Source organism: Kytococcus aerolatus (genome assembly GCF_900187395.1).
Taxonomy (GTDB): Bacteria; Actinomycetota; Actinomycetes; order Actinomycetales; family Dermatophilaceae; genus Kytococcus; species Kytococcus aerolatus.
This window is the reverse complement of the sequence record NZ_FYEZ01000001.1, coordinates 847,972-904,721: the sequence shown is the minus strand read 5'-3', so window position 1 is coordinate 904,721 and position 56,750 is coordinate 847,972. Positions and strand designations below refer to the sequence as shown.

Below are 56,750 nucleotides of genomic sequence, written 5' to 3'. Positions count from 1 at the left end.
CTGGGCGATGAGGGACCACACGCCGTCGATCTGGTTGTCGTCCAGGCCGACGATCGCGTCGCCCTTCTGCAGACCGGCCTTCGCGGCGGCGGATCCCTCCTCGACGCTCACCACGCCGGCGGCCGCCAGCTGGGCACCGTCGTGCTCCACCCGCCCGTCCTCGATGCGCACGCCGATCTGCGGGTGGCGCGCGCTGCCGCTCTCGACGAGGTCCTCGGTGACGTTCTTCATCTGCGTGGCGGTGATGGCGAAGCCGATGCCGATGCTGCCGGCGGTGTCCGCGCTGCGCCCCAGGGAGGCGATGGAGGAGTTGATGCCCACGAGCCGGCCGCGGGAGTCCACGAGCGCGCCCCCGGAGTTGCCCGGGTTGATCGGGGCCGAGGTCTGCACGGCGTTGGTGACGACCGGCTCCTCGGGGGACTTCCCGCTCGCGCGCACCGGGCGGTCCAAGGCGCTCACGATCCCGGTGGTGACGGTGCCGGCGTAGCCCAGCGGGTTGCCGATGGCCATGACCGGGTCCCCGACCTTCAGGTCCTTGTCGTCGCCCACGGTGATGGGCTGCAGGTCCTTCGGCCCATCCTCGAGCTCGAGCACGGCCAGGTCGGTCACCGGGTCGCTGCCCACGACCTCGACCGGGTAGCTGCGGCCGTCCTGGAGGGTCACGTGGATGGGGCCGCCCTCGGCCACCACGTGGTGGTTGGTCACGATGTGGCCCTCGTCGTCGAGCACCACCCCGGAGCCGGCGCCGTTGGCCAGGGTGACCGCCACGACCGACGGGCTGACCTTCTCGGCGATGCCGCTCCAGTGCGGGTCGGAGGCCGGGGTGCTGCCGGCGGCCACCTCGGCCTCGGCGGGCTGGTTCGTGGAGTCGTCACCCTGCTGAGCAGAGGCCGAGGCGGGGGTGCCCTCGGCGGGCTCCCGGCTCACGCTCTGGGCCGGCTCGTCCTGCCCGATGACGCCCTGCTCGGCCAGGGTCCAGGTCCCGGCGGTCGCCAGCGCGGCGGCCAGGACGGCCGCCGTGGGCACCTGCCACCAGCCACGCCCCGACCCGCGCTGCGGCGGCTCCGGCGACCCCTGGGGCTCGCGCGGGCCGGGCTGGCCGGGGTACGGCCCCCACTGCTGCGGCGGCTCCTGCATCGGGTCCTGCGACCAGGTCATGGCATCTCCTTCCGTCCCACCCACTGTGGGCCGTCGACCTTGGGAACGTCTGGGGCGTCCCTGTGCTCCGGCTGGGAGGTGGCCGGCAGGCGCACCTCGAAGGTGGCGCCACCTCCGGGAGTGCCCAGGGCCCGCACCGTACCCCCGTGGCCCTCCACCGTGGAGGCCACGATGGCCAGGCCGAGGCCGGAGCCCCCGCCCTGCCCGCGCTGGCGGGAGGGGTCGGAGCGGTAGAAGCGCTCGAAGACCTGCTCACGCTCCTCGGCCGGGATGCCGGGGCCGTGGTCGACCACCCGCAGCACCACCTCGCGGCCGGCGGCCCCCTCTACCCGGCCGAGCTCCACCTCGACCGGGCCGGAGTCGGTGTGGCGCACGGCGTTGGCCACGAGATTGGTGACCACCTGGCGCAGCTGGGTCTCCCGGCCAGTCACCTCCGCCGGGCCCAGCGGCGCGCCCGCCAGTCCCCGGAGGCGCACCTTCCGCTCGGGGGCCCAGGCGTGGGTGTCGGCCACGGCGTCGGTCGCCAGGGGGAGCAGGTCCACGGTGCCGGCGGGCTCCGTGGCGGCCACCCCCGGTCGCTGCCCGGCGTCGAGGCGGGTGAGGGTCATGAGGTCCTCCACCAGCCCGCCCATCCGGGTGGCCTCGTCCTCGATCCGACGCATGGCGGCGGCGGTGTCCGCCTCGCCGCGGATCGCCCCGGAGCGGTACAGCTCGGCGTACCCGCGCACGGCGGCCATCGGGGTGCGCAGCTCGTGCGAGGCGTCGGCGACGAAGCGGCGCATCCGCTCCTCGGAGGCGTCCCGGGCGGCGAAGGAGCGCTCGATGTGGGTGAGCATGAGGTTCAGCGAGGCGGCCAGCGAGCCGACCTCGTCGCGGGTGCCGGGGTGGGGGACGCGCTGGGAGAGGTCACCGTCGGCGATGGCGGCCGCGGTGTCCTCGATCTGCGTGAGGGGACGGAAGGCCCGGTTCATGAGCGGCCAGCCCAGAAGGGCGCCGACGAGGATGGAGAACAGGCCGATCGTCAGCGCGACGACCTGCATCTGCCGGACCGCCTCGTCGATGTCGTGCAGGGGGCGGGCGACGGCGAAGGTCGCGATGCCGCGGGAGTCCACCCCGGCCACCACGCGCCAGCGGTGGCCGCTGGCGCTGCTCACGGTGAACGGCTCCCCGCTGCGCACCCGCTCGTCGGTGGGGGCGAGGTGGCCGATGCGGGGCTGCTCGTCGGTGGCGATGGAGCGGGAGACGGCGATGGGTTGGCTGCCGTCGACTGGCATGAACTGGATCCAGTAGTTGTTCGGGGGGCGGCCCTCGTCGTCCTGCTGCGTCACGCCCTGCAGGGCCGACTGGGCGACGGGCACGGCGGCCTGCTCGAGCTGTTCGTCCACCTGCTGGACCATGAACTTCTGCATGAGCACCGCGGTGGCCAGGGCGGTGGCGCACAGCGCCCCGGCCAGGAGGAGGACGACCATCGCCAGCAGCCGCCAGCGGAGCGACCAGTGGGCGGGGGAGCTCACGGGCTCTCGGGGGGCAGCCGCAGCACGTAGCCGATGCCGCGCTTGGTGTGGATGAGCGGTGGGAGACCCTCGCTGTCGATCTTGCGGCGCAGGTAGGAGATGTAGCTCTCGACGATGCCGATCTCCCCGCGGAAGTCGTAGTCCCACACGTGGTCGAGGATCTGCGTCTTGGAGAGCACCCGGTTGGGGTTCTGCATGAGATAGCGCAGCAGGTTGAACTCGGTGGGGGAGACCTCGACGACGCGCCCGGCGCGGGTGACCTCGTAGGTGTCCTCGTTGAGGGTGAGGTCCTCGAAGGCGAGCACCCGGTCCTCCGCCCCGGTGTCGCCGTCGGTCTGGCTGCGGCGCAGGATGGCGCGGATGCGGGCCACGACCTCCTCCAGCGAGAAGGGCTTGGTCACGTAGTCGTCCCCGCCGACGGTCAGTCCCTTGACCTTGTCGTCCACGGAGTCCCGGGCGGTGAGGAAGAGCACCGGCATCTCGTGGCCGCGCTCGCGGAGGCGGCGGGTGATGGTGAAGCCGTCCATGTCCGGGAGCATCACGTCGAGCACGAGCAGGTCGGGCTGGACCTCCTCGGCGGTCTCCAGCGCGGTGGACCCCTGGGCGGCGGTGTGCACCGTGAACCCGGCGAAGCGGAGGCTGGTGGCCAGCAGCTCGCGGATGTTGGGCTCGTCCTCCACGACGAGGAGGGTCGCCTCGGGCTGGGTGTCCATGCCCCCATGGTGGCCGTCGAGTCTGGGAGTTCGCTGGAGGTCCACTGGGCGCGGCGGGGTGGCATCTCCTTGGCAGAATGCCGCCTCATGGTCACCGACGCGCCCACCCGCCCCGCATCCGCCCGGGCCTGGCCGGCGGTGCTCGTGGCCACCGCCCTCATGGTCCTCATGATCCTGCTGCGGCAGATCACCCCGATCGACCTGCTCGTGTACCGCTGGGGCGGGGAGCTGGTGCTGGACCGCCAGTCGCTCTACGCCCCGGCCGAGGGGCTGCCCTTCACCTACCCGCCCTTCGCGGCGCTGCTCTTCACGCCCTTCGCAGTGATGCCGGTCCGGCTGGCCGTCGGGGTCTTCTACGTCGCCTCGTCGCTGGGGCTGGTGGCGCTGGTGCGCCGCGCGGTGGATCGGCGGCTCTCCACCGGGGTGCTGCTCGGGTTGGCAGTGGCCGCGCTGGCGCTCGAGCCGGTGTGGTCGACCTACAGCTTCGGCCAGGTGAACCTGGTCATCGCGGGGGTCATCGCCGCCGATCTGCTGCGCCGGACGGAGCGGCCCTGGGCGGGCGTCTGGCTCGGTGTGGTGGCGGGGGTGAAGCTCACGCCGATCTTCCTCGTGGCCTGGCTGGTGCTCGCCGGGCGCCTGCGCACGGCGGCGGTGGCCGTCGCCTCGGCTGTCGGCACGGCGCTGGTGGGCCTGCTCGTCCTGCCCGCCGACTCGCGCGCCTACTGGATCGAGGTGCTCCTGGAGACCGACCGCATCGGCACTCCGGAGTACCAGACCAACCAGTCGATCAAGGGGGTCGTGGCCCGCTTCGTGGGGCCGGACTCCGGCCTCCTGGACCCGGCGTGGTTCGTCATCTCGCTGGTCGTCGGGCTGGTCGCCGTGCTGGCGGCCGCCCGCCTCTCGCGCCGGGGGCACGAGGCCGCGGGGCTGTCGGTGGCGGCGGTGGGGATGCTGCTGGCCTCCCCGGTGTCCTGGTCGCACCACTGGGTGTGGGTGGTGCTCCTGGCGGGCTCGCTAGGGTTCACGAGCGCCCGCCGGGAGGTGCCGGTGCTCGCCCGCTGGTCGGCCCTGGCCCTGGCGGTCGCGATGCTGCTGGAAATGATCTGGTGGGTGCCCGGACGCTACGGAGTGGAGCTCGAGTGGAACGCGTGGCAGGTCGTCGTGGGGAACGTGTACGTGTGGTGCGGCCTGGTGCTGCTGGGCGCGCTGCTGCCGCTGGCGGCCCGGCAGGTGATGACGCTGACGGGGCGGGCACCCCGCTGACCCGCTGGCTCCCCGGGCTGGGGCTCCTGGCCGTCGGGGTGATGGTGCTGCTGGGGATGCGCACCGAGGCGCCGCTGGACCTGCTCGTCTACCGGGGCGGGGCGGAGGCCCTGCTGGCCGGCCAGGACGTCTACGGGCAGACCTACAGCGGCGCCCAGCTGACCTTCACCTACCCGCCCTTCGCGCTGCTCTTCTTCGTGCCGCTGGTGTGGCTGGGGCAGGGGCCGGCGGCGGTGATGGTGCTGCTCACCTCGCTGCTCGGGCTGGCGGTGCTGGTGCACCTGGCGGTGGGCCGGGCCCGGCTCGGGTGGGCGGCGGCCACGCTCCTGCTCCTGGCCTGCGCGGTGGCCGAACCGGTGTGGCTGACCCTGCACTTCGGGCAGATCAACCTCGTGCTGGCGGCCCTCGTCGCGGCCGATCTGGTGCCGGGGCGGGAACGCTGGTGGCGCGGGGCGGGGCTCGGCATCGCCGCGGGCATCAAGCTCAGCCCGCTGACCTTCGTGGCCTGGCTGCTGCTCACCCGGCAGTGGCGCGCGGCCGGGGTGGCGGTGGGCACCTTCCTGGGCACGGTCGTCCTGTCCTTCCTGCTCGTGCCCGGTGCGGCGCGGAGCTTCTGGTTCGGGGCGATGCCGGCGGCCACCGGTGGGGAGCCCACGGACATGAGCGCGGCGATCGCCCACTCGATGCCCAAGGAGTACGTCGGCAACCAGTCGGTCATGGGCGTCATGGCCAGGGCCTTCGGGCCGGACACCGGTGCCGCGACGCTCGGCTGGCTGCTGGTCGGCGGGGTGGTGGCGCTCGCGGCGGTCGGGGTGGGTGCGCTCATCACCCTGCGGGGCGAGCGGGGCGTGGGCTTCTGGGTGGCCGCCCTGGCGATGGTGCTGGCCTCACCGGTCGCGTGGACCCACCACTGGGTGTGGGCCGTCTGCCTCGCGATCGCCCTGTGGGAGGCGGCGCCGCGGCTCACCGGTGTCCTGGGGATGGGGGTGGAGCACCTGCGGGTGCTGGCTGCCGGCATCGCGGTGGTGCTGGTGGCGGACATGCACTGGTGGTCGCCGGGGCGGGAGATGCAGGAGCTCGACTGGAACCTGATGCAGGTGCTCATCGGGAACGACTACGTGATCACCGGCGTGGTGACCATCGCGCTGCTCGGCTGGGCGGTGCTGCGGGCAGGGCTGGTGGGGCCTGCCACGGTTCCGGGGCGCAGCAGGAGCTGAGGGTGGTTTCCGGGCGGGGTGCTGCCTGGACGACGGGGTGATGAGGGGCAGGACGTGCAGTGGGCCCCGGGCGTCTCGTCCGGGGCCCACCTTGGGGGATCACAGATCCCGCGTCATGTCCTTGGTCTCTTGCCACTTCTCGGCGACGTCGCCGCGCGTGTCCCCCTGCTTCCACGGCTTTTCCAGCACCACGGTGAAGACGGCGTAGACGAGGGTGGCGGTGGCCGTGCCCCACAGGGTCCATGACCTGCCTGCGTCCGACAGGCTCAGCACACCTGCCCAGGCGAGGACCGGTGCCACCAGCAGGAGCGAAGTCATCAGGGGGTCGCCTGGATCCGGGTGCTGGTGCTTCACGACGAAGGGCCGTTGGACGAGGGTCATGAGCACTTCGCACACCGCGACCCCGAGCGCTGCTGCCCAGAGCAGGGTCTCCGTGGTGAGCCCCGAGTCCAGGGCCCACCTGTCGAGTGCCACCAGAGAGGCGGCCACGACGGGCCACTTGAGCACACCCGTCATGAGGTGGCCGATCAAGGCGGTCGACAGGTCGATGGGTGCTCTCGGTCGCTTGGATGCCTCAGTCATCGAAGAAATCTGCCTCTCAGAAGCAGTGCTCCTTGATGGAACCATAACCCAGAATCCCCTCGAGGACGGCAGCAGCCTCCGGGCCGATCTCGGCCGCAGCGGGGCCGGAGCGGATAGCCCTCCAGATGCCAGTGACTCCGCCCCAGATCTTGCGTGCCTTTCGAATCCAGTCGAGGACCTTGAAGACCGGCACGCCATAGGTGGCCACGACCTTGGCGACCTCCAAGCTGCAGCGCCAGCCCGAAGCAGTCGTGATGCTGTCCCCCGACGCGGATGCCCCGATGATCGAAGGTCCATCGATGACCTTGCGTCCGTTGAGCGCACGATTCAGCCGGGCCTCGTAGTTTGGCGTCGAACTGGGGTCGGCGTACTTCAGCGACGGGGGAAGAGCCTCGAGGTCTGCGATGAGGCTGTCCAGCTCTGCTGTTTCCGCAGAAGCTGTGGTCGATCCAGCGGCAACGGCTCAAGAGGAGCTTCCCAGGAGTCCAACGCTGATTCCTCCCGCAAGAACCGCGCGCCTGTTGACGTGTGTGGTCATGGTGAATGACCCCGACCGTGTCGGGTGCATGGGCCAGTTCACCCTCATGCAGGGTGGGGGGGGCTTGTCAAAGCTGGGGCCCAGGTCAAAGTCAGGGAGCTGACCATGCGGGTCCTGCGCTGCTCCCAGGGCCGAGGACCTGCCTCAGGCCAGCGAGTCGCCTCAGTCCAGCGAGTCGCGCACGAGCGCGTCCGGGATCTCGTCGGCGTCGAGGATCCGGTAGGCGTACCCCTGCTCGGCGAGGAAGCGCTGCCGGTGCGCGGCGAACTCCGCGTCGACGGTGTCGCGCGTGACCACCGTGTAGAAGTGCGCGGTGCGGCCGTCGGCCTTCGGCCGCAGCACCCGGCCGAGACGCTGGGCCTCCTCCTGGCGCGAGCCGAAGGTGCCGGAGACCTGCACGGCCACGGTGGCCTCGGGCAGGTCGATGGAGAAGTTCGCCACCTTGCTCACCACCAGGGTGGTGATCTCCCCGGAGCGGAAGGCCTCGAACAGCCGCGAGCGCTCCTTCTGCGGGGTCTGGCCGGTGATGATCTCGGCGTCCAGTCGGTTCGCGATCTCCTCCAGCTGCTCGATGTACTGGCCGATCACCAAGGTCGACTCCCCGGCGTGGTGCTCCAGGATCCGCTCCAGCACCGGCAGCTTCACGTCGGCGCTGGCCGCCAGCCGGTAGCGCTGGTCGGCCTCGGCAGTGGCGTAGACCATCCGCTCGGACTCCGGCAGCGAGACCCGCACCTCCACGCAGTCGGCCGGGGCGATCCACCCCTGGGCCTCGATGTCCTTCCACGGCGCGTTGAAGCGCTGCGGGCCGATGAGGCTGAACACCTCGTCCTCCCGCCCGTCCTCGCGGACCAAGGTGGCGGTCAGCCCGAGCCGGCGGCGGGCCTGCAAGTCGGCCGTCATCCGGAAGATCGGCGCCGGCAGCAGGTGCACCTCGTCGTAGACGATGAGGCCCCAGTCGCGGGCGTCGAGCAGGTCGAGGTGGCTGTAGACGCCCTTCCGCTTGGTGGTGAGCACCTGATAGGTCGCGATCGTGACCGGGCGGACCTCCTTGACGGTGCCGGAGTACTCGCCGATCTCCTCCTCGGTGAGGGAGGTGCGGGCCACCAGCTCGGCCTTCCATTGCCGGGCCGACTGGGTGTTCGTCACGAGGACGAGCGTCGTGGCCTGCTGGCGGGCCATCGCCCCGGCCCCCACCAGGGTCTTGCCCGCGCCGCAGGGCAGCACGACCACGCCGGAGCCGCCGTCGGCGAAGCCGTCCACCGCCTGCTGCTGGTAGGGGCGCAGCGACCACTCACCCTCCAGGGCGATGGGGTGAGCCTCGCCGTCCACGTACCCGGCCCGGTCGTCGGCCGGCCAGCCGGCCTTGATGAGCTCACTCTTCAGGGCCCCGCGCTCGCTGGGGTGCACGGCCACGGTGTCCTCGTCGACCCGCTCGCCGAGCATCGGGGCGATCTTCTTCTGCCGCGAGACCTCGGTGAGGACGGCCCGGTCGGTGGAGCGCAGCACGAGCCCGGCGGTGGGGTGCTGCTGCAGGGTGAGGCGGCCGTAGCGGTCCATCGTCTCGGCGATGTCGACCAGCAGCGGCTGCGGGACCGGGAAGCGGCTGTGGTTCACCAGGGCGTCGACGACCTGCTCGGCGTCCACGCCCGCGGCACGGGCGTTCCACAGGGCCAGCGGGGTGATCCGGTAGGTGTGCACGTGCTCCGGGGCGCGCTCCAGCTCGGCGAAGGGCGCGATGGCGCGTCGGGCTGCCTCGTGGCCGGGGTGGTCGACCTCCAGCAGGACGGACTTGTCGCTCTGGACGATGAGGGGACCGGTCATGGGGGCGTCAACGGTCTCGGTGGCTGCGCTGTTCCGTGCGTGATCCGGGCCACCCGATCGCGCGAAAATCGAGGGGTTAGGACCATGCTAACGTTCGGTTATCCCTCGCCGGGGGTGCACCGCGCCGTGGCGGGGGCTTCTTCCTGCCCGTTCCCGCCGGCCGTCGCGCCGGCTCGCCCCGGAGGTCTGCTGTGCCCCCACCCCCCATCTCGCGCCGTGCCCTGCTCGGTGCCGGCCTGCCCCTGCTCGCCGCGGCAGGACTGGGTGGCTGTGCCACGCGTGGCGGCTCGGCCGCAGCCGAGGAGGGAGGCCCGGTGCTCCATCTGGCCCTTCCCCACGACCCGGAGAACTGGGACCCCCACCAGCCCCCGTTCACCGTCTCCCGGGCCGTGGCCCGCCAGATCGCCGAGACGCTCGTGGACCAGGACCCCCGGACCGGGGAGATCCGCCCCTGGCTGGCCACCGAGTGGGAGGCGGACGCCGACAGCCGGAACTTCACCTTCCGCCTCCGCGACGGCGTGACCTTCTCCGACGGGCAACCGCTCACCGCCCGGTCCGTGCGCGCCAACTTCGACCGGATCGTCGAGCTCGGCCCGATGGCCTACGTCGGCGCCAACCTGCTCGCCGGCTACGAGGGCACGACGGTGCTCGACGAGCGCACCGTGCGCGTCTCCTTCAGCGAGTCCAACGCCCAGTTCCTGCAGGGCGCCACCACGCAGACGCTCAGCCTGCTCGCCGACGCCACCCTGCAGCGCACGCCCGACGAGGTCGCCCGCGGCGAGGTCATCGGCTCCGGGGTGTACCTCCTGGAGGACTACCGCCCCGGCGAGAAGCTCGTCCTGCGCCGCCGCCCCGACCATCCCTGGGGCTCCGGGGCCGTCGACCACCGCGGACCGGCCGCCTTCGAACGGGTCGACCTGTCGTTCATCCCCGACCCCACCACCCTCGTGGGAGCCCTGGTCTCCGGGCAGGTCGACGCCGCCTACCCGCTCGACGTCGCCACCCTGGGCGCCATCCCCGAGGACCGCATCACCCTCGACTCGCGCACCGGATCGGGCATCTCCGTGCCCCTCGTGCCGCTGCTGCACCGCACCCTCATGAAGGAGGCGGCCGTCCGGCGCGCGCTGAACCACGCCACCGACCGGCAGGCCATCGCCGACCGGATCTTCCAGGGCCGCGTGCGCCCCGCCACCTCCGTGCTCACCCGGGCCACCCCCGGCTGGGTCGACATGACCGAGTACCTCCGCCACGACCCCGCCCGGGCCCGGCAGATCCTCGAGGAGGCCGGCTGGCAGGAGGGCCCCGACGGGATCCGCCGCCGCGACGGGGAGCGCCTGCAGATCGAGATCCGCTACAGCGGGTCCGGCAGCACCTACGAGCAGATGTACCAGCTGCTCCAGCACCAGTGGCGGCAGGTCGGCATCGACTTCCGGCTCGCTCCCACCACTCCCGCCCAGATGAGCGAGTACTCGATCTACGACGCCCCCTACGACCTGAGCTCCTGGTCGCAGGGCCGCAATGACCCCGACGTGCTCCGCGTGGTCTACAGCTCGTTCTACGAGAACCAGTCCTTCTTCTTCGGTCGCCCGGTCCGGGAGATCGACGACGCCCTGCTCGCCATGCAGCGCACCGTCCACACTGGGAAGCGCGCCGAGGCCGCCGCCCGCGCGCAGCGCCTCATCCTCCGCGACGGCTACAGCATCCCCCTCTTCGACTCCGTCGGGACGATCGGCTGGGGCCGCGAGGTGGCCACCATCCCCTTCGACGCCGAGCTCAAGCCCTCGTTCGCCGGCGCCCGCCCGGCCGGTCAGGAGAAGCCGTGATCCCCTACGTGCTGCGCCGCATCGGGCACGCCCTCGTCGTGCTCTGGGGCGCCATCACCCTGTCCTTCGTGATCGTCCAGCTCGTGCCCGGCGACCCCGCCCGGCTCGTGCTCACCGGCAAGGAGTCCGGCGGAGGCGGCACGGCCTCCGCCGAGCAGCTCGCCGAGATCCGGACCCAGATGGGCCTCGACCGGCCCCTGCTCCAGCAGTACCTCGGCTACCTGGGGGACGTCGTGACCCTCGACTGGGGCGTCGCGTGGTCCAAGGAGCAGCGCGAGGTCGTCGAGGTGCTCGGCGACGGGCTCGTCCCCACCCTCCAACTCGGCCTGACCAGCCTCACCCTGCTGCTCCTCCTCGGCCTGGCCGGGGCGCTCGCCTCGGTGCTCCTGCCCACCCGCTGGCTGCGCGCCATAGCCGAGACGATCACCCTCGTGGGCATCGCCGTGCCCTCGTTCGTGCTGGCCATCGTGCTGCTGCAGATCTTCTCGTTCGGCCTGCAGTGGTTCCCGGCCTTCGGCACCGAGGGGTGGCGCTCGCTGGTGCTGCCCTCCCTGGCCATCGCCCTGCTCGGTGCCGGCACCCTCGCCCAGGTCTTCGCCCGCAGCATCCGCGAGGTGCAGGGGGAGGGGCACGTCGAGGTGGCCCGCGCCCGGGGGCTCTCGCCCCGCCAGGTGCTCACCGGCCACGTGCTGCGCAACGCCAGCCTGCCGGTCTACACCCTGGTCGGCATCCTCGTCGGCGGCATCGTCTCCGGCGCGGCCATCATCGAGACGGTCTTCGCCCGGCCCGGCATCGGCCAGCTGTACGTCGAGGCCGTCGAGGCCCGCGACTTCCCGCTCATCCAGGCGCTGATCATCCTCACCGGCGGCCTCTACGTGCTCGTCACGCTCGTCGTCGACCTCACCTACCCCCTGCTCGACCCGCGCATCGCCTCGCCCGGCGGCCGCGCTCGGCCGCGTCGCGCCGTCACCGCCCCGAGGAGCCACTGATGACCCTCCGCACCCTGCTCCGCGAGCCGGGCGCCGCGCTCGCCGCCGCGTTCCTGCTCCTCCTGCTGGGCTTCGCCCTCGTGCCGGGCCTGTTCGCCGGGTACGACCCTGTCGACCCGGCCGGGCCCTCGCTGGCCCCGCCGAGCCCCAGCCACTGGTTCGGCACCGACCTCACCGGGCGCGACGTGTGGTCCCGCGTGGTCCACGGTACCCGGCGCTCCCTGCTGGCCGGCGTCATCGCGGTGACCATCTCGCTGGTCGCCGGCTCCCTGCTCGGCATGCTCGCCGGGCACCTCGGCGGCGTCGTCGACGCGGTGATCTCCCGCTCCGTGGAGGTCATCGTGGCCATCCCCGGCCTGCTGCTCTCCATGGCGATCATCTCCGTGCTCGGCTTCGGCATCGAGAAGGTGGCGATCGCGGTGGGCATCGCGGGCATCCCGACCTTCGTGCGCATCGCCCGCTCGGAGACCCTTCGGATCAACGCCCTGCCGTACATGGACGCCGCGACCACCAGCGGCACCGGGCGCCTGAGGGCCGTGCTGCAGCACGTCGTCCCCAACGCCTGGGGCGCGGTGGCCGTCGTGGCCGGGATCGACCTGGGCGGTGCCATCCTCTCGGTGGCCGCCCTGTCCTTCCTCGGTTTCGGCGCCGTCCCGCCCACCCCCGAGTGGGGGTCCCAGATCAACGAGGGCCGGCTCTACATCGCCACCGCGTGGTGGTGGAGCCTCTTCCCGGCCCTCCTCGCCGCCGGCACCGTCCTGGCGGTCAACCGACTGAGCCGACGCGTCGGCACGAGGAGCGAGGCATGAGCACGCAGATCGACCAGGCCACCGCCCCCGGGGGAAGCTCTCCGGGCCGCGCCCCGCTCCTGGAAGTGCGCGGGCTCGCGGTGACCTACCGCCGCCGGGGCCGTTCCACCACGGCCGTCCGCGGGGTGGACCTCGCGGTGGAGCGCGGTGAGGCCGTCTCCCTCGTGGGCGCCTCGGGCTCGGGCAAGTCCACCGTCGTCCGAGCCGCCCTCGGGCTCCTGGGGCGGCAGGCCGAGGTGCAGGGATCCATCCGGCTCGCCGGCCGGGAGCTCAGTGCGCTGAGCCCGGCCCAGCGGCGACGTCTGGTGGGCACCACCATCGGTTATGTGCCGCAGGACCCGGGCAGCTCGCTCGACCCGCTGCGCCGCGTGCTCGACCAGGTGCGCGAGCCGCTGGACGTTCACGGCCTCGGCGAGCCCGGGCGCCGCGAGGGGCGTGCCCTGCAGGCCCTGCGCGACGCCGGGCTGGGGGACGCCGAGGCCATCGGGCGCCGCTGGCCGCACCAGCTCTCCGGCGGGCAGCGCCAGCGCGTGCTCATCGCCGCCGCGATCGTCACCCGCCCGGCGCTGCTGCTGGCCGACGAGCCGACCAGCGCGCTCGACGTCACCGTGCAGCGGGGCATCCTCGACCGGCTCCAGACCCTCGTGGCCGAGCAGGACATGTCCATGGTCGTCGTGACCCACGACCTCGCGGTGGCCGCCTCCCGGACCGAGCGCGTGCACGTCCTGCACGAGGGCGCGCTCGTGGAGTCCGGTCCCTCCCGGGTGGTGCTCTCGGGTGGCGAGCACCCCGCAACCCGCGCCCTGGTGGAGTCCGTACCGGGGCGGCGGGCCCGCGCACCGAGGGCTCTCGCGGCCCCGGGGCCGGTCGTCGTCCAGGCCACCGGGCTGACCAAGGAGTACCGCCAGGACCGCGGCACCGTCCACGCCCTGCGCGGGGTGGGCCTCGAGCTACGGGCCGGGGAGGCCCTCGGGGTGCTCGGGGAGTCCGGGTCGGGCAAGACCACCGTGGCCCGGGCGGTGCTGGGCCTCGTGGAGCCCGACGCCGGCCGGGTGCGCGTGGACGGCGAGGAGGTCGCCCGTCGCCACCGGGAGTTCCGCCGCACCGTGCAGCCGGTCTTCCAGAACCCGCACACCTCCTTCGACCCCTCGCGCACGGTGGGCTGGTCGGTGGCCGAGCCCCTGCGCGCGCTGGGAGGCCGGCTGTCACGCCGGGGGCAGAAGGAGCGCGTCGCCGAGCTGCTCGGCGAGGTCGGGCTCGACCCGGAGCTCGCCGGGCGCCTGCCGGCTGAGCTGTCCGGAGGTCAGCTGCAGCGCGCGGCGATCGCCCGGGCGCTGTCCGTGGAACCCCGCGTGCTGCTGTGCGACGAGGCTGTGAGCGCCCTGGACCTCGCGGTCCAGGGGCAGGTCGTGGACCTGCTGGCCCGGCTCTGTGCCGAGCGTGACCTGGCGCTGCTCTTCATCACCCACGACGTCGCGGTGGTGCGGGAGCTCTGCGAGCGCGTGGTCGTGATGCGGGAGGGCCTCGTGGTGGAGGAGGGCCCGACGGCCGAGGTGCTCGACCGTCCGCGGGAGCCGTACACCCGCCAGCTCGTCGACGCGGTACCGGTCATGCCCGCGGCCGTGTGATGCCCCCGGCCGGCGAGGTGGTTCACTGGTGTGCCGCAGATCACCACGATGCCCGGTCCACACCCAGGAGGCCCCATGCGCACCGCCCAGATCGAGCCGGCCCGCGAGCTCCCCCCGCAGACCGGGGCCCTCGGCGGGATGCCGGAGAAGGTCACCATCTACGAGGTCGGCCCCCGGGACGGCCTGCAGAACGAGAAGGGCGTCATCCCCACCGCGGTGAAGGCCGAGTTCGTCCGCCGCCTCCTGGCCGCCGGCCTGGACACCGTGGAGACCACCAGCTTCGTGCCGCAGAAGTGGGTGCCCCAGCTGGGTGACGCCGAGGAGCTCGTCGGCCTGCTCGGCGCGGACGCGAAGGGCCTGAAGCGCCCCGTGCTCGTGCCGAACATGCGCGGCCTGGAGCGTGCCCAGGAGCTGGGCCTGAGCAGCATCGCGGTCTTCGGCTCGGCCACCGAGACCTTCGCCCAGAAGAACCTCAACCGCTCCCACGCCGAGCAGTTCGCCATGTTCGAGCCGGTTGTCGAGCAGGCCCGGCAGTCCGGCATGTGGGTGCGTGCCTACGTCTCCATGTGCTTCGGCGACCCGTGGGAGGGCGAGGTCGCCATCAGCCAGGTGGCCGAGACCTGCCAGCGGCTCATGGACATGGGCTGCGACCAGCTGAGCCTCGGCGACACCATCGGGGTGGGCACCTACGCCCACGTCCACCGCCTGCTCGACGCACTGGAGAAGGCTGGCCTGAGCGCCGACCGGATCGGCGTCCACTTCCACGACACCTACGGCCAGGCCCTCTCCAACACGATGGCGGCCCTCACCCGCGGCGTCTCCGTGGTGGACGCCTCCGCCGGCGGCCTCGGCGGCTGCCCCTACGCCCAGTCGGCCACCGGCAACCTGGCCACCGAGGACCTCGTGTGGACCCTGCAGGGCCTGGGCATCGAGCACGGCGTGGACCTGCCCGCCCTCGTGGAGACCAGCACCTGGATGGCCGAGCAGCTCGGTCGCCCGTCGGCCAGCCGCGTGGTCAAGGCGCTCGCCGGCTGAATGCTCGCAGGCGCTTCTGGGCGACCTCGTGCACGCGACCTTCTGCTCGTCCCCGGGGGCGAAGATGAACGGTAGGTGACGCAGCAGAGAACGCGGCGTGTCACATTTGACAGATGCGGAATGAGGCGAAAATCTCACCCGCGAGGTTCCTCCATGCCTCGCGACGACCCCTCAACCGCAAGGAATGCCATGCCCTCCACCCCCAGCGTCCCACGCCTGCCCGTGGTCCTCGGCGGTGCGGCGCTCGGTCTCGGTGCTGCCGCCCTGACCTCGACGAGCGCTCACGCCACCGGTGCCTCCTCGGCCACGGAGCAGTTCTCCGTCACCGCGTGGTACCTCAACGTCCGCGCCGAGCCGACCACCGCCTCCTCCACCATCGGCTCCCTGGAGCGGGGCGACGTCGTCTCCGGCACCCCGCTGGGCAACGGCTGGGTCTCCCTGGCCTCCGGCGGCTACGTCCACGGATCGTGGCTGAAGTCCGCGCCGCCGGCCGCTGCCGAGACGACCTACCGCGTCAACACCTATCTCAACGTCCGCCAGGCCCCGACGGCCGCCTCCGACGTGGTGGGTCTCTACGTGCCCGGCCAGTCGGTCACCGGCACCCCTGTGGGCAACGGCTGGGTGAAGACCCCGCAGGGCTACGCCCACGGCGCCTACATGACGGCGGTCGACAAGACCGCCCCGGAGCCCGACCCCACGCCGGCCCCGGCCCCGTCGCCGGACACGAAGACGTACCACGTCGACCGCAGCGTGAACGTGCGTGCGGGAGCCGGGATGCGGCACGAGATCACCGGCATGCTCCAGGCCGGCACGCTCGTCGAGGGCACGCCGGAGGGAGGCTGGGTCAAGACCGAGAAGGGTTGGTTCTGGCACTCCTTCGCCACCGAGGTCCAGCCGGGAGACGAGCGTGTGACGCCTGAGCCGGAGCTGCTGCCGCCGCCGGCCCCGGCGCCGACCCCCGAGCCCGCCCCGACACCGACCCCCGAGCCCGAGCCCGAGCCGGTGGAGCCGCCGACCCCCGGCGCGGAGCTCGTCAAGTACGTCGAGCTGCCGGGCAACGACCAGTTCGGTGACGTCTACGCTGGTCCGTCCTACTCCTCCGGCCGCACCGGGTACGTGGCCGAGGGCGGTGTCGTCCGGGGCCGGTACACCGCGGACGGCCTCTGGTTCCAGGCCGGGCCGCGGAGCTTCATCCCGGCCAGCCAGCTCGGCGACGACCACCAGGTGTGGACCGGCGGGAACGGCCGCCTCGACCCCAACACCCTGTGCGACAACCCGATCCCCGGCCAGGAGCACCAGCTCCTCCAGTGCGCTGCCGCGGACGGCCTGTCCCGTCTGAACGCCGCGTACAAGAACCGGTTCGGCCACGACATGGGCCTCGGCGAGTGCTACCGCACCTACGAGACCCAGGTGCTCTACAAGCAGCGTCGCGGGTTCCGGGCCGCCGTGCCGGGCACCTCCCAGCACGGCTGGGCTGCGGCCTGCGATCTCAACGAGGGCGAGGCCCAGGTCGGCTTCCGGAGCGCCAAGTACAGCTGGCTCCGCCTCAACGCACCGAAGTACGGCTGGGACAACCCCACCTGGGCCCGTGAGGGTGCGTACAAGCCGGAGTACTGGCACTGGGAGTACAGCGCCCTGACCAAGTACAACGCACTGGCTGCCCAGCGGGCCAACGGCGCCACGGTGATGCGCTGACCCGAACCACCCGCTCGCCCGCTTCGGGGCCACCTCTCGCACGGACAGGTGGCCCCGAGTGGCATCGTGGCCCCATGACGACGCTCGGACTCTCCCTCGACCACCGGGACCTCTCGGTCCGCCCGCAGGACGACCTGTTCCTCCACGCGAACGGCACCTGGCGCGCGACCCACGAGATCCCTGCCGACCGATCCCGCTACGGCACCTTCGACGCGCTGCGGGAGCGCGCCGAGGAGGACGTCCGCGTCCTCGTGGAGGAGGCCGCCGAGCAGGCGGCCGATGAGGGTGCCGACGAGAACGCGCAGCGGGTGGGCGACCTCTACCGCTCCTTCATGGACACCGAGGCCGTCGAGGCCGCGGGCACCGACGCCCTGGCCGAGGACCTGCAGCGCGTCCGCTCCGTGCAGGATGCCACCGGGCTGGCCCGGGCGCTCGGCGAGCTGCAGGCCCGGGGCGTGGAGGGCCTGGTCCACCCCTTCGTGGACAACGACAACGAGTTCCCGGACCGCTACTCGGTCTACCTGCACCAGGGCGGGCTGGGGCTGCCGGACGAGTCCTACTACCGCGAGGAGCAGCACGCCGAGGTGCTGAGCGCCTACCAGGAGCACGTGGCGCGCCTGGCCGTGCTGGGTGGGATCGTCGACGAGGCCGGGGCCGAGGGCTTCGCGCAGCGCGTGGTGGACCTCGAGACCCGGATCGCCGGCCTGCACTGGGACGCCGTCCGCGCCCGGGACGCGGTGGCCTCCTTCACCCCGTGGACCCGGGAGGAGCTCGGCGCGCGGACGGCGGGCCTGCACCTCGAGGAGTGGGCCGCCGCGCTCGGGCTGCCGGACGACGGGCTGGAGCGCGTCATCGCCCGCCAGCACGACTTCCTCTCCCGCGTCGGCGGGCTCGTCGAGGGCTTTGACGCCGTCGAGCTGGACACCTGGCGGGACTGGTTGGCCTGGCGCGTCCTGGGCTCCCGCGCGCCCTACCTGATGCAGGCGATCGTCGAGGAGAACTTCGCCTTCCACGGTCGCACCCTCACCGGTGCGCCGGAGCTGCGCGACCGCTGGAAGCGCGGCGTGGCCTTCGTGGAAGGGGCCGCCGGTGAGCTGGTCGGTCAGCTCTACGTGGCCAAGCACTTCCCGCCCAGCCACAAGGCGGCCATGGAGGAGCTCGTGGCGAATGTCGTCGAGGCCTACCGGCAGTGCTTCGAGTCGCTCGACTGGATGGGGCCCGAGACCCGTGAGCGGGCGCTGGAGAAGCTGGGCACCTTCCGGCCCAAGATCGGCTACCCGGAGCGGTGGAAGGACTACTCCGCGCTCGAGGTGGACCCGGGCGACCTGCTGGGCAACGTGCGCCGGTCGGCGCTCGTGGAGACCGCCCGTGAGCTGGCGAAGATCGGGAAGGAGGTGGACCGCGAGGAGTGGTTCATGCCGCCGCAGATGGTCAACGCCTACTACAACCCGGGCATGAACGAGATCGTCTTCCCGGCGGCCATCCTCCAGCCGCCCTTCTTCGACGCCGAGGCCGACCCGGCGGCCAACTACGGCGGCATCGGCGGGGTCATCGGGCACGAGATCGGCCACGGCTTCGACGACCAGGGCTCCCGCTACTCCGGCGAGGGGAAGCTCGAGGACTGGTGGACCGCCGAGGACCGGGAGCGTTTCGACGCCCTGGCTCAGCAGCTCGTCGAGCAGTTCTCCGCCCTCGAGCCGATCGACGCCCCGGGCCACACCGTCAACGGGGCGCTCACCGTGGGGGAGAACATCGGCGACCTCGGTGGCCTGGCCATCGGCTACGCCGCCTACCAGCTGTCGCTGGGCGACCAGGAGGCCCCGGAGCTCGAGGGCCTCACCGGCGCCCAGCGCTTCTTCCTCTCCTGGGCGCAGATCTGGTGCGGCTCCGCGAGGGAGGCCGAGGCGAAGCGGCTGCTCGTCGTCGACCCGCACGCCCCGATGGACGCGCGCGCGAACGTGGCCCGCAACCTCGACGCCTTCCACGAGGCCTTCGGTACCCAGCCGGGTGACGGCATGTGGCTCGACGAGGCCGACCGGGTGCGCATCTTCTGATCCGCACGCACTCCGGCCCCGGACCCTGCCTCAGTCGGTAGGGTCCGGGGCCGCTCGCGGCTCCAGGCGCACCGTGCACCACGGCAGCGCCGCCTGGGCCACCGGTCCGATGAGCAGGACGTAGAGCACCGTCCCCAGGCCCACCACCCCGCCGAGCAGCCAGCCGCTGGCCACCACGACGATCTCGATGGCCGTGCGCACCGAGCGGATCGAGCGACCGCTCCGGCGTGCGATGCCGGTCATGAGCCCGTCGCGGGGGCCGGGGCCGAGCTGCGCGCCGATGTACATGGCAGTGGCGAGGCCGTTGAGCACGACTCCGGCGATCACCATCGGCACGCGGACGGCGAGGCCCTCGACCTCTGGGAGCGCCATGAGGGTCAGGTCGGCGGCGGGGCCGATGAGGAGCGAGTTCGCGACCGTCCCGAGGCCCGGCATCTCGCGCAGCGGGATCCACAGCAGGAGCACGACGAAGCTCACGATGACCACCATCGTGCCGATGGAGACGGGCAGCCACCGGGTCAGGCCGAGGTGCAGGACGTCCCACGGGGCCGTCCCGAGCCCGGCCCGGATGATGAGGGCGAGCGCCGCGCCGTAGAGGAGGAGGCCGGCGACGAGGAGCGGGATGCGCACGGCCAGGCGCCCGGCGCGCAGCTGCTCCAGAGGCCCGAGGGGCTGGGTGCGGCCCGGGCCGGGGCCAGGTCCAGGACCGGGTCCAACGAGCTGCGGCGTCGTGTGCATGCGCGAAGAGTAGTCGCGTGGGTGGACAGCGCCCGGACAGCGCGCTGCCCCCGTCACCCGGTGGGGTGGCGGGGGCAGACAGGAAGGAGGCCCACGACCCGCGAACGGGTCGGAGCCTCACAGCTGCGCGGCGGGTCTCCCCGCCTCAGTGGCGCTGGGTGTACCTCTCAGAGACCCGAGGTCTCAGCAGGGGGTACGCCTCAGAGCTTGATCAGGCCGCGCTTGACGGCGTTGACCAGACGGCGGGGCACGGTGACCTCGTTGCCGTCGATGGTCTGCGTCTGCAGGGTGGGCACCTCTGCCTTCCACTGCGAGCGGCGGTGGCGGGTGTTGCTTCGGGACATCTTGCGCTTCGGAACGGCCATACCTTCCATTCTACGACAGATTCCGTGGTCCCTGTACCACGCGCCGGAGGGGGAGGCGGCCGGGCGTCACCGGGCCTGCGCGACCCCCACGATCCGGTGGGCGCTCCACACCCGCGGGAGGCGCTCCCCGGCCCGCACCGCGTGGAGCCGTCCACCCTCCAGCGAGCCGGGGGTGACCAGGGCGTGCTGCACCCCGCCGAGCGGGTCGGTGTGCCAGATCCACACCGGGCGCGCGTCGGCCACGGCCTCGCGCAGGACGGCCTGCACCACGGCGGGGTCGCGGGAGTCCATGGCGGGGGCGTCGGGGGTGGCCGGTTGCTCCGGCGGGGTGGGCTCGCCCGCCGCGAGGAGCCGCTCGGCCCGGTCCAGGGCTGCCTCCCGGGTGAGGGGCTGCGAGAGGACCTCCCGGGCTCCCGAGCGCGGACTCACCCGGGGCGGTGTGCTCGGACGGGTGACCGACGGGCCGTACCCGTGGTCCCGGAGGAAGGCACGTGCCCGTGCGGCCGGCAGCCGCGAGGCGAGGACGGTGGGCGCCAGGAGCTCCAGGCCCAGCGGGGCCAGGTCCGGGTCGTGCAGCATGCGCGTCGCCAGGGCCGGGTCGTCGAGCACCAGGGCGCTCCCGGCGTCCGTCAGGTGCACCCGGCCGTGGCCGGCGGCCACCTCGCGCAGCAGGTAGTCCACCGGCTGCGGCAGCCCGGTGGCCGAGGCGGCCTCCAGCGCGGCGCGCACGTCACTGGCGCTGTGCCCGGCGTCGAGGGCGCGGCGCAGGCTGGCCTCGGTGAGGCGGTGGATCGTCGCTCCGCCGCGGGACTCCACCTGGCCCACGAGGTGCAGCAGCCCGGCGAGATGAGGTGTGGGGCGCCCCAGCGAGACGGCGGTGAGGTCGGCCTGCAGCAGCACCCGGTCGGCGGCGGCGGGGAGATGCTCCTCCAGGCCGGCGGAGAGCGCGCCCGCGTCCAGCTGCGCCGGACGGGATCCCGGCACCACGGCCAGCCACGGGGCGGCGACCACCCGGGTGGGATCGGTGGCCGGGGAGGCCACCAGGCCGAGGGCGCGCGCCTGCGCCACCACGGCCTCCACCCGCTCGGCGGGGGGCGTCCTGCGCAGCGGGTGCCGCCAGCGCCAGCGCTGCAGCAGCTCCTCGGGCGAGGCCGGAGCCCCATCGAGGAGGACGACCTCCTCGAGCAGCTCCTGTCGCAGCCGGCGCACCAGCGGGGAACGGGCCCCCTCGGAGAGGGCGTTCGCGCGGCGGTCCCCCTCCCGGGCCGCGGGGTCGGCCGGCATCGCCCACCAGGCCTCGAGCAGGGCGAGGACGCGCTCGGGGTCGGGCTGCTGCCACCAGCGGTCCGCCATGGGGGTGGGGCCCCAGACGTGCTCCCCCGCGCGGTCGGCCTCCGCCGGGAGGGGACCGACGTCCAGGAGGCCGGCGGCGTGCGCGGTCTCCAGCAGCAGGTGGATGCCATCGGCGTCGGTGTCCAGGGCGCGGGACAGGCGCGCCACCTCCCGCACCCCGGTCCCGGAACCCGCCAGCAGGGTGGCCGGACGGTCCTGCAGCTCGAGGAGGAGCTCGTCGGTGCGGCCGAGCAGGTCGGAGACCTGCGCGGCGGCGGCGTCGGTGAGCAGGTCGGGGCGGGGCGTCCCACCGGGAGCGGGGCGGGGCGGGGCACCTTCCCAGGCACGGTGCGTCCTGCCCTCCCGGAGCGCCAGGGCGACCCCACGGGGGAGGAGGACCGTGCCCGGGGCCACCCGGACCAGCAGTCCACGCTCCACGAGGGCGTCCCGCGCGGCCTGCGTGGAGGGAGGTGCGGCCTCGGTCACCTGCCCGACCGGCGGCCCCCAGAGGAGGGCGTCGAGCAGGGCGCGCTCGGGTGACGGGAGGCCCGCCAGCACGGCCGGGGTGACCTCCGGGGGTGGGGTGCTCCCGGCCTCCTGGGCCCCGGCCAGCCGGGCCGGTCGGGGGATGAGCTCGGTGATCGTGCGCAGCGGTCGCAGACCCTCCGGGCTGCGCCAGAGCAGGGCCAGCTCCACGAGGTGTGCCAGGCAGGTGCGGGCATCGTCGGAGGGGGCACCGGTCGCGTGGGCGACGGCGGCGGCGTCCACCGGGGCCAGGACCAGCACGGCCTCCAGGGCCTGCAGCTCCGGGCGGGTGAGCCCCTCCAGGGCGCGCTGCACGGAGGTGGGGGTGGTCGCGGCGGCGGCGAGACCGGCCAGGTCGGTGCTGCTCGAGCGGGCCAGGTCCGGGCGGGCTTCGAGCAGGTCCGCCAGCTCCTCCGGGGAGCGTCCACGCAGGTCGTCGGCGAGCGAGCGGAAGCCCCCGGAGTCGGGGCGGCTCGGCGCGGACGCGCGGGAGCGGGGCGGAGGGGTCACCCCTCCACGCTAGTCCGTCGGCCGGGAGCGGCCGTCACCGGAACCGGTAACCGGCCCCGCGCACGGTCTCGATCCGACCGGGCCCCACCTTCTGCCGCAGCTGCCGCACACAGACGTCCACCACGTTCGAGGCGACGTCGTGGTCCACCCCCCACACCTCGGCGAGGAGCTGCTGCCGGCTCAGCACCTGGCCGGCGTGGCGCATGAGCATGGTGAGCAGGCCGAACTCGCGGGAGGTGAGCTCGGCGTGCAGCCCGGCGCCCTCCACGATCCGGGTGCGCTGGTCGAGCACGAGGCCTCCAGCCTCCAGGGTGAGTGCGTCGGCTCCGCCCCGGGCGGCGTCCGGGGTGTCCGCCAGCCGGACCCGGATCCGGGCCAGGAGCTCGGCGAACTGGAAGGGCTTGGCCATGTAGTCGTTCGCGCCACCCTCCAGGACGGCCACGGTGTCCTCCACCGAGTCCCGGGCGGTGAGGACGATGACCGGCAGCTCGTGCCCCTGGCCACGGAGGGCCTGGAGGAGCTCGAAGCCGTCGAGACCGGGCAGGCCCAGGTCCAGGACCATGAGGTCGAAACCGCCGTGGGTGGCCAGGGTGAGACCGGTCCGGCCGTCCGTGGCCACCTCGGTCTGGTGCCCGGCGGCGCGCAGCCCCTTCTCGATGAAGGCGGAGATCCGCGGATTGTCCTCGACGATGAGGATGTGGGCCACTCAGTCCTCCTCGGGGGAGTCGGGGTCGGTCGCCGGGGCGGGGCCGGGGCCCACCACGGGAAGGGTCAGGGTGAAGGTCGCGCCGCCGCCGGGGGTCTCGGAGACGGAGACCGCGCCACCGTGGTTCTCCGCGATGGCCCGCACGATCGGCAGCCCCAGGCCGGCGCCGTCGTGGTCCGCGGCGCTGCCCTCCACGCGATGGAAGCGCTCGAAGATCCGGCGGGCCTGCTTGGGGGGCACCCCGGGGCCGTGGTCGGCGACGCTCCAGGCCAGCTCCCAGCGGCCGTCGCCGAGGAGCTGCCAGCGGGAGGCCAGGTGGATCCGGTCGCCCGTCCCGGTGTGCTGGACGGCGTTCCGGGCCAGCTGGAGGACCGCCTGGCTGACCCGCTGCGCGTCGAGCAGGGCGTGCCCCTCGGCCACCTCGTCGAGCACCCAGTCGCGCTCCCCGAGATGGCGGACGTGGGAGTCGAGCTCCAGGGTGAGGGCTGCCACGTCGGTCTCCACCGGGCGGACGTGGTCTGGTCGGTCGACCTTGGCCAGGGTGAGCAGGTCGGTGACGATCCGGTTCATCCGATCCAGCTCGTGGAGCACCAGCTGCACCGTCTCCCGGCGCTCCTGCGGGTCGTCGCCCATGAGCTCCAGGTGCCCGCGGATCACGGTGATCGGGGTGCGCAGCTCGTGCCCGGCGTCGTCCACGAAGCGCCGCTGGGTGGCGAAGGCATCCTCGAGCCGGTCCAGCATGCCGTTGAAGGTACGACCCAGCTGGGCCACCTCGTCGTGCCCGCTCACCGGGAGCCGGCGGGTCAGGTCACGCTCGGAGATCTCCTGGGCGGTCGACTGGAAGCTCCGCAGCGGGGCGAGGATCCGCCCGGCCACGGCCCAGCCGACCAGCCCGGTGAGTGCGAGGATCGCCAGCGCGACGGGCAGCGCCCGGCGCAGCACGCCCTGGACCGCGCGGTTCTCCCGCTCGGGGAAGACTGCGACGGTCAGGGAACCGCTGCCACCGCCGAGCTCCACGGTGGTCCGGCCGTACCGCGCCTCACCGAGCGGGGTGTCCACGATGCCGCTCTCGGCCGTGGGGTGCTCGTCGACGAGCTCCCCGGAACGGATCAGGGAGTCGGCGTCCTCCACGGCGGCCCCGGAGACGTGGAGGACCTGACCGTCGGAGGTGCGGCCGATGAGCAGCTCGCTGTCGCTGGGGCGCTGTCGGGCGAGGAAGAGCTCCAGGAGTCGCTCGGTGGACTCGAAGGGCTCACCGGTCTCGGGGTCGACGCCCTCGGCCGTGAGCTGGTGGAACTCCCGGATCTCCTGCACCACGTCCTCGTTGGCCCGGTGCGCGTTGTCCGCCCGCACGAGCCCGTACGTGAGGAGGGCCAGGCAGGCCATCGCCAGGGCCACGATGCCCAGCAGCCACAGGACGATCCGCCCCCGCACCCCGAAGGTGCGTGACGGGCTGTCAGTCATCGTCACCCTCCTGCGCGTCATCGTCCTGGTCGTCGTCGATCTCATCATCCGTGTCGTCGCGGTCGTCCTCGCGGTCAGCGTCGCGGTCGTCCTCCTCGGCGGTGGGTCTCGGGCTCGTCGCGGTCGGGGAGGGCGTGGGGCGCTGCACCGCAGGTGGGACCTCCCGGACCGAGGTGGAGCCCGGACGGGACGGAGCCGGGGAACGCGTCGGCGGGGCGGACCGCGGGGTGGTCGAGACCGTGCCCCCGGCGGTCGGGCTCGCCGAGTCGTCCCGGGGGGCGCGGTAGGTCGTGGGGTCGGCGGCAGGGGTGGGTGGGCCCGTCGGGCTGGCCGCGGAGCTCCGCCCCCACGTCGGGCTGGCCGAGGTTGTGGCGCCGCCCGAGGAGGAGGGGGCGGTCGAGGGGCGTGTCGACTGCGTCGAGGAGCTGGCGCCCCCCGGTGTCCGATCGCTCGACGGGGAGGGGCGTGGGGCCTCGACGCCGTCCAGCGAGGGGCCGGGCGGGACCCGCAGGGCGAGGGCCACGACGATGGCGGCCACCACGACCGCCAGGGCCGCCACGACCAGGGGCGCGGAGCGGATCGAGGGCTTCACGGGGACTCCTCCGGGGAACGAGGCGTGGTGGGTGCGGGGACCAGCCGCAGTGGGGTGCTCCCGTCCAGGGTCCAGGTGCGCCAGCCGGGCGGGGTCCGGTCACCGGTGGCCAGGACCACGCCACGGTAGGTCTCCAGCGCCCGGGCCAGCGCCTCCTGACCGGTCGGGGAGAGCTGGTCGTGGACGTCGTGGAGGACCAGCAGCGGGGGGTCCCCGTACAGCCCGCGGGCCAGGTGGAGCAGGACCCGCTGCTCGCGGGTCAGGGGCTCGCCGCCGCGGCGCAGCATCGTGCGCTCGCCGCGGGGCAGGGCGGTGACCGCCTGGGTGAGGCCCACCCGTTCCAGCACCTCGGAGACGGGCTCGTCGGAGTCCGGACGGCGGTAGCGGACGGCGCGGGAGAGCCGCCCCTGCTCGAGCGGGGCGTCGGCGGAGACGTAGCCCAGCAGGCGACGCCGGCGGCGGCCCGGCACGGTGTCGAGATCCCACCCGTCCAGCTGCACCCAGCCGTCCGTCCCGGGCTCGTCGCCGACGAGGCGGGCCACCAGGGCATCCACCTGCTCGGGGTCCCGGCTCGTGACGTGGACGCGGGCTCCCTGCCCGGCGAGCAGCTCCGGCGCCCCGCGGTGCGGGTCCGGACCCGGCAGGTCGTGGACGTGCAGGAAGCCGCGGCCGCCGTGGGCGCGGCGTCCCGACCGCGGTTCAGGGGCGGGCTCAGTCCGCCCACGACGCAGCGCGCGGGCCAGCACGATGCAGGCGGCCAGGTGCGCCTGGCGGTACTCCGCCACCCGGCCCATGTCCTGCACCGGCGTGGAGACCAAGCCCACCAGGAGCAGGGCGGTGGTCAGCTGGTCGGCGGGGAGCCGCACCCAGGCAGCCGTGATGCCGGCCAGGATCATGGCCAGGACCGCCACCGAGGCGGCACCGCCCCGCATCACGCCGGCCAGCACGGCCCGGGTGACGGACGCGCGTCGTACCTCGTCGCTCAGGTCGTCGAGGCGGCGCAGCTCCCGCTCCACCCCGCCGGCGGCGCGGACCGTGGTGGCGGCGGCCACCGTGTCGGCGATGTGGGAGGCCATCCGGCCCCGGCGGCGTCGCAGCTCGCGGCTGCGGGCCAGCACCGGTGCGGCCAGCAGGCCGATGACCCCGACGAGCGCCAGGGCCGTCACGAGGACGGCCACGCCCAGCGGCCAGGAGATGAGCAGGAGTGCCACCACCACCCCCACCACGAGGGGGATCCCCGAGGCCAGGGGGGCGATCCCCTGGGCCACCCAGTTGCGCAGTGCGGACAGGTCGTTCGTGGTGCGCGCCACCGTGATCCCGAGGTTGGCCTGTCGTCCGGGAGCCAGCGCGGCGGAGACCAGCAGGCGACGGACCTCCAGCACGTAGTGCTGACCCAGGAGCTCGGCGAGGACCCACTCGGCCCAACGGAGCAGACCCACCGCGACGGCGGCCAGCACGAGCACGGCGGTGAGCCTCCACCGGGCCCCCGCCGACGGGGCGGAGAGCAGGTGGGGGGTGAACCACGCGATCGTGGCGGCCGCCGCGGCCTGCCCCAGTCCGGAGAGGACGAGGAGGGTCAGGTGGCGCCGGCGGGCCCCCTCCCAGACGGGAGGGAGCTCCGCGGCGGCCAGCCGTGCCTCGTGGGTCTGCGGCAGGTCGGAGCGGTCCTCGGCTCGGGGGCGCACCGGTCTCACAGGGCCAGGAAGCTGCGCACCACGGCCGGCTCCGCCAGGGCGTAGGTGTCCAGCAGGGGCAGGTCGAGGACCTCACCGGCCTCCTGGGTGGCCAGCGGGGAGGCGGTGATCGCACCGGTCACACCAGCCAGGGGGAGACCGTGCTTCCGCAGCTCGGCCACACCGGCCACCGCGCCGAGGGCCTCCCCGACGGTGAGGACCACGCGGTGGGCGTTCCGACCGAGCAGGCCGGAGCGGACCAGGTGCGAGGTCTCCCGCTGATAGAGCCCGTCGGCGATCTCGACGACCACCACGTCCGGGGCGGTGGCCACGAGCTCCCGGCGCACGGCGCCCACGAGCTGCTCGATCTCCGGCAGGTCCATCCGGAAGGTGCTGCCGTGGCCGAAGTCGGTGAAGTCCAGGACGGTCTCGGCGCCGGAGTCGTGGAACAGGCCCGGGTCGCCCCAGGCGCCGGTGCCGGTGGCCTTGCCGGCCGCCACCCGGAGGCCGGCCAGGGAGAGGCCGCGCACGATCTGGGCGACCGCGGTGGTCTTGCCCGCGTTCATCGAGCTGCCCAGCACGTAGACGACCGGGGGCTCGGTGGTGGCGCCCGGGGCGTCGGTGGCGGGGGTGTGCGCAGCGGGGGTGACGGAGAACGGGGCCACGTCGGTGAGCTGCAGCGGGGTACCGCCGGCGTCGGCGACCAGGCCGAGGGGCTCGATGACGGTCGGGTCGTTCGTGCTGCCGTGCTGGGTCACGACGTCCGCGGCCAGGCCACCGGCCGCGGCCAGGTTCGTCATGGCCAGGGAGCCGGGCACCTCGGCCTCGAACTGGTCCGGGGCGTAGCGGGGCGCGTAGGCCAGCAGCACCTCGTCATCGGGGTACAGGGTCTGGCGGCGGCCGTGCACGTCGGGCAGCTTCTTGTGGTGGCCGAAGGCGGCGACCCGGGCGAGCACGACCTGCCCGGCCCGCGGGGTCACGTCCTCGCCGGAGACGAGGGTGAAGTCACCGTCGGAGTCGTCCAGGTGGGCGGCGAGATGGCGGGTGGTGTACGCCTTCTTCGCGGCGCGGAGACGCTCGGTGGGCACCGGGGTGACGACGGTGCCCTGCTCGGTGGTCGCGGCGGAGGGGTCGCCGGCCAGGGGCAGGACCTCCGGGGTGGCGCCCTCGGCCAGCGCGGCGAGCGCGTCGTCGAGGAAGGAGGTGTGGGTGGGGGGAAGGGCCGTGGTGGTCATCGTGTGCTCCTGGGGCGGGGGAGGAGGGGCGTGTCCCTCGGTGATGGCTCCACGCTAGGGACGGATCGTGACCGCATCGTGAGGAGAACATGAGGACCTCTTCATGGTGGTCGTGGCAGAGTGGCGACAGGTGACGCAGGTCACCCTTTGTCGTCTGCCAGGAGGATTCATGTCTCGCAGCACCACCGATCACACCGCGGAGTCGTTCCCGGAGGTCGCCTACGTGTCCGGTACCAGCGAGGTGCCGCTCATCGGGCAGACCATCGGGCAGAACCTCGACGCCACGATCGCGCGCTTCGGCGACCGGGAGGCACTCGTGGAGTGCGCCACCGGGCGCCGCTGGACCTATGCCGAGCTGGGGGAGGCCGTCGACGAGCTGGCCCGGGCCCTCATGGCCCGCGGCCTGCGGGCGGGGGAGCGCATCGGCATCTGGTCCCCGAACTGCGCCGAGTGGACCCTCCTGCAGTACGCCACCGCCAAGGTCGGTGCCGTGCTCGTCAACGTCAACCCGGCCTACCGGGAGCACGAGCTGCAGTTCGTCGTCAACCAGTCGCAGATGCGCTGGCTGGTGAGCGCCATCAAGCACAAGACGAGCGACTACCGCCGGATGGTGGAGAAGGTCCGCTCCGGCTGCCCCGGCCTGGAGGAGGTCGTCTACCTGGGCGACGAGAGCTGGGACACCCTGCTCGGCGCTGCCGACGAGGTGGATGCCGCGGCGCTCGCCGCCCGGGGGGCCGAGCTCTCGGCGGACGACGCCATCAACATCCAGTACACCTCGGGCACCACGGGCTTCCCCAAGGGTGCCACCCTCAGCCACCACAACATCCTCAACAACGGCTTCTTCGTCGGGGAGCGGGTGCACTACACCGAGGAGGACCGAATCTGCCTGCCGGTGCCCTTCTACCACTGCTTCGGCATGGTCATGGGCAACCTGGCGGCCACCTCCCACGGGGCCTGCATGGTCATCCCGGCCCCGTCCTTCGAGCCGGCCGCCACCCTCCGCGCGGTCTCGGAGGAGAAGTGCACCAGTCTCTACGGCGTGCCGACGATGTTCATCGCCGAGCTCGGTCTCATCGACAAGGGGGAGAAGGAGTTCGACCTCTCCCACCTGCGCACCGGCATCATGGCCGGCTCGCCCTGCCCGGCCGAGATCATGCGCCGGGTCATGAACGAGATGAACATGTCCGAGGTGGCCATCTGCTACGGCATGACCGAGACCTCCCCGGTGTCGCTCATGACCGCCACCGACGACGACGTCCGGCAGCGCACCGAGACCGTCGGCCGGGTCATGCCACACGTCGAGGTGAAGATCGTGGACCCGGCGACGCAGCGCCCGGTGCGCCGCGGCCAGCCCGGTGAGCTGTGCACCCGCGGCTACTCGGTGATGCTCGGGTACTGGGACCAGCCGGAGAAGACCGCCGAGGCGATCGACGAGGCCCGGTGGATGCACACCGGGGACCTCGCGGTGATGGACGAGGACGGCTACGTCACCATCACCGGCCGGATGAAGGACATGGTCATCCGCGGTGGCGAGAACATCTACCCCCGCGAGATCGAGGAGTTCCTCTACGGCCACCCGTCCGTCCAGGACGTGCAGGTCATCGGCGTGCCGGACGAGAAGTACGGCGAGGAGCTCATGGCGTGGATCATCACCCGCCAGGGCGCCGACCCGCTGGATGCCGACGCGGTCCGCGAGTTCTGCACCGGCAAGCTCGCGCACTACAAGATCCCGCGCTACGTGCACGTCGTGGAGGAGTTCCCCATGACGGTCACCGGCAAGGTGCGCAAGGTGGACATGCGCGAGCAGGCGCTGGAGATCCTCGGCATCCACCGCTGAGGAGCGGGGCAAGGAGCCCCACGGAGTAGTTGTGGATCTTCGGCGACCCGCCCCCATTCCGTGGGGTTCGCCCACCATGGTGCCGGCGCCGCCCATGCCACGCCGTGGTGGGATGAATCGGTGATCATCTGGGTGAACGGCCCGTTCGGCGCGGGCAAGACGACGCTGGTCGAGGAGCTCCGGGAGCGTCTCCCTGGCGCCCTGGTCCTCGACCCCGAGGAACTCGGGTCCGTGGTGCGTGAGGTCGTCCCGCCGCCGCCCTCTGGAGACTTCCAGGACCTTCCGGTGTGGCGTGACCTGGTGCTGGCTGCCATCGCGAGCATCCGCCGGCACCATGAGGGGACGCTGCTCGTGCCGATGACGCTCGTCGTGCCGGCGTACCTCGAGGAGATCGTCGGAGGTGCGGTTGCGGCGGGGGAGCCGGTGCACCACGTCTGGCTCGACGTCCCGGCGGAGGTGCTCCGGCAGCGCATCCAGACGCAGGTCTTGGTCGACGAGCCGGGGCACAACGCCAGGATCGCGGCATGGCGTACTGCCCAGATCGAGCGGTGTCTGACGGCGCGTGCCCACCTCCCTGCAGGCACGATCGTGCTCGACGGGACCCAGCCCGTCGCGCGCGTCGCCACCGCTCTGCTTCGAGAGGTCGACCTCGCGAAGCGGGAGTGAGGGGCCGGGCTGGCCTCCATGGGACGGGTCCGGCGCAGGGCAGGGAAGACCCGCGGCTCACGACTCCACCACCACCGTCGCCCGGCCGCGGTCGTCCCGCACCACCCGGTGCACCACGCCGGGTCGTTCGACCAGCCGGTTGTGGTGCCCGCACAGGGGGATGAGGTTCGAGAGGTCCGTCCTCCCGCGGCCCCGCCCCGCTCCCGGTCCCGCCGCTCTCGTCCCCGGTGGTCCGGCGCCCTGTGGTCTCCCATCGTCCGGTGCCGGCTCCGGCGGCCTCGCGCTCGGCGGGCCCCCTCGTCTCGCGGCCCACGGCTCGTCATGGTGCATCTCGCACCAGGAGAAGGGGATGTCGCAGTCCTCCACCGCGCAGTGGGTGTAGAGGCGACTCACGGCCATCCGCTGCGCATCGGTGAAGAAGCGCCGGGCGGTCCCCAGGTCCAGGGGGAGCGAGTCGCCGCCGAGGACCGAGGGGATGATCCGGGCCTGCGCCGCCAGGCGCCGGACCTGACCAGCACTCACCGTCTCGCCCACGTCCGTCACGCCCGCGCGATCGCACTCGCCCCGGAGCGTCTCCAGGTCGGTGTGCACGACCACGGAGTAGTTCACGGCCCCGTGGAGGTGCCCCGTGGGCAGGTGGTCCACCAGGTCGGCCAGGGCCTTGCCCTGCTCGTGCTGCCAGTCGAGCTGGCGCTCGCGCCATGCCTCGTCCGCTGTGGCCGCCGTGCTCCCCGCGTCCGTCGCGTCCCGCTCATGCCCCACGCCCCGCTCGTGCCCCATGCCCCGCTCGCGGCCCGCAACACCTGCAGCGCCCCCGCCGCCCGGCCGGTTGCGCTTCCGCGGCGCCACCATCTCGCGCAGCACCTTCTCGAGCTGCCGTCCCTGCAGGCTCGGCAGGGTGAACGACCCGGTGCTGGTGCCGTCCTGGTCGTGGCGGATGCGGAAGGCCGCCCGCGCGCGGGCCTGCTCCTCCTCCGTGGCGACCTGGTGGTTCTCGTGGGTGTCCAGGGCGTCCTGCGACCACCCGGCCGCCGCCAGGCAGCGCCGGGCCTCCCGCCGCAGCTCCGACGGCCGCACCCGCTGGGCCTTCCGGACGAGCTCCTGCTCCACGACCCGCCGCTCCTCGGGAGTCACCTGCTCCGGGAGCCGCTGCAGCGCCTTGGCGATCACCTGCGCGTGGTCCGGCGAGATGAGCCCCTGGTCGAGTGCCTGCCCCGTCGCGCCCTGGCCGGCCCGGGTCCGCCCCGCCGCGCCGCCCGGGCCCGAGGGCGCCGGCCGACCCGCGGGCACCGGGTTCCCGAGCGCTCCCGCGAGGAAGTCGTCCCGCGCCGCCGGTGCGCCGTCCATCCGGCCCCCGCGCCCGAAGAACTGCCGCTCGTCCCGATGATGCATCCGCCCGGCCTCACGCTGCGCACGGGCCACCGCGCCCAGCCGCAGGCGCCCGGCGTCGACCCGGTGCCGGAGCCGCGTCAGCTCGCCCTCCAGCGAGCGCAGCTCCGACCCGTCGACACCCGAACCGTCCCCCAGGCCCCCGATCAGCCCCAGCAGCTCGTCCGCCACGCGGTGAGCCTCGGCGAGCAGCGCGCCGAGGGCCTCGGCCGGGTGCGCATGTCCACCCCTCGCCGAGCCCTGCGGCGCCACCATCGCGCTCATGGCCACGAACCTCCCCGCGCCTCACGTCCCCTCGGGTCGCCCCACGGTGACCCTCTGGTCGAGTCCTCCCCTCGACCTGCCCTCAAGATAGTACAGACATACGTCATTCTGCAACACCTGTCCGCACCCTGTGGAGGGACAGTCCCCGGTGGACAATGGCCCCCGTGAACCCCTCCGGTCTGGCTGCCCGTGTCCTGGTCGACGAGCTCGTGCGCTGCGGCGTCCGCGAGGCCGTCCTGTGCCCAGGGTCCCGCTCGGCGCCGCTGGCCTATGCCCTCGCGGCGGCCGACGCCGACCCGGAGACGCAGCTACGGCTCCACGTGCGGACCGACGAGCGCACGGGCGCCTTCTTGGCGCTCGGCCTCGCGGCGGCCTCGGGGCGGGTGGTGCCCGTCGTGACGACCTCCGGCACCGCGGTGGCCAATCTCCACCCCGCCGTGCTCGAGGCGCACCACCAGCGGGTGCCGCTGCTCCTGCTGACGGCCGACCGTCCCCCGGAGCTGCGCGGCACCGGCGCGAACCAGACCACCGACCAGCCGGGGATCTTCGGGCAGCACGTGCGCTCCGCGGTCGACCTGGGGACGCCCTCCCGGGAGGACGAGGCCGGGCAGCGCGCCGAGGCCGCGGGGTGGCGCACCACCGTGGACCGCTGCTGGGCCGCCGCCACCGGGGCCGCCGGGGGCGACGCGGGGCCGGTGCACCTCAACGTGCCCTTCCGGGACCCGCTGGTGCCGAGCGCCCCGGGCCGGGGCAGCGCCGGGGAGCAGAGCACCGCCGGGGAGCAGGGCACTGCCGGGGCCGACGGCAGCGGGCCGGACGCACTGGCCGGCCGAGCCGCCGGCGCGCCCTGGACGGTCGTCCCGGACGAGGCCAGACCGGCTGGGATCTCCCGCGTGCTCGGCGACCCGGAGCAGGTGCTGGAGCTGTCGGACGGCCCCGACCGCACCCTGGTCCTGCTCGGCGACACCGGCTCCCCGGCGCGGGCCCGCGCCGCCCAGGCCGGGGCGGCCGCACGCGGCTGGCCGGTCGTGGCCGAGCCCTTCGGGCGCTTCGGCGGGGACGAGGCGGTCCCCGGGGGCGTCCACCTGCTGGCCGACGAGACCTTCCTCGCCGAGCACGCCCCGGAGCGGGTCCTCGTGGTCGGGCGGCTGACCCTCCACCGGGCGGCCGGGGCCCTCCTCCGCCGGCCGGGGGCCCGTGTCGAGGTGGTCACCGATGCGGCCACCTGGCCGGACCCCGGGCACCGGGCCGAGCGGGTGCACCCGTGGCGCTGGGCGGGATGCGGGGCCGACGGCAACGCCCCGACCCCCGCCCGCGGCGATGCCGCCCCCGACGGCCACGGTCCCTCCTCCGCCTGGGCCCGTGCCTGGCGCGAGGCCGGGGAGCGGGCGCTGCAGCAGCGGGGGAGCACCTCCCCCCGCTCCGGGCTGACGTCCGCCTCGACGGCCGCCGTGGTGGCCGAGCACGCGCGGGGGTTGCTCTTCCTCGGCAGCTCCCGGGCCCCGCGCTCGCTGGACCTCGGGCTCGGGACGCCGGGTGGGGGCGTCGCGGGCATCGTCGGCAACCGCGGGCTGGCCGGCATCGACGGCTGCCTCTCCACCGCGGCCGGGTGGGCCTTCACCCACGGCCCCACCACCGCGCTGGTCGGGGACCTCACCTTCCTGCACGACGTGAACGCCCTGGCCGTCGGACCCGACGAGCCCCGCCCCGACCTCACGGTGGTGGTCCTCTCCGACGACGGGGGAGCCATCTTCGGCGATCTCGAGTACGGCCGGCCCGAGCAGCTGGACGCCTTCGGCCCCGACACCCTCCGGCGGGTCTTCACCACCCCGACCGGCGCGCGGGTCGGGCAGCTCGCCGCCGGGTTCGGGGTCCCCTGCGAGCGGGTCACCGACCCGGACGAGCTGCGGGCCGTCCTCGCCGAGACCCCGGCTGGCCTGCGGGTCGTCGAGGCGGTCCTGGCCGGCTGACCCGCCGGGTCAGTCCGTGCCGAGGGCCCAGCGCATCGGGGCGAGCTTGGCGCCGGTCTCCACCCACTCGGTGCGGGGGTCGGAGTCGGCCATGATCCCGCCGCCGGCCCAGAGGCGGAGGGTGGCCGGGTCCTCCTCGAGCACCCGGCCGCAGCGCAGGGCCAGCCCCATGTCCCCGTCGCCCGCGGCGTCCACCCAGCCCACCGGGGCGGCGTAGCGATCCCGGTCGCGTCCCTCCAGCTCGGTGATGAGCTCCAGGGCGGCCTCCCGGGGCGTGCCCCCGACCGCTGCGGAGGGGTGCAGCGCCCCGGCCAGCTCCAGCACCGTGGTGCCCGGCCGCACCCGGCCGTCCACGTCGCTGGAGAGGTGGAAGACGTTGGGCAGCGGGAGCACGGAGGGCGTGCCCGGCGCTTCCACGGTCGTGCACAGCGGGGCGAGCCGCTCCACCACGGACTCCACGGCGAAGGCGTGCTCGGCCAGGTCCTTCGTGCTGTGGAGCAGGCCGTCGGCGACCCGCTGGTCCTGCCCGGCGCCCGCTTCCCGGGGGATGGTCCCGGCCAGCACCCGGCTGAAGACCCGGCCGCCGTCGAGGCGCACGAGCATCTCGGGCGTCGCGCCCACCAGCCCGTCCACGGCGAAGGTCCACGTGTCGGGATACCCGGCGGCGAAGCGCTGCAGCAGCCACCGGAGGTCGAGCGGCTCGGCGGCGGTGGCGAGCACGTCGCGGGCCAGCACCACCTTCTCGGCCCGTCCGCCCCGCACGGCGTCGATGCCTGCGGCGACGACCTCCTCCCAGCCCTCGTCCGGGGTGAGTCCCGGGGCCTCCCGCAGCCCCCGCGGGGCGACCGGCGGGGTGCCCTCCCGGGGCAGGGCATCGGCTCCCGTGGCTCCCGTGGTGCCGGTGGACGGGACGTCCTCCGACACCACGCCGGGGGAGAGCTGCTCGATGCGGGTCACCCACGCCACCCCCTCGTGCACCCCGACGACGGTCCGGGGCACAACGAGCGTCGAGCCGGCCGGGGAGTCGTCGCTGAACGCCGCCGAGACCCAGGCCACGAGCCCGGCACCCCGAGGTGCCCCCGCGGACCCCTCGTCGGTGGAGGCGTCGGTCACCTCCCGCCATCGGTCGGCCAGCTCCGCCCAGCGCCCCGGTCCGGTGGCGCTCAGCTCCAGGGCGCGCCCCCAGCCGACCATGCCCTCGCCCCCGCGCACCCAGGCGACGAGCTCCGTGGCCGGGCCGTGGGGCAGCAGCCGGACGAGGTCGATCTCGTCGGCGGGGTGGAGGCTGGTCACCGCCCGCAGCGCCGGCTCGCCCGAGGTGGGCGGGAGAGCCGGCGTCGAGGGTGGGGTCGAGGGCTGCGTCGGGTGGCTCATCGGGGCCGAGAGTAGCCACCCTCTCCGCGCCAGCGACCGGGTGGGAGACTGGACCCCATGAGTCGCGCCAGCCTCGCCAAGGACCCCTCGCACGTCTCGTCGATGTTCGACGAGGTGGCTGCCCGGTACGACCTGACGAACGACGTGCTCTCCGGTGGTCAGTCGCGCCTGTGGCGCCGGGCCGTGACCCGGGAGATCGCCCCGCGTCCCGGCATGCGGATCCTCGACCTGGGTGCCGGCACCGGTACCTCCAGCGAGCCGCTGGCCGACGCCGGCGCCGACGTGGTGCCCGCCGACTTCTCCGAGGGCATGCTCGCCGAGGGGCGCCGCCGCCGCCCGGACCTGCCCTTCACCCACGCCGACGCGATGGACCTGCCCTTCGAGGACGCCTCCTTCGACGTCGTGACCATCAGCTTCGCCCTGCGCAACGTCGCCGACCCCGCGGTGGCCCTGCGCGAGATGGCCCGGGTCACCCGCCGGGGCGGCCGCCTGGTGCTCTGCGAGTTCTCGACGCCGACCAACCCGACCTTCCGGAAGGCCTACGACGCCTACCTCACCCGGGCCCTGCCCCGCGTGGCCGGCGTGGTCTCCTCCAACCCCGAGAGCTACGACTACCTGGCCGAGTCCATCACCGCCTGGCCCGACCAGGAGGGCGTCCGCGCCCTCGTGGAGGGTGCCGGGTGGTCGGAGGTGCACCACCGGAACCTGACCGGTGGCATCGTCGCGTTGCACACCGCGCGCCGCCGCGGGTGATACTGAGCACTCGGCGGTGGGGTCCGGCGACCGGGCCCCGTCGACCATGAACCATCCCCCCGAGTCCCAGCGAGGTCCCACCGTGGAGAACACCTGCCCCGATGCCGCCCGCGGCGTCGAGACCGGCCTGGAGCAGGTCGACGTACTGCTGCAGGACGTGGTGTCCCACGACGACCCCTTCATCGCCGAGGCCTCGGCGCACCTGCTGAACGCCGGCGGCAAGCGCTTCCGCCCGCAGCTCACCTTGCTCGTGGCGCACCTGGGGCGGGGTGTCACCCCGGAGGTGGTGCAGGCGGCCGCCGCCGTCGAGCTGGTCCACCTCGCCTCGCTGTACCACGACGACGTCATGGACGAGGCCGACCTGCGGCGCGGTGTCGCGAGTGCCAACGCCCGCTTCGGCACGGGTACCGCCGTCGTCGTGGGGGACCTGCTCTTCGGACGCTCCTCCGAGCTCGTCTCCCACCTGGGACCCGAGGCGGTCCGGCTGCAGGCCCAGACCTTCGTCCGGCTCTGTGCGGGCCAGATCCGCGACGACCGTCCGGTGCCGGAGGGTGTCGACCCGGTGGAGTACCTGCTGGGTGTGCTGGGTGACAAGACCGGCATCCTCGTCTCGACCGCGGCTCGTTACGGGGCGATGTTCTCCGGCTGCGACGACGCGACGATCGAGCTCGTCGGGGAGTACGGGCAGCGTCTCGGTGTGGTCTTCCAGCTGGCCGACGACCTGCTCGACGTCGCCGCGGAGGCCGAGACCTCCGGGAAGACCCCGGGTACCGACCTGCGCGAGGGGAAGGCGACCCTCCCGGTGCTCTTCGCCCGTCGAAGCACGGACCCGGAGGGGGCCCGCCTGCGCGAGCTGCTGGCCGGGCCGGTGGCCGAGGAGGACCTGGACGAGGCGCTGGAGCTGCTGCGCGCTCACCCGGCCATGGCCGAGGCCCGGGCGTACACCCAGGAGTACGCCCGGCGCACGATCGAGCTGCTGGAGCCCCTCGGTGAGGGCGAGGTGCCCGAGGCGCTGCGTGATCTCGTCCACGCGGTGGCCGACCGCGTGGTGTGACACCCGCACGACGCAGAAGGGGGCGCGCCTGCGGGCGCGCCCCCTTCTGCGTTCCTCCCCGGGATGCCCGGAGGCCCCGCCCCCACGAGGGGACGGGGCCTCCGGTGTCGGACCGGGGGGTCAGCGGAGCATGCCGCCGACCTGGGCCTGGGCCTGGGTGAAGGCCGAGGAGTTGGTGACACCGGTGTCGATGACCGGGCCGCCACCCTGGCGCTTCACCTCGACGACGCCCGGGCGCGGCTGGCCGAGACCGTCGTAGGGGAACTTCGAGACCGGGTTGGCCGGGGAGGCGTCGTCGACCTCGCCCGGGTGCTGGACGGCGATGAACACCGAGGTGCCGTCGTAACCGATCCAGGGGCCGCAGCACTCGGCGCCGGCGGGCACCGAGAGGAACTGCTGCAGCTTGCCGCGGTCCTCGCCGTCCACCGGCATGATGTAGAGCGCGTCGCAGTGGCCCAGGGTGCCGGGCATGCCGTCGGTGGCGATCCACAGGTTGCCCTTGGAGTCGAAGGCCACGTTGTCCGGGCAGGAGATCGGGGCGACCTGCGACTTGTCGTAGCCCGCGAAGTAGGTGTCCGGGTCGTTGGGGTCACCGGCGATGAGCACCAGGGCCCACTGGAACTCGGTGGCGGTGTGGTCGCCGCCGGCCTCGGCGATCTCGACGATGTGGCCGTGCTTGTTCTCGGCGCGCGGGTTCGGCTCGTCGATCTCGGAGGGGGAGCGCTTGGAGTTGTTGGTCATGGCGGCGTAGATGCGGCCGTTGACCGGGTTCGGCTCCACGTCCTCCGGGCGGTCCATCTTCGTGGCGCCGACCTTGTCGGCGGCCATGCGGGTGAAGATGAGGACCTCGGCCACGGACATGCCGTCGACCATGGACTTGCCGTCCTTGACCAGCGGCTTCCAGACACCGGTGCCGTCGCAGACGCCGTCCTCGAAGCCGTCACCGGTGAAGGTGGCGACGTAGAGGTCACCCTCGGAGAGGAGGGTCATGTTGTGCTTCTTGTCGCCCTCGACGTACTTGTCCTTCGAGACGAACTTGTAGACGTACTCGAAGCGCTCGTCGTCACCCATGTAGGTCACGGCGTGGCCGTCGGCGGCGATGATGGTGTTGCCGCCCTCGTGCTTGAAGCGACCCAGGGCGGTGTGCTTCACCGGGGTGGAGGTCGGGTCGGCCGGGTCGATCTCGACGATGTAGCCGAAGCGGTGGGTCTCGTTGGGCTCGGCGGCCATGGAGAAGCGGTCCTCGACCTTCTCCCACTGGAAGCGGCCCTCCTCGCCCATGCCGTAGCGCTCGATCTCCTCGGCCATCTCGGCCGGGGCGCCGGCGGAGGCGAAGTAGCCGTGCCAGTTCTCCTCGCCGGAGATGATGGTGCCCCAGGGGGTCAGGCCACCGGCGCAGTTGTTGTTGGTGCCGTAGGCGACGGTGCCGGTCGGGTCGGCGGACGTCTTCATGAGCTCGTGGCCGGCGGCCGGGCCGGAGATGGCGAACTCGGTGTGCATGTGGATGCGGCGGTTCACCGGGGAGCTCAGGTCGTGCTCGTAGAACGAGTCGGCGTCCTTGCGCTTCAGGCCGATGATGGTCAGGCCGTGGGCGGCCATGGTGACCTTGATCTGCTCGTCGGTCATGTCCTCGCCGTCGGCGACGGACTGCCACATGAGCTCGGGGTTCACGTACTCGTTGTTGAAGCCGAGGATGGCGGTGTTGTCACCGGTCGGGATGACGGTGACGAAGTCGGCGTTGTAGCCGACCTGCTCCTTCTGGGCGGCCTCGGTCTGGTTCTCGAAGTCGAGCTCGGGGGCGCCGGCCTTCAGCGGCTGGCCCCAGTAGGAGGTGGCGTTCCACTCGAAGCCGGCGGGCACCTTCACGGCGTCCACGTCTGCCGGGGTCGGGGCGATGCCCTCGAAGCCCAGGATCTCGGCACCCTCGGCCTGCACGTTGGCGGCGCGGGCGGACGGCATGTTGGCGGTGCCCGCGGCAGCGGCGGCCGCGAGACCCAGGCCACCGGCGACGAGCACGGAACGACGCGAGGCACCCTCGGCGACGACGTCACCGAAGTAGGCGTTGTCGGACGGGTTCGGGACCGGCTGCGAGCACTGGTCGGCGCAGCGGTACTTGCAGGTCATGGCCGAACGGCCGCCGGTCAGCGGCTGGTTGAGGATCGGCAGGAAACGGCGCTTCTCGTTGCGCATGGGGTCCTCCGCAGGGGTTCGAGTGGTGGTGGTGCGGCACACGGGACAGGCCGCCTCTCGAACCTAGGGGCACGAGGTGGCCCGTCGGTGGTGTGGAGGTGAACGCCGGGTGTCCACCACGTGGCCGTCCGGGGTACCGGTGCCTCAGGAGCCCGAGCTTCCCCCGGCGGCTCGGGCGAGCCGGTCGTGGCGCCGCCGCTGTCCGGCGGCACGCACCATGTCGACCACCAGCAGGGCCAGGGCGATCCACACCAGGGTGAAGCCGGCCCAGCGGCTGGCCGGCATCGTCTCGCCCATGAGCAGGACCCCGACCAGCAGTTGGAGGACCGGGGTGAGGAACTGCAGCATCCCGATGGTCACGAGGGTCACCCGGGAGGCGGCAGCGGCGAAGAGCAGGAGGGGGATCGCGGTGGCCACGCCGGCCGAGACCAGCCAGAGCGCGTGCCCCCAGCCGTGCCCGGCGAAGGTCTGGTGGGTCGTCGTCGAGCCGGGGGGCGAGAGGGCCAGCCAGGTCAGGATCCCCAGGGCGATCGGCAGCAGCGCGATCGTCTCGGCGGTCAGGGACTGCAGGGCCGAGACGCTCGCCCCCACCCGCTTCTTGAGCAGGCCGTAGGTGGCGAAGCTCAGGGCCAGCGCCAGCGAGATCCACGGCGGCTCGCCGTAGTCGAGGGTCAGGTAGGCCGCGGCGACGCCGGCGATGCCGACGGCCAGCCACTGCAGCGGGCGCAGCCGCTCCCGCAGGAGCACGACCCCCAGCACGATGGTCGCCAGCGGGTTGAGGAAGTAGCCCAGGGCGGCCTCGGTGACGTGGCCGGTGGTCACCGCGGCCACGTAGACCGTCCAGTTCACGCCGATGGTCAGGCCCGCCGCCGCCATGAGCCAGGCCCGCCGCCGGTCCCGCGCCAGCTCGGCGAGGTCCCCCAGCCGGCCGAGGGCCATGAGCACCACGAGACAGAAGAGGAGGGACCACACCACGCGGTGGCCGAGGATCTCCCAGGGGCCGGCCGGCGCCAGCATCATGAAGTACAGCGGGAAGGCGCCCCAGAGGAGGTAGGCGAGGAAGCCGAAGACCACACCGGGGCTCTGCTGCGGGTTCATGCGTGACGCTCCTGTCGTTCGCGGCGCAGGTCCAGGACGCTGAGGGCGGTGGCCGCCAGGGTGAGGGCCACGATGGTCAGCAGGGTGGCACGGAAGGCGTCCGTCCAGCCGGCCTCGGCCCCCACGAGCGCGAAGAGCACGCCCGGTACCAGGGCGGTTCCCACCGCGGTGCCGAGACGCTGCCCCAGGGACATGAGTCCGCCGGCCACGCCGCCCTGCCGGCTGTCCATCGCCTGCAGGGTGAGGGTGGTGTTCGGGCTCACGACCGACCCCTGACCGAGGCCGATGAGGAGGGTGGAGAGGCAGACCGTCCACCAGGGGAGCTGCCCGGACTCGATGAGCGGGACGAGGAGCACCAGCAGGAGGAGGGCGGTGATCACCACGAGGAAACCCCCGATCACCAGCCGTCGCCCCATCCGCAGGACGTGCCGTCCTGCGACCTGGGCGGAGAAGCCGGAACCCACCGAGGCCGGGAGCAGGGCCAGCGCGGCGGCCAGCGCACCGTGCCCCAGGTGCATCTGGAGCCACAGGGGGATCACCAGGAAGATGCTCGTGGCCCCCAGGAAGTGGATGGAGACGATCGCGATGCCGTTGCGGAAGGCCCGGCTCCGGAACATGTCCAGGTCCACGACCGGGTGCCCGCCCCGCCGGCGGTAGCGGCGCTCCCAGAGGACGAAGGAGCCGGTCAGCGCGGCCGCCGGGAGCAGGAGCCACCAGCTGGACCCGGAACGCTCCACGAACGGCCACATGAACGCCAGCGTGCTCAGGGCGAGCAGGACGGTCCCGACCGGGTCGATGTCCGGGAACCCGCCGGTGCGCACCCGGTCCTCGGGCACCCATCGGCGGGCGAGGGCGAGGGTCACGAGGCCCAGGGGCACGTTGAGGGCGAACATCCACCGCCAGCCCAGCTCGTCCCCGAGGAGCTGGATGAGCAGCCCGCCCACGACCGGCCCGAAGGCGGTGGCCAGGGCCACGGTGGTGGCCATCGTGGCGAAGGCCCGGGCCCGGGCCTGACCGCGGAAGTGGGCCTGGATGAGGCCGATCGTCTGCGGGTTGATGAGTCCGGAGCCCAGCCCCTGCAGGAGGCGTGCCGCGTTGAGCAGCTCGACCGTCGGGGCCAGGGCGGCACCCAGCGAGCCGAGGGTGAACACCGCCACGCCCAGCTGGAAGAGGGGGCGCCGTCCCATGAGGTCACCGAGGCGGCCGGCGGGGACCAGGAACACGCCGAAGGCCAGCGCGTACCCGGAGACGACCCACTGCAGGGCGCTGTCGTCGGCCTCCAGGGAGTGCCCGATCGGGGCCAGGGCGACGTTGACCACCGAGACGGCCAGCAGGGCCATGAAGAGGGGGACGAGCAGGACCGCCAGGAGGCGACCGTCGGCGCGCGCGTCCGCGGCCGGGGGCGCGGGGGCGGGCGAGGTCGTCACCGCCGCAGTCTAGGACCGGTGCTCCGGGAGGTGCCCGAGCGCTCCCGGAACCCCCGGGGGAGTGTCATGATGCAGGTCATGCGCTCGCACTTCAACGGACTCAAGACAGTCCTGCTCTTCTCCCTCATCTGGGCCCTGCTGCTCGGCATGGGAGCGGTCGTCGGGGGTGGCCGCTACATCTGGTTCTTCGCCCTGCTGAGTGTCGTGACGACCTTCTGGAGCTACTGGAACTCCGACAAGCTGGCGATCCGGTCGATGCGGGCGCGCGAGGTCTCCCCGGTGGAGGCCCCGGCGATGTACCGGATCGTGCACGAGCTCTCCACCGCCGCCGGACAGCCGATGCCGCGCCTCTACGTCTCGCCCACCAGCGCGCCCAACGCCTTCGCCACCGGGCGCAACCCGCGGAACGCGGCGGTCTGCTGCACCACCGGCATCCTCGAGCTGCTCGACGAGCGCGAGCTGCGCGGGGTGCTGGGCCACGAGCTGATGCACGTCTACAACCGCGACATCCTCACCTCGTCGGTGGCCGCGGCGATCGCCGGTGTCATCACCTCGGTGGCGCAGATGCTCATGTTCTTCGGGGGCGGCAACCAGGAGCGGCCGAACCCGCTGGTCATGCTGGCGATGGTCTTCCTCGCCCCGGTCGCCGCCAGCGTCATCCAGCTGGCCATCGGGCGGACCCGCGAGTACGACGCCGACGAGGACGGGGCTGCCCTCACCGGGGACCCGCTGGCCCTGGCCAGCGCCCTGCGGAAGATCGAGTCAGGCGTCCGGGCCCGCCCGCTGCGACCGGAGCCGCAGGTGGAGACGGTGAGCCACATGATGATCGCCAACCCCTTCCGGGCCGGGGACGTCTCGCAGCTCTTCTCCACCCACCCCTCGACCGACGCCCGCGTGGCCCGGCTCGAGGCGCAGGCCCGGGCCCTCGGTCACCTCTGAGCGGCTGCGCCGCCCCCCGTCCCGGGCATGATCACCGTGCCACGGGTGACGGGGGCCGGTACCGGGGTGCAGGATGGGGCGCATGCCGCTGACCCGTGACGAAGCCATCGCCCGTGCAGACCTCATCGACGTGGAGTCGATGCGGGTCGAGCTGGACCTGACGACCGACAGCGCGACCTTCGAGTCGCTCACCGAGATCGTCTTCCACGCCTCCTCGGCCACGCCCACCTTCGTGGACCTCAAGGCCGTCGACGTCCACGAGGTCGAGCTCGACGACGAGGTGCTCGACCCGGCCCTGGCGGCCGACGGCCGGCTGCCGATCACCCCGCGCGAGGGACGCAACACCCTCGTCGTCCGCGCGACGATGCCCTTCAGCAACGACGGGCAGGGGCTCCACCGCTCGGTGGACCCGGCCGACCAGGCCGAGTACGTCTACGGGCACCTCTTCCTCGACGCGGCACCGAAGGTCTTCGCCTGCTTCGACCAGCCGGACCTCAAGGCGCCCTACGACGTGAGCGTCCGGGTTCCGGAGGAGTGGGTCGTCACCGGCAACGGCGACCCGGTCCACGAGGGGGACGGCCAGTGGCGGCTGGCCACCACCAAGCCGCTCTCGACCTACTTCGTCACCGTGTGCGCCGGGCCGTACGTCTCGCGGACGGACGCCTGGACCGGCCCGGAGGGCCAGCGGGTGCCGCTGGTGATCCACGGGCGCGCCTCGCTGGAGGCCGAGCTCGACGCGCAGGCGCCGCAGATGTTCGAGATCACCCGGCAGTGCATGAGCTACTTCCACGAGCTCTTCGGCATCGACTACCCCTTCGGCGAGTACCACCAGGTCTTCGTGCCGGAGTTCAACGCCGGGGCGATGGAGAACCCCGGCTGCGTGACCTTCCGCGACCAGTACCTCTTCCGCGGGGCCATCAGCCGGGCCAGCCTGCTGAGCCGCTCGAACACCATCGCCCACGAGATGGCCCACATGTGGTTCGGGGACCTCGTGACCCCGGTGTGGTGGGACGACCTGTGGCTCAACGAGTCCTTCGCCGAGTACATGGCGCACCGGGCGCTGGTGGACGCCACCGAGTTCACCGAGGCCTGGGTGGACTTCGGCATCGCCCGCAAGCCGTGGGGGTACGCGGCCGAGCGCTCGCCCTCGACCCACCCGGTGGCCGGGGCGCCCGCGCCGGACGGTGACACCGCCCTGCAGAACTTCGACGGCATCAGCTATGCCAAGGGGGCCTCCGCGCTGCGGCAGCTCATCGCGTGGATGGGGGACGAGGCCTTCGTGGCCGGCGTCCGCGACCACCTGACCCGGCACTCCTACGGCAACGCCACGCTGGCCGACTTCCTGGGCTCGATGGCGGCGGCCTCGGGCCGGGACGTGGACGCCTGGGCGGCGGCCTGGCTGGAGACGGCGGGGCTGGACCGGCTCTCGGTGGAGCTCACGACCACCGACGACGCCGAGGGGATGCCGGTCGTCGAGACCGCCACCCTGGTGCGCGAACAGCCGCAGGGTGTCGAGGGGGAGGCGCCGAACCGGCCGCACGCGCTGACCGTGACGGGTTGGACCGACGGCGACCGGGCCTGGTCGGTGGACGTGGAGGTCGAGGGGGACCGGACCGAGCTGCCGGAGCTCGTGGGGCGGCCGGTGCCCCGGCTGGTGGTGCCCAACGCGGCCGACACCACCTGGGCGACGGCCGTCCTCGACGAGGACTCGCTCCGCACGTTGCCGACCCAGCTGCCGCAGGTGACCGACCCGGGCACCCGGGCGATGCTCTGGGCCGCGGTGGTCGACGCGGTCGCCGAGGCACGGATGGACCCGCGTCAGCAGGTCGCCCTCTTCGCCGAGGCCTTCCCGGTGGAGACCGACGCCTCGATCCTCACCCTGAGCAGCATGTACACGCTGCGCACGATCGGGCGCATGGTCCCGGTCACCGACCGCCGGTCCCGGGAGGCAGCCGTGGAGCAGGCCGCCCGTGCGCGGCTGGACTCGGCCGAGGAGGGCAGCTCGACGGCCTGGCTGGCGGCGCGCACGATCGCGCAGGTGGCCATCGAGGCGGAGGCGATCCGCCCCTGGGCCCGTGGCGCGGAGCTCCCGGCGGGGCTGGAGGAGGACGACGACTTCCGCTGGCTGGCGGTGCGCCGCCTGGCCGAGCTGGGCGCCCTCGACGGGGAGCTGGAGCTGATGGCCGAGCACGACGGATCGCTGAGTGGCCGCCTGGCCGCCCTGCAGGCACGGGCCGCCCAGCCGGACACCGAGAGCAAGGACTGGGCCTGGGGCGAGCTGGCCGGGCGGGAGTCGGGCCGCTCCAACTACGAGCGCAACAGCCTCGCGCAGGGCTTCTGGGCCTCCGGTGGGGCCGAGCTCCTGGCGCCCTACGTGGAGCGCTACCTCCAGGAGATCCCGGCGCTCTCCGGGGTCCTCGGCGAGGACGCGCTGGCCCGGGTGGCGCAGCTGGCCTTCCCGCTGCAGGTCCCCACCGCGGCCACCGCCGAGGCGGTCGACGCGGTGCTGGCCGGTGACACCGTCTCCCCGGCCGTCCGCCGCAGCATGGTCGACCAGCGCTCGGTGCTGGGGGAGATCCTGCGCTCGCAGCAGGTGTACGGCGCATGAGCACCCCGGCGAAGGGGATGGGCGGGGCGTTGGCGCGGGCTGGCGTCATGGCCGTGGCGCTGCCCGGCGAGATCGCGCAGGCGATCGCCCACCGCACAGCGGCGCAGGAGCCGCAGGGAGCCGGGCGGCTGGGGATGATCGTCCTCGGGCGCCCGAGCGCGCGTGGCGGGAAGGTCCACGGGCTGCAGCACCAGCGCTGCCTCAACGCGGTGCGGACCGCGGCCGCGCACCCCGGTCCGGTGCGGGCCGTCTTCACCGGCTGGGCCGGGAGCACGGCGACGGAGTGTGACCGATCGGAGGCGGCGGTGATGGCCGAGCACGCGCAGCGGCTCGGCCTGCGGGCCGACGAGGTGCTCCTGGAGGAGACGGCCTCCACGACCTTCGAGAACGTGCGCAACAGCCTGCCGCTGGTGGGGGACTGCGACGAGATCGCGCTCGTGAGCGACGCCTTCCACGGGCTGCGGGCCCGTCGTCACGTCCAGCAGCTGCGGCCTGACCTGGCCGAGCGCCTCGTGCGGGCCGACGACCACCGGTGGTTCGAGTACCCCGGGCCGGCGCTGCGTTCGGCGGTGTTCGAGGTGGGGATGGGCCTGAAGTACGGGTTCACCGACCCCGGGGTGCCGGCCTCCCGCATCGCCGGGACGCCGACGGACTGAGCCGTCGGGCGAGGCGAAGCGAGGGCCCCGGGCGATCACCCGGGGCCCTCGCACGTACCCGCGCTGCTCGGTGCCTCAGCGGTAGTTGGTGAACTGCAGCGCCGCGTCGATGTCCTCGTTGGCCTTCAGCGCCCGCTGCACGGCCTGCAGGTCGTCGCGGCTCTTGGAGCTCACCCGCAGCTCGTCACCCTGGATGACCGGCTTGACGGACTTGCCGAACTCGTCGCGGATCTGCTTGGCGATCTTCTTGGCGGTCTCCTGGCTCAGGCCCTCCTTGAGCACGCCGTCCAGGCGGTACTCCTTGCCGGAGGCCTTCGGGGTGGCCTCCTCGCCGAAGTCCACCGACTTCAGCGAGACGCCCCGCTTCACGAGCTTGGTCTGCAGCACGTCGAGGACGGCCAGGCAGCGCTCCTCGGAGCTGGCCTTCAGGGTGAGGGAGTCGCCGTTGAGCTCCACCGACGCGCCGACGTTGCGGAAGTCGAAGCGGGTGTTGATCTCCTTGGCGGCCTGGTTCACCGCGTTGGCGACCTCCTGGCGGTCGACCTTGCTCACGACGTCGAACGAGGACTCGCTGGCCATGTGTGCTCCTGGTGTCTCGAGGTGGTCCGGATTCCGCCCGGCGTGGGGCCCGGAGGCGGCCGGTTTGTCCGATCAAGGGTAGGCCGCGTAGTATCCAGCCCGCAGTTTGGCAGGTTGTCCGAGCGGCCAATGGAAGCGGACTGTAAATCCGTCGGCGAAAGCCTACGCAGGTTCGAATCCTGCACCTGCCACCGCATCGGCCCCCGGGAGCACGGCTCCCGGGGGCCGACCCATACCCGTGGGGGAGACCGGTGGGGTGCCCCCGTGACGTGCGCAAAGGAGCGCTATGGCCACCGTCGCCAGCCCGTCGGAGTCCCAGCCGTCCCTCGCCGACCGCCTCGGCGGCCTGTCGTTCAACCGCCAGCACCGCAAGCTGGTGACCGGGTCCGGCCTCGGCTGGGCCCTGGACGCGATGGACGTCGGGCTCATCTCCTTCGTCATGGCCGCCCTCGCCGCCGACTGGGGCCTCACCAAGGGGGAGCTCTCCTGGGTGGCCTCGATCGGGTTCCTGGGCATGGCGATCGGCGCCACCTTCGGCGGCCTGCTGGCCGACCGGCTCGGTCGCCGCAACGTCTTCGCCCTCACCCTGCTCGTCTACGGCCTGGCGACGGGCGCCAGCGCGCTCTCGTGGTCGCTCGGGGCGCTGCTGGCCTTCCGCTTCCTGGTGGGCCTGGGGCTGGGGGCCGAGCTGCCCGTGGCCTCCACCCTCGTCTCCGAGCTGTCGCCGACCCGGATCCGTGGCCGCATGGTCGTGGCGCTGGAGTCCTTCTGGGCGGTCGGGTGGATCCTCGCCGCGTGCGTCGGCTACTTCGTCGTCCCCGAGCTCGGGTGGCGCTGGGCGCTGGCGCTCGGGGCGGTGCCGGCCGTCTACGCGGCGGTGGTGCGCTTCGGGCTGCCGGAGTCGCCGCTGTGGCTCGCCTCCCGCGGGCGGCACGCGGAGGCGGAGAGCGTCGTCCGGCGCTTCGAGAAGGCCTCCGGGCGGGCTCCCGGTGGGGTCCCGGCGGAGGGGCTCCCGTCCGCCGCGGCCGGTGCTGGGGCGGCGGACCCGGTGCTGGTCACCGAGCCGGGGGCAGCGCCCGAGGGGGTCTGGTCGACGGGTCTGGCCCGCCGCACCACCGGCATCTGGGCCATCTGGTTCCTCGTGAACTTCTCGTACTACGGCGCCTTCATCTGGCTGCCCACGCTCATGGTGGACCGCGGCTTCGGAGAGGTGAAGTCCTTCGGCTACGTGCTCCTCATGACCCTCGCCCAGCTGCCGGGCTACCTGGTGGCCGCCGTGCTCATCGAGTGGTGGGGGCGGCGCGCCACCCTGGCCACCTTCCTCGTCGGCTCGGCCGCCTCGGCCGCGGTCTTCGGGATGGCGGACTCGCTGCCGGTGCTGCTCACGGCCGGCGCTGCCCTGTCCTTCTTCAACCTCGGTGCCTGGGGTGCCCTCTACGCGGTGACCCCGGAGATCTACCCGACCCGGCTGCGTGGGGCCGGCGCGGGCTCGGCCGCCGGCTTCGGGCGGATCGCGAGCATTATCGCCCCGCTGCTCGTCCCGGTGCTGCTCCCGCGCGTCGGAGCGGTCGGGCTGTTCGCGGTCTACGCCGCGGCCTTCGTGCTCGCCGCCGCGGCCACCGCGCTGCTGCCCGACCGCGCGGGGGAGGCGCTGGATGCCTGAGGTGGCGTGCCGGACCCCGGCCCGTTGTCTTACCGTGGGGGAATGACGCAGACCGTGAATCCCGTGACCCTCCCCTCCGACGAGACGTCCACCGACCCCCAGTGGTACATCGACCTGGAGGACAAGCACGCGGCCCACAACTACGGCCCCCTGCCGGTCGTCCTGGCCCAGGGTGAGAACGCCACCGTCACCGACGTGGCCGGCAAGACCTACGTGGACGCCCTCGCCGGCTACTCGGCCCTGAACTTCGGCCACGGCAACGAGCGCCTCATCCAGGTCGCCCAGGAGCAGCTGGCGTCCATGACGCTCACCTCCCGTGCCTTCTACTCGGACCAGCTCGGCCCCTACGCCCGTGACCTCACCACCCTCATCGGCAAGGACATGATGCTGCCGATGAACACCGGTGCCGAGGCCGTCGAGACCGCCATCAAGCTGGCCCGCAAGTGGGGCGCCGAGGTCAAGGGCGTCGAGAATGGCAAGCAGGAGATCATCGTCATGGAGGGCAACTTCCACGGCCGCACCTCCACGATCGTCTCCTTCTCCACCGACGAGGAGGCCCGCGCCGGCTACGGCCCGTACACCGCCGGCTTCACGATCGTCGAGTACGGCAACGCCCAGGCGATCCGCGACGCCATCACCGAGAACACCGTGGCCGTCCTCCTGGAGCCGATCCAGGGTGAGGGCGGCGTCGTGATCCCGCCGGAGGGCTTCCTCGCCGAGGTCCGCGAGATCACCCGCGAGCAGAACATCCTCATGATGGCCGACGAGATCCAGTCCGGCCTGGGCCGCACCGGCACCACGCTGGCCTGCCACTACGAGGGCGTGGACGCCGACGTGTACACCCTCGGCAAGGCGCTCGGCGGCGGCATCGTGCCGGTCTCGGCGGTGCTGGCCGACGAGGACGTCATGAAGGTCTTCACCAAGGGCACCCACGGCTCCACCTTCGGCGGTAACCCGCTGGCCAACGCCGTCGCCCACGAGGTCGTGAAGATGCTCGCCTCCGGCGAGTTCCAGAACGCGGCCCAAGAGCGAGGCAAGCAGCTGGCCGAGGGGCTCGAGGCCCTCGTCGGCGAGGGCCTGGTGGCCGTCCGCGTCCGTGGCCTGTGGGCCGGTCTGGACATCGACACCAGCCTCATGACCGGCCGGGAGGCCTGCGAGAAGCTCATGGCCGAGGGCGTCCTGGCCAAGGACACCCACGGCTCCACCATCCGTCTGGCCCCGCCGCTGACGGCGACCGAGGCGGACATCGAGGAGATCCTGCGCGCCCTGCGCGCGGTCCTCGGCGTCGACGCCTGAGGGGCCCGCAGAGCTCGCCCGCGCGGAACTGACGGGCGATGAGCATGCCGGAGGGGCGGAACCACCACGGTGGTTCCGCCCCTCCGGCATGCTCGGCCGCGGGAGGGCCGCGCCCGGGCTCAGGTGAGCGAGAGGAAGAGCTTCTCCATCTGCTCCACGGTGAGGCGGGGGCGTCCCTCGCTGTCCTGCTCGGTGCCCGTCGTGGACTCGTCCTCGGTGGGCTCGTCCAGCAGGCAGTGGCGCATCCCGGTGGCCACGAGGCTGAAGCCGGCGCGGTCCAGGGCCTTCGAGGCGGCGGCGAGCTGGGTCATGACGTCCCGGCAGTCGCTCTCCTCCTCGAGCATGCGGATGACGGCGTCCAGCTGGCCGCGGGCGCGGCGGAGGCGGTTGAGGGTGGAGGCGGTCTCCTCGTGGGGCAGGTGCACGGGTTCTCCGAACGCTGGGGGGCAGGGGCGGGGCTCTCAGGTGATCCCGCAGGCCTCCCATCGTATACCCCCACCCCTATTTGCGCTGGATACCCCCGGGGGTTTAGTGTGGAGGAGTTGAGGCCCTCGCACAGAATGACTGACCATGCAGATCGAGATCATCGAGACACCCTCCCTGGGTGACCGCTCCTACCTCGTCCACGACGGCGAGGTGGCCCTGGTCATCGACCCGCAGCGCGACATCGACCGCGTCCTCGCCGTGGCCGGGCGGGCCGGCGTGCGCATCACGGACGTCGCCGAGACCCACATCCACAACGACTACGTGACCGGCGGGTACGCGCTGGCCCAGCAGGTCGGCGCGACCTACCGCGTGAACGCCGAGGACGAGGTCTCCTTCGAGCGCCACGGCGTCCGGGACGGGGAGGAGTTCACCGTCGGCACGATGACGGTCCGTGCCCTGGCCACCCCCGGGCACACCTTCACCCACCTGTCCTACGCGGTGACCCCGGCCGACGGCTCGGACCCTGCTGTCTTCACCGGCGGCTCCCTGCTCTTCGGCTCCACCGGTCGCCCCGACCTGCTCGGCCCCGACCACACCGAGGCGCTGGCGAACCACCAGTACGACTCCGCCCACCGCCTGGCCGACGAGCTGCCCGAGGAGACGCGGATCATGCCGACCCACGGCTTCGGCAGCTTCTGCTCCGCCACGCAGACCACGGGGGACAGCTCGACCATCGGTGCCGAGAAGCGCCAGAACCCGGTCATGACCAAGAACCGGGAGGACTGGCTCGCCGAGCTCTACGACGGCCTGGCCGCCTACCCGGCCTACTACCGCCACATGGGCCCGGCGAACTCGGCCGGCCCCTCCGCCTCCCGGCTGGAGCGCCCGGAGCGCGCGGACAAGGGGGTCATCGCCGAGGCGCTGGCCGCCGGGCACTGGGTGGTCGACCTCCGGAGCCAGCGCGCCTTCGCGGAGAGCCACGTGGAGGGCACCATCGGCATCGACCTCCAGGGGCAGTTCGCCACCTACCTCGGGTGGCTCATCCCCTGGGGCACCCCGCTGCTCCTGCTCGGCGAGACCGGCGAGCAGGTCGACGAGGCTGTGCGTGAGCTCTCCCGCATCGGCATCGAGGACAGTCTCGCGGGGCACGCCACCGGTGGCCCGACCGATTGGACCGACGGGGAGCCGGCCAGCTTCCCGCAGGCGACCTTCGCCCAGCTCCGCGACGCCCGCCACCACAAGGAGCTCACCGTCGTCGACGTCCGCCGCGAGGACGAGTGGGAGGAGGGCCACCTCGAGGGGGCCGTGCAGCACTCGCTCATCGACATGGGCGGGCTCGGCATCGACTCCCCGGTCGAGGGGCTGCCCACGGACCGTGAGCTCTGGGTCCACTGCGCCGGCGGCTTCCGGGCATCGGTCGCAGCGTCCCTGCTGGCCCGGGCCGGGTACCGGGTCGTGGCGATCGACGACAGCTTCGACAACGCGGCCGACGGCGGGTTGGAGATCACCGCGTGACCCTGCTCGTCCCCCTCGTCGTCGGCGTCCTCGTCGGGCTCCTCATGGGCTCGCTCGGGGGCGGCGGCGCGATCATCGCCATCCCCGCGCTGGTCTACCTGCTCGGCCAGTCCCCCGCTGCCGCCACGGCCGCCTCCCTGGTCATCGTCGGGATGACGAGCCTCTCGGGCATCACCCAGCACGGGCGGGCCGGGCGGGTGGCCTGGGGCGAGGGGTCGGTCTTCGGACTGCTCGGCGTCGTCGGGTCTGCCGTCGGGTCGTTGGCCTCGCACCGGGTCCCGGAGGTCGTCCTCATGACCTCCTTCGCCGGGCTGCTCCTGGTCGTGGCGCTCGTCATGTGGCGGCGCGCGCGAGCCGGCGGTCGGCGCGGGGAGCCGGGGGACGCCGTCACCTCGCGCACCCCGCTGGTGTCCTTCCGGCCGCTGCGGGTCCACCTTGACCAGCTCCCCCTGGTGCTCGCCCTGGCCACCGCCGTCGGCCTCCTCACCGGCTTCTTCGGGGTCGGGGGCGGGTTCGCTGTCGTGCCGGCCCTCACCCTGGCCCTCGGCCTGCCGATGCAGCGGGCGGTGGGCACCTCGCTGCTGGTCATCCTCATCAGCGCCCTCTCGGCGCTGGCCGTCCGGGCCCTCTCCGGCGGCCTGGACCTCGACTGGCAGATCGTCCTCCCGTTCGCCCTCACGGCGATGGCAGCCAGCTTCCTCGGCGGCCGCATCGGGCAGGCCGTGCCCGCCCACCGCCTGCAGGCCGCCTTCGCGGTCCTGCTCGTGGCGGTCGCCGTGGTCACCCTCGGCGAGCTCGCGCTCGCCTGAGCCCAGGGCGCCGTCCTGAACACCCCCCACCCCATGGCGCGCCGCCCACCGGGCGCCCCCATCCACCCCTCCAGGAGGAGAACCATGTCCGCGGACACCACCACCCAGACCACCCAGACCGGCACCATCAGCCCCGCGGAGCTCCGCCGTTCGCTGGCCGACGGCGACCGCGCCCCGCTCCTGCTCGACGTGCGGACGGACGGCGAGTTCGAGGCCGGGCACATCCCGGGCTCGGTGCTCCTGCCCCTGCACCGCGTCCAGGAGGGCCCGGCGAAGGTCGCGTCCGAGCTCGCCCCGTGCGGCGAGGTCGTCGTCGTCTGCCGCTCGGGCAAGCGAGCCTCCACCGCCGCCGAGGAGCTGGCCCCGCACCTGGGCGCCGCCACCCCGCTGCGCGTGCTCACCGGCGGCATGACGGCCTGGGAGCAGGCCGGTGGCGACTCCGCCGAGGGCGACGGCACGGGTGTGTGGGACATGCAGCGCCAGGTGCGCTTCGTGGCCGGCACGCTGGTGCTCGGCGCCATCGCCCTCTCCGCGAAGGTGCCCGCCGCCAAGTGGATGGCCGCGGGCGTCGGCACCGGCCTGGCCGTCTCCGGCGCCACCGGGGCCTGCCCGATGGCGGGTGCGCTCGCACTCATGCCGTGGAACCGTGGCAGCTCGCTCGAGGACGACCTCTGCGCCGTCCGCGAGCGCCACGCTGGTCGCTGAGAGGGAAGCGGGCGCTGACCAGGGGCGGGCACCGCGGGTGCCCGCCCGGTCACGGATCGGGGCTCAGCCCCGGTCCGGGATCCCGGCGTCGTCCTGGCCGTCCAGCAGCGAGCTGGCGAGCCAGGCGTCCGGGATCCCGAAGGCGTCCACCAGCGTCACCGCGTGCGGGCGCAGCTGGGCGCACAGCGCGTTGATGCTGGCGGTCACGGCCTTGGACTTCGCCGGGCGCAGGTGCTCGTGCTCGAGGAACCAGGCGGCGTTGCCCTCGATGACCGACAGCGAGTGGAGGTCGCAGACCTGGTCGAGCAGGCCGGCCAGCTCCGGGCCGTGCTCCTCGCGGGCGCGCTCCACCCCAGCGACGAAGGCCTCGAAGACCACCCGGTCGATGTGGGCGCGGGCCGCGGCGAGCAGGTGGTCCTGCACGTCGTTGAAGGCGGCGAACTGCTCGGCCTCGGTGCCGCGCTGCGCCTTGCGCATCCGCTGGGCGGCGGTCTCCAGGAGGTGCACCTCGCGGAAGTCGAAGCACTCGGCCTGCCAGGCGCGGTCGAGGGTGACGTCCTCGATGTCGCGGCGGCGCGCCACCTCGACGAGCCGGTTCACGAAGCCCTTCGCCGCGGTCCGTTCGATGACCACGCCGCGGAACTGCGTGGCGCCGTAGCGCAGCATCCCGGTCATGTTCAGCGAGCCGATGGCCTTGGAGTAGCTCGTGAGCAGGCCCTTGGCCACCAGCTGCAGCAGGACAGTGTTGTCGCCCTCGAAGGTGGCGAACACGTCCGCGTCCATGCGCCGGCGGGTGATGCCGGATCCTGCCATGAAGCCGGCGCCTCCACAGGCCTCGCGCGTGACCTGGAGGACCCGGTTGGCCTCCTCGGTCTGCACGGCCTTGAGGCCGGCGGCGCGCGACTCCAGCTCGCGCTGGTTGCGCTCGTCGCGCTCCAGCGGGTCGGCCTGCTGCACCTCGTGGAGGGTCTCCACGAGCTCGTTCTGCGCGAACGCGAAGGCGTAGCTCGTCGCGATGGCGGGGAGCAGCTTGCGCTGGTGCGCGCGGTAGTCGAGCAGGGTCACCTCGCCGTCGGGGCCTGCGAACTGCGAGCGCTGGTCGGCGTACCGGGTGGCGATGGTGAGCGAGGACCGGGCCGCGGCGCTCGCGCCACCGCCGACGGAGACGCGCCCGCGGACCAGCGTGCCCAGCATCGTGAAGAAGCGGCGGCCGGGGGAGTCGACGGGCGAGCTGTATCGCCCCTCCGCGTCGACCTGGCCGTAGCGGTCCAGCAGTGCGGAGCGCGGCACGCGGACCTCGTCGAAGGCGAGCGTGCCGTTGTCGACGCCGAGGAGCCCGCCCTTGTGGCCGTTGTCGCCGAGCGTGACGCCGGGCAGCGGCTGGCCGGCCTCGTCGCGGATCGGCACGAGGAGCGCGTGGATGCCGCGGCGGGTCGGGTCCGCGTCGGTGATGCCCTCGGGCAGCGAGTCGTCGTCGGGGGTGATCAGCTGGGCGAAGACGACGGCCATCCGCCCGTCGCGCGCGGCATTGCCGATGTAGGTCTTCGTCGCCGAGCGGGTCGGGGAGTGGATGACGAACTCACCGGTCGCGCGGTCGTAGGTGGCGGTGGTCTCGAGGGACTGGACGTCCGAGCCGTGGCCGAGCTCCGTCATCGCGAAGCAGCCGAGCAGCTCGCCCGCGCCGACAGCCGGCAGCAGGGTGCGGTGGTGCTCCTGGGTGCCCAGGTTGGCGATCGCGCCGCCGAAGAGGCCGAACTGCACGCCCATCTTCACCGCGAGCGAGAGGTCGAGCGCGGAGATGGTCTCGAAGGCCGTGCACGAGCCGCCGATGTCGTTGGTGCCACCGGCCGCGGGCGGGAAGTCGCGCGAGGCGAGGCCCAGCCCGGCGAGCCCGGCGAGGGCGGTGGTGGTGCGGGAGCGCTGCTCCTCGAGGGTTCCCTCGTAGGGGAGGAGGGTGGTCTCCGGGTCCAGACCGGCGCGCAGCTCGGCGCGCAGGTCGGCCCAGCGGCCGTCGAGCAGCTGCTGGAGCGCGGCGCGGATCTCGGGAGAGGCGGACGTGGTCATCGGGTGCTCCTTGCGATGGTGGGGGTGGGGTCCAGCGGCGTGGCTGGGCTGGGTGCGCTGCCGTCCGCGGCGGTGCACAGTGCGTCGAAGCGGGCTCCGAACAGCTCGGCCACCTCGGCGACGAGCTCCTCGCGCGGGGGGCGCGGCTCGCGGCCCACCCAGTCCTCGCAGACGAACCGGACCATCCCGACCAGCCCGTGGGCGAGGGTGCGGGCGGTCTCGGGACTGGCCGCGGACGCGGCGCCGGAGGAGCGCAGGAGGCTGGCCATGACCGGGGTGAGGCGCTGCCCCATCCGCGAAGACATGCCCGCCACGGGGTCGTCGCCGTCGGTGTCGTTGAGCGGGCGGGTGACGACGAAGCGGTAGATCGCGGGGTCCCGCTCCACGAGGGTCAGGTAGGAGTTCGTGATCGCCGCGATGACGGTGGGGGGGTCGGGGTGAGTGGCAGCGGCCTCGCTCGCGGCGGCCATGTCGCCCCAGACAAGGGCGTCGACCGACTCGATAACGGCACGCCAGGCGCCGGCGCGGTCCCCGAGGTGCCGGTAGAGGACCGTCCGGGAGGTCCCGGCCTCGGCGGCGATCTCCTCCATCCCGATGCCGGGTCCGTGGCGGCGGATGGCGCGGAGCGCTGCCTGGGTGAGCTCGGCGCGGCGGCGGACGCGGTGGGCGTCCCAGCGGGTGGTGCGGCCGTCGATGCGGTGGGCGGGGCGGCCCGGCGTCCGTGTAGCGGAGGGGCTTGCGGGCGGAACCGGGTCGGGGGTGATCATGGCCACAGAGTAGTGCATTCGGGGGGTATCCGGTGCGTGGTGTACTTGTTAGTCTGGAGGAAGAGGTCGGTGCCGACCACCCGTCTGGGCCGACCGCCCACCGAACACAGGAGCACCCCATGAACACCCCCAGCCCGGCCCCCGGACCCCGTGACGCCCTCGTGGTGGGCGCCAACCGCATCCCCTTCGCGAAGGCCGGCGGGTGCTACGCCCAGGCCAGCAACAGCGACATGCTCACCGCCACCCTCGACGGCCTCGTGGCCCGCCACGGGCTGGCCGGCGAGCGCCTCGGGGAGGTGGCCGCCGGTGCCGTGCTCAAGCACTCCCGCGACTTCAACCTCACCCGCGAGGCCGTGCTCGGCTCCGCGCTCGACCCGCGCACCCCCGCCTACGACCTCCAGCAGGCCTGCGCGACCGGCCTCGAGACCGTGGTGCAGGTGGCGAACAAGATCCGCCTCGGCCAGATCGATGCGGGCATCGCAGCCGGCGTCGACACCGCCTCGGACGCACCCATCGCCCTGGGTGACGGCCTGCGCCGCGCCCTCCTCGACGCCCAGCACGCGAAGACGCCGATGGCGCGCCTCAAGGCGCTCGCCGCGATCCGCCCCGGTGACCTCGCCCCCGAGACCCCGCAGAACGCGGAGCCGCGCACCGGCCTCTCCATGGGCGAGCACATGGCCCGCACCGCCGCCGAGTGGGGGATCTCCCGCGAGGCGCAGGAC

General features: G+C 73.3%; 46 protein-coding genes and 1 tRNA gene (2 of these 47 only partly in view). 24 read left to right on the top strand and 23 right to left on the bottom strand.

What is annotated here, in order from left to right:
- The 3 genes in view from CFT82_RS04230 to CFT82_RS04220 are tightly spaced (each overlapping or abutting the next) and all read right to left on the bottom strand, a layout consistent with a single transcriptional unit that may run on beyond the window.
- Positions 1-1,158, bottom strand: partial view of a S1C family serine protease gene (locus CFT82_RS04230; protein WP_088817782.1) — the 5' portion only. The gene continues 129 nt to the left of window position 1, outside the view; 1,158 of the gene's 1,287 nt are visible here — the first part of the coding sequence; it begins with the start codon at positions 1,156-1,158; its stop codon lies off the left edge, out of view.
- Complete coding sequence (locus CFT82_RS04225; protein WP_234994260.1) at positions 1,155-2,672, bottom strand: sensor histidine kinase; 1,518 nt, start codon at positions 2,670-2,672, stop codon at positions 1,155-1,157. The genes CFT82_RS04230 and CFT82_RS04225 overlap by 4 nt, the downstream gene beginning before the upstream one ends.
- On the bottom strand, positions 2,669-3,385 hold the full coding sequence (locus tag CFT82_RS04220; protein WP_088817781.1) for a response regulator transcription factor: 717 nt from the start codon (positions 3,383-3,385) through the stop codon (positions 2,669-2,671). Before CFT82_RS04220 ends, CFT82_RS04225 begins: the two co-directional genes overlap by 4 nt.
- Before the next feature lie 87 nt (positions 3,386-3,472).
- Here CFT82_RS04220 and CFT82_RS04215 point away from each other — a divergent pair, with 87 nt between their 5' ends.
- Positions 3,473-4,648 (top strand): glycosyltransferase 87 family protein, encoded by a 1,176-nt coding sequence (locus CFT82_RS04215; RefSeq protein WP_159461853.1) that lies wholly within the window; start codon positions 3,473-3,475, stop codon positions 4,646-4,648.
- Positions 4,564-5,865, top strand: a complete 1,302-nt coding sequence (locus CFT82_RS04210) for a glycosyltransferase 87 family protein (RefSeq protein WP_088817779.1) — start codon at positions 4,564-4,566, stop codon at positions 5,863-5,865. The genes CFT82_RS04215 and CFT82_RS04210 overlap by 85 nt, the downstream gene beginning before the upstream one ends.
- A 99-nt stretch (positions 5,866-5,964) precedes the next feature.
- Here the strand turns inward: CFT82_RS04210 and CFT82_RS04205 are convergent, their stop codons facing one another.
- From CFT82_RS04205 to CFT82_RS04195, 3 genes are all read right to left on the bottom strand, one after another.
- Positions 5,965-6,447 (bottom strand): hypothetical protein, encoded by a 483-nt coding sequence (locus CFT82_RS04205; RefSeq protein WP_088817778.1) that lies wholly within the window; start codon positions 6,445-6,447, stop codon positions 5,965-5,967.
- 16 nt (positions 6,448-6,463) lie between these two features.
- A complete protein-coding gene (locus CFT82_RS04200; protein ID WP_143469478.1) occupies positions 6,464-6,673 on the bottom strand; it encodes a hypothetical protein in 210 nt (69 codons plus the stop codon).
- 474 nt (positions 6,674-7,147) lie between these two features.
- The gene (locus tag CFT82_RS04195) at positions 7,148-8,806 is read right to left on the bottom strand and encodes a DNA repair helicase XPB (RefSeq protein WP_088817776.1); all 1,659 of its coding nucleotides are present in this window, start codon (positions 8,804-8,806) and stop codon (positions 7,148-7,150) included.
- Between the two features lie 191 nt (positions 8,807-8,997).
- Here CFT82_RS04195 and CFT82_RS04190 point away from each other — a divergent pair, with 191 nt between their 5' ends.
- The 7 genes from CFT82_RS04190 to CFT82_RS04160 all read left to right on the top strand — a co-directional run bounded on the left by CFT82_RS04190 (position 8,998) and on the right by CFT82_RS04160 (position 18,839).
- Positions 8,998-10,629, top strand: coding sequence for an ABC transporter substrate-binding protein (locus CFT82_RS04190; RefSeq protein ID WP_159461852.1), 1,632 nt, complete (start codon positions 8,998-9,000; stop codon positions 10,627-10,629).
- The gene (locus CFT82_RS04185) at positions 10,626-11,618 is read left to right on the top strand and encodes an ABC transporter permease (protein ID WP_088817774.1); all 993 of its coding nucleotides are present in this window, start codon (positions 10,626-10,628) and stop codon (positions 11,616-11,618) included. Before CFT82_RS04190 ends, CFT82_RS04185 begins: the two co-directional genes overlap by 4 nt.
- Positions 11,618-12,427, top strand: coding sequence for an ABC transporter permease (locus tag CFT82_RS04180; protein WP_088817773.1), 810 nt, complete (start codon positions 11,618-11,620; stop codon positions 12,425-12,427). Before CFT82_RS04185 ends, CFT82_RS04180 begins: the two co-directional genes overlap by 1 nt.
- The gene (gene nikE, locus CFT82_RS04175) at positions 12,424-14,055 is read left to right on the top strand and encodes a nickel ABC transporter ATP-binding protein NikE (protein ID WP_088817772.1); all 1,632 of its coding nucleotides are present in this window, start codon (positions 12,424-12,426) and stop codon (positions 14,053-14,055) included. The genes CFT82_RS04180 and nikE overlap by 4 nt, the downstream gene beginning before the upstream one ends.
- A 75-nt stretch (positions 14,056-14,130) precedes the next feature.
- Positions 14,131-15,090 carry a hydroxymethylglutaryl-CoA lyase gene (locus CFT82_RS04170; RefSeq protein ID WP_088817771.1) on the top strand — a complete coding sequence of 320 codons (960 nt, stop codon included), beginning with the start codon at positions 14,131-14,133 and terminating at the stop codon, positions 15,088-15,090.
- A 189-nt stretch (positions 15,091-15,279) separates the two neighbouring features.
- On the top strand, positions 15,280-16,785 hold the full coding sequence (locus CFT82_RS11680) for a D-alanyl-D-alanine carboxypeptidase family protein (protein ID WP_088817770.1): 1,506 nt from the start codon (positions 15,280-15,282) through the stop codon (positions 16,783-16,785).
- Positions 16,786-16,859: 74 nt separating this feature from the next.
- A complete protein-coding gene (locus CFT82_RS04160; protein ID WP_088817769.1) occupies positions 16,860-18,839 on the top strand; it encodes a M13 family metallopeptidase in 1,980 nt (659 codons plus the stop codon).
- Positions 18,840-18,869: 30 nt separating this feature from the next.
- On the opposite strand, the gene yczE is transcribed toward CFT82_RS04160, so the two are convergent.
- From yczE to CFT82_RS04120, 8 genes are all read right to left on the bottom strand, one after another.
- A complete protein-coding gene (yczE, locus tag CFT82_RS04155) occupies positions 18,870-19,577 on the bottom strand; it encodes a membrane protein YczE (protein ID WP_234994259.1) in 708 nt (235 codons plus the stop codon).
- 200 nt (positions 19,578-19,777) lie between these two features.
- Positions 19,778-19,942, bottom strand: a complete 165-nt coding sequence (rpmF, locus tag CFT82_RS04150; RefSeq protein ID WP_088817768.1) for a 50S ribosomal protein L32 — start codon at positions 19,940-19,942, stop codon at positions 19,778-19,780.
- A 66-nt stretch (positions 19,943-20,008) separates the two neighbouring features.
- Positions 20,009-22,309 (bottom strand): helicase-associated domain-containing protein, encoded by a 2,301-nt coding sequence (locus CFT82_RS04145; protein WP_088817767.1) that lies wholly within the window; start codon positions 22,307-22,309, stop codon positions 20,009-20,011.
- Between the two features lie 34 nt (positions 22,310-22,343).
- Positions 22,344-23,015, bottom strand: a complete 672-nt coding sequence (locus CFT82_RS04140; RefSeq protein ID WP_088817766.1) for a response regulator transcription factor — start codon at positions 23,013-23,015, stop codon at positions 22,344-22,346.
- Positions 23,016-24,479, bottom strand: a complete 1,464-nt coding sequence (locus CFT82_RS04135; protein WP_088817765.1) for a sensor histidine kinase — start codon at positions 24,477-24,479, stop codon at positions 23,016-23,018.
- Entirely contained in the window at positions 24,472-25,071 is a 600-nt protein-coding gene (locus tag CFT82_RS04130; protein ID WP_088817764.1) for a hypothetical protein, read from the bottom strand. The genes CFT82_RS04135 and CFT82_RS04130 overlap by 8 nt, the downstream gene beginning before the upstream one ends.
- Positions 25,068-26,756 (bottom strand): ABC transporter transmembrane domain-containing protein, encoded by a 1,689-nt coding sequence (locus CFT82_RS04125; protein WP_159461851.1) that lies wholly within the window; start codon positions 26,754-26,756, stop codon positions 25,068-25,070. The genes CFT82_RS04130 and CFT82_RS04125 overlap by 4 nt, the downstream gene beginning before the upstream one ends.
- Before the next feature lie 5 nt (positions 26,757-26,761).
- Positions 26,762-27,979: a P-loop NTPase family protein gene (locus CFT82_RS04120; protein WP_088817762.1), complete on the bottom strand. Its 1,218-nt coding sequence runs from the start codon at positions 27,977-27,979 to the stop codon at positions 26,762-26,764.
- Positions 27,980-28,148: 169 nt separating this feature from the next.
- Here CFT82_RS04120 and CFT82_RS04115 point away from each other — a divergent pair, with 169 nt between their 5' ends.
- Complete coding sequence (locus tag CFT82_RS04115) at positions 28,149-29,816, top strand: AMP-binding protein (protein WP_088817761.1); 1,668 nt, start codon at positions 28,149-28,151, stop codon at positions 29,814-29,816.
- A gap of 60 nt (positions 29,817-29,876) precedes the next feature.
- Positions 29,877-30,482, top strand: coding sequence for an AAA family ATPase (locus CFT82_RS04110; protein WP_200815041.1), 606 nt, complete (start codon positions 29,877-29,879; stop codon positions 30,480-30,482).
- Positions 30,483-30,539: 57 nt separating this feature from the next.
- Here the strand turns inward: CFT82_RS04110 and CFT82_RS04105 are convergent, their stop codons facing one another.
- Entirely contained in the window at positions 30,540-32,135 is a 1,596-nt protein-coding gene (locus CFT82_RS04105; RefSeq protein WP_088817759.1) for a DUF222 domain-containing protein, read from the bottom strand.
- Between the two features lie 155 nt (positions 32,136-32,290).
- On the opposite strand from CFT82_RS04105, the gene menD reads away from it, so the two are divergent.
- Positions 32,291-34,105, top strand: a complete 1,815-nt coding sequence (menD, locus tag CFT82_RS04100; protein WP_088817758.1) for a 2-succinyl-5-enolpyruvyl-6-hydroxy-3-cyclohexene-1-carboxylic-acid synthase — start codon at positions 32,291-32,293, stop codon at positions 34,103-34,105.
- 9 nt (positions 34,106-34,114) lie between these two features.
- Here menD and CFT82_RS04095 read toward each other — a convergent pair whose 3' ends face one another.
- A complete protein-coding gene (locus CFT82_RS04095; protein ID WP_088817757.1) occupies positions 34,115-35,479 on the bottom strand; it encodes an isochorismate synthase in 1,365 nt (454 codons plus the stop codon).
- A gap of 57 nt (positions 35,480-35,536) precedes the next feature.
- Here CFT82_RS04095 and CFT82_RS04090 point away from each other — a divergent pair, with 57 nt between their 5' ends.
- Both CFT82_RS04090 and CFT82_RS04085 read left to right on the top strand, forming a co-directional pair.
- Positions 35,537-36,232: a demethylmenaquinone methyltransferase gene (locus tag CFT82_RS04090; RefSeq protein WP_088817756.1), complete on the top strand. Its 696-nt coding sequence runs from the start codon at positions 35,537-35,539 to the stop codon at positions 36,230-36,232.
- A 46-nt stretch (positions 36,233-36,278) separates the two neighbouring features.
- Positions 36,279-37,286, top strand: a complete 1,008-nt coding sequence (locus tag CFT82_RS04085; protein ID WP_088818317.1) for a polyprenyl synthetase family protein — start codon at positions 36,279-36,281, stop codon at positions 37,284-37,286.
- Between the two features lie 120 nt (positions 37,287-37,406).
- On the opposite strand, the gene CFT82_RS04080 is transcribed toward CFT82_RS04085, so the two are convergent.
- From CFT82_RS04080 to CFT82_RS04070, 3 genes are all read right to left on the bottom strand, one after another.
- Positions 37,407-39,476, bottom strand: a complete 2,070-nt coding sequence (locus tag CFT82_RS04080) for a PhoX family protein (RefSeq protein WP_088817755.1) — start codon at positions 39,474-39,476, stop codon at positions 37,407-37,409.
- Between the two features lie 144 nt (positions 39,477-39,620).
- The gene (gene rarD, locus CFT82_RS04075) at positions 39,621-40,574 is read right to left on the bottom strand and encodes an EamA family transporter RarD (RefSeq protein ID WP_088817754.1); all 954 of its coding nucleotides are present in this window, start codon (positions 40,572-40,574) and stop codon (positions 39,621-39,623) included.
- Positions 40,571-42,001, bottom strand: coding sequence for an MFS transporter (locus CFT82_RS04070; RefSeq protein WP_234994258.1), 1,431 nt, complete (start codon positions 41,999-42,001; stop codon positions 40,571-40,573). The genes rarD and CFT82_RS04070 overlap by 4 nt, the downstream gene beginning before the upstream one ends.
- 78 nt (positions 42,002-42,079) lie before the next feature.
- Between CFT82_RS04070 and htpX the strand changes: the two genes are divergently transcribed.
- The 3 genes from htpX to CFT82_RS04055 all read left to right on the top strand — a co-directional run bounded on the left by htpX (position 42,080) and on the right by CFT82_RS04055 (position 46,204).
- Positions 42,080-42,940 carry a zinc metalloprotease HtpX gene (htpX, locus tag CFT82_RS04065; RefSeq protein ID WP_088818315.1) on the top strand — a complete coding sequence of 287 codons (861 nt, stop codon included), beginning with the start codon at positions 42,080-42,082 and terminating at the stop codon, positions 42,938-42,940.
- A gap of 82 nt (positions 42,941-43,022) precedes the next feature.
- Positions 43,023-45,548: an aminopeptidase N gene (gene pepN / locus CFT82_RS04060; protein ID WP_088817753.1), complete on the top strand. Its 2,526-nt coding sequence runs from the start codon at positions 43,023-43,025 to the stop codon at positions 45,546-45,548.
- Positions 45,545-46,204, top strand: coding sequence for a YdcF family protein (locus tag CFT82_RS04055; RefSeq protein ID WP_088817752.1), 660 nt, complete (start codon positions 45,545-45,547; stop codon positions 46,202-46,204). The genes pepN and CFT82_RS04055 overlap by 4 nt, the downstream gene beginning before the upstream one ends.
- 75 nt (positions 46,205-46,279) lie before the next feature.
- Here CFT82_RS04055 and CFT82_RS04050 read toward each other — a convergent pair whose 3' ends face one another.
- Positions 46,280-46,783, bottom strand: coding sequence for a YajQ family cyclic di-GMP-binding protein (locus CFT82_RS04050; protein WP_088817751.1), 504 nt, complete (start codon positions 46,781-46,783; stop codon positions 46,280-46,282).
- A gap of 108 nt (positions 46,784-46,891) precedes the next feature.
- Here CFT82_RS04050 and CFT82_RS04045 point away from each other — a divergent pair.
- From CFT82_RS04045 to rocD, 3 genes are all read left to right on the top strand, one after another.
- A tRNA-Tyr gene (locus tag CFT82_RS04045) sits at positions 46,892-46,974 on the top strand.
- A 95-nt stretch (positions 46,975-47,069) separates the two neighbouring features.
- A complete protein-coding gene (locus tag CFT82_RS04040) occupies positions 47,070-48,446 on the top strand; it encodes an MFS transporter (RefSeq protein WP_088817750.1) in 1,377 nt (458 codons plus the stop codon).
- 42 nt (positions 48,447-48,488) lie between these two features.
- Positions 48,489-49,742 (top strand): ornithine--oxo-acid transaminase, encoded by a 1,254-nt coding sequence (gene rocD / locus CFT82_RS04035; protein ID WP_088817749.1) that lies wholly within the window; start codon positions 48,489-48,491, stop codon positions 49,740-49,742.
- 119 nt (positions 49,743-49,861) lie between these two features.
- Here rocD and CFT82_RS04030 read toward each other — a convergent pair whose 3' ends face one another.
- On the bottom strand, positions 49,862-50,167 hold the full coding sequence (locus tag CFT82_RS04030) for a metal-sensitive transcriptional regulator (RefSeq protein ID WP_088817748.1): 306 nt from the start codon (positions 50,165-50,167) through the stop codon (positions 49,862-49,864).
- Between the two features lie 145 nt (positions 50,168-50,312).
- Between CFT82_RS04030 and CFT82_RS04025 the strand changes: the two genes are divergently transcribed.
- From CFT82_RS04025 to CFT82_RS04015, 3 genes are all read left to right on the top strand, one after another.
- Positions 50,313-51,683 carry an MBL fold metallo-hydrolase gene (locus CFT82_RS04025; RefSeq protein ID WP_088817747.1) on the top strand — a complete coding sequence of 457 codons (1,371 nt, stop codon included), beginning with the start codon at positions 50,313-50,315 and terminating at the stop codon, positions 51,681-51,683.
- Positions 51,680-52,492 (top strand): sulfite exporter TauE/SafE family protein, encoded by an 813-nt coding sequence (locus tag CFT82_RS04020; protein WP_088817746.1) that lies wholly within the window; start codon positions 51,680-51,682, stop codon positions 52,490-52,492. The genes CFT82_RS04025 and CFT82_RS04020 overlap by 4 nt, the downstream gene beginning before the upstream one ends.
- Positions 52,493-52,576: 84 nt before the next feature.
- Positions 52,577-53,197, top strand: coding sequence for a rhodanese-like domain-containing protein (locus tag CFT82_RS04015; RefSeq protein ID WP_159461849.1), 621 nt, complete (start codon positions 52,577-52,579; stop codon positions 53,195-53,197).
- 63 nt (positions 53,198-53,260) lie between these two features.
- On the opposite strand, the gene CFT82_RS04010 is transcribed toward CFT82_RS04015, so the two are convergent.
- The gene (locus CFT82_RS04010; protein WP_088817744.1) at positions 53,261-55,261 is read right to left on the bottom strand and encodes an acyl-CoA dehydrogenase family protein; all 2,001 of its coding nucleotides are present in this window, start codon (positions 55,259-55,261) and stop codon (positions 53,261-53,263) included.
- Complete coding sequence (locus CFT82_RS04005) at positions 55,258-56,028, bottom strand: TetR/AcrR family transcriptional regulator (RefSeq protein WP_159461848.1); 771 nt, start codon at positions 56,026-56,028, stop codon at positions 55,258-55,260. Before CFT82_RS04005 ends, CFT82_RS04010 begins: the two co-directional genes overlap by 4 nt.
- A gap of 119 nt (positions 56,029-56,147) precedes the next feature.
- Between CFT82_RS04005 and CFT82_RS04000 the strand changes: the two genes are divergently transcribed.
- Positions 56,148-56,750, top strand: partial view of an acetyl-CoA C-acetyltransferase gene (locus CFT82_RS04000; RefSeq protein ID WP_088817742.1) — the 5' portion only. The gene runs 708 nt beyond the window's last position; the window shows 603 of its 1,311 coding nt (coding positions 1-603); it begins with the start codon at positions 56,148-56,150; the stop codon falls past the right edge of the window.

What these genes read in the sequence shown, in the direction of transcription:
- CFT82_RS04040 (WP_088817750.1), top strand. Translation starts at nt 47,070, where the DNA reads ATGGCCACCGTCGCCAGCCCGTCGGAGTCCCAGCCGTCCCTCGCCGAC.
- menD (WP_088817758.1), top strand. Translation starts at nt 32,291, where the DNA reads ATGGCCCCCGTGAACCCCTCCGGTCTGGCTGCCCGTGTCCTGGTCGAC.
- CFT82_RS04050 (WP_088817751.1), bottom strand. Translation starts at nt 46,783, where the DNA reads ATGGCCAGCGAGTCCTCGTTCGACGTCGTGAGCAAGGTCGACCGCCAG.
- CFT82_RS04010 (WP_088817744.1), bottom strand. Translation starts at nt 55,261, where the DNA reads ATGACCACGTCCGCCTCTCCCGAGATCCGCGCCGCGCTCCAGCAGCTG.
- pepN (WP_088817753.1), top strand. Translation starts at nt 43,023, where the DNA reads ATGCCGCTGACCCGTGACGAAGCCATCGCCCGTGCAGACCTCATCGAC.
- CFT82_RS04160 (WP_088817769.1), top strand. Translation starts at nt 16,860, where the DNA reads ATGACGACGCTCGGACTCTCCCTCGACCACCGGGACCTCTCGGTCCGC.
- CFT82_RS04195 (WP_088817776.1), bottom strand. Translation starts at nt 8,806, where the DNA reads ATGACCGGTCCCCTCATCGTCCAGAGCGACAAGTCCGTCCTGCTGGAG.
- CFT82_RS04170 (WP_088817771.1), top strand. Translation starts at nt 14,131, where the DNA reads ATGCGCACCGCCCAGATCGAGCCGGCCCGCGAGCTCCCCCCGCAGACC.
- rocD (WP_088817749.1), top strand. Translation starts at nt 48,489, where the DNA reads ATGACGCAGACCGTGAATCCCGTGACCCTCCCCTCCGACGAGACGTCC.
- CFT82_RS04220 (WP_088817781.1), bottom strand. Translation starts at nt 3,385, where the DNA reads ATGGACACCCAGCCCGAGGCGACCCTCCTCGTCGTGGAGGACGAGCCC.
- CFT82_RS04115 (WP_088817761.1), top strand. Translation starts at nt 28,149, where the DNA reads ATGTCTCGCAGCACCACCGATCACACCGCGGAGTCGTTCCCGGAGGTC.
- CFT82_RS04205 (WP_088817778.1), bottom strand. Translation starts at nt 6,447, where the DNA reads ATGACTGAGGCATCCAAGCGACCGAGAGCACCCATCGACCTGTCGACC.
- CFT82_RS04135 (WP_088817765.1), bottom strand. Translation starts at nt 24,479, where the DNA reads ATGACTGACAGCCCGTCACGCACCTTCGGGGTGCGGGGGCGGATCGTC.
- yczE (WP_234994259.1), bottom strand. Translation starts at nt 19,577, where the DNA reads ATGCACACGACGCCGCAGCTCGTTGGACCCGGTCCTGGACCTGGCCCC.
- CFT82_RS04105 (WP_088817759.1), bottom strand. Translation starts at nt 32,135, where the DNA reads ATGAGCGCGATGGTGGCGCCGCAGGGCTCGGCGAGGGGTGGACATGCG.
- CFT82_RS04095 (WP_088817757.1), bottom strand. Translation starts at nt 35,479, where the DNA reads ATGAGCCACCCGACGCAGCCCTCGACCCCACCCTCGACGCCGGCTCTC.
- rarD (WP_088817754.1), bottom strand. Translation starts at nt 40,574, where the DNA reads ATGAACCCGCAGCAGAGCCCCGGTGTGGTCTTCGGCTTCCTCGCCTAC.
- htpX (WP_088818315.1), top strand. Translation starts at nt 42,080, where the DNA reads ATGCGCTCGCACTTCAACGGACTCAAGACAGTCCTGCTCTTCTCCCTC.
- nikE (WP_088817772.1), top strand. Translation starts at nt 12,424, where the DNA reads ATGAGCACGCAGATCGACCAGGCCACCGCCCCCGGGGGAAGCTCTCCG.
- CFT82_RS04080 (WP_088817755.1), bottom strand. Translation starts at nt 39,476, where the DNA reads ATGCGCAACGAGAAGCGCCGTTTCCTGCCGATCCTCAACCAGCCGCTG.
- CFT82_RS04180 (WP_088817773.1), top strand. Translation starts at nt 11,618, where the DNA reads ATGACCCTCCGCACCCTGCTCCGCGAGCCGGGCGCCGCGCTCGCCGCC.
- CFT82_RS04085 (WP_088818317.1), top strand. Translation starts at nt 36,279, where the DNA reads ATGAACCATCCCCCCGAGTCCCAGCGAGGTCCCACCGTGGAGAACACC.
- CFT82_RS04005 (WP_159461848.1), bottom strand. Translation starts at nt 56,028, where the DNA reads ATGATCACCCCCGACCCGGTTCCGCCCGCAAGCCCCTCCGCTACACGG.
- CFT82_RS11680 (WP_088817770.1), top strand. Translation starts at nt 15,280, where the DNA reads ATGCCCTCCACCCCCAGCGTCCCACGCCTGCCCGTGGTCCTCGGCGGT.
- CFT82_RS04215 (WP_159461853.1), top strand. Translation starts at nt 3,473, where the DNA reads ATGGTCACCGACGCGCCCACCCGCCCCGCATCCGCCCGGGCCTGGCCG.
- rpmF (WP_088817768.1), bottom strand. Translation starts at nt 19,942, where the DNA reads ATGGCCGTTCCGAAGCGCAAGATGTCCCGAAGCAACACCCGCCACCGC.
- CFT82_RS04015 (WP_159461849.1), top strand. Translation starts at nt 52,577, where the DNA reads ATGTCCGCGGACACCACCACCCAGACCACCCAGACCGGCACCATCAGC.
- CFT82_RS04090 (WP_088817756.1), top strand. Translation starts at nt 35,537, where the DNA reads ATGAGTCGCGCCAGCCTCGCCAAGGACCCCTCGCACGTCTCGTCGATG.
- CFT82_RS04025 (WP_088817747.1), top strand. Translation starts at nt 50,313, where the DNA reads ATGCAGATCGAGATCATCGAGACACCCTCCCTGGGTGACCGCTCCTAC.
- CFT82_RS04055 (WP_088817752.1), top strand. Translation starts at nt 45,545, where the DNA reads ATGAGCACCCCGGCGAAGGGGATGGGCGGGGCGTTGGCGCGGGCTGGC.
- CFT82_RS04120 (WP_088817762.1), bottom strand. Translation starts at nt 27,979, where the DNA reads ATGACCACCACGGCCCTTCCCCCCACCCACACCTCCTTCCTCGACGAC.